Annotated in this window: 50 protein-coding genes and 2 pseudogenes (2 of these 52 only partly in view); 28 read left to right on the forward strand and 24 right to left on the reverse strand. The window is 69.1% G+C overall.

The window, feature by feature from the left end:
- On the forward strand, positions 1–63 hold the 3' portion of the coding sequence (locus tag NAG42_RS06515) for a methyltransferase domain-containing protein (protein WP_250028767.1). Its footprint begins 846 nt before the window's first position; only the last 63 of its 909 coding nucleotides appear in the window; the start codon falls outside the window, past its left edge; it ends in the stop codon at positions 61–63.
- Here NAG42_RS06515 and NAG42_RS06520 read toward each other — a convergent pair.
- The 11 genes from NAG42_RS06520 to NAG42_RS06570 all read right to left on the reverse strand — a co-directional run bounded on the left by NAG42_RS06520 (position 24) and on the right by NAG42_RS06570 (position 12,372).
- The gene (locus NAG42_RS06520) at positions 24–764 is read right to left on the reverse strand and encodes a DinB family protein (RefSeq protein ID WP_250028769.1); all 741 of its coding nucleotides are present in this window, start codon (positions 762–764) and stop codon (positions 24–26) included. The genes NAG42_RS06515 and NAG42_RS06520 overlap by 40 nt on opposite strands.
- 29 nt (positions 765–793) lie before the next feature.
- Positions 794–1,600 (reverse strand): ABC transporter ATP-binding protein, encoded by an 807-nt coding sequence (locus NAG42_RS06525; RefSeq protein ID WP_250028771.1) that lies wholly within the window; start codon positions 1,598–1,600, stop codon positions 794–796.
- A 2-nt stretch (positions 1,601–1,602) separates the two neighbouring features.
- Entirely contained in the window at positions 1,603–2,628 is a 1,026-nt protein-coding gene (locus tag NAG42_RS06530; protein ID WP_250028773.1) for a FecCD family ABC transporter permease, read from the reverse strand.
- A gap of 2 nt (positions 2,629–2,630) precedes the next feature.
- A complete protein-coding gene (locus tag NAG42_RS06535) occupies positions 2,631–3,656 on the reverse strand; it encodes a FecCD family ABC transporter permease (protein WP_250028775.1) in 1,026 nt (341 codons plus the stop codon).
- A gap of 6 nt (positions 3,657–3,662) precedes the next feature.
- Positions 3,663–4,673, reverse strand: coding sequence for an iron-siderophore ABC transporter substrate-binding protein (locus tag NAG42_RS06540; protein ID WP_250028776.1), 1,011 nt, complete (start codon positions 4,671–4,673; stop codon positions 3,663–3,665).
- A gap of 75 nt (positions 4,674–4,748) precedes the next feature.
- The gene (locus NAG42_RS06545; RefSeq protein ID WP_250028777.1) at positions 4,749–6,128 is read right to left on the reverse strand and encodes a M14 family zinc carboxypeptidase; all 1,380 of its coding nucleotides are present in this window, start codon (positions 6,126–6,128) and stop codon (positions 4,749–4,751) included.
- A 16-nt stretch (positions 6,129–6,144) separates the two neighbouring features.
- Positions 6,145–8,313, reverse strand: coding sequence for an ABC transporter permease (locus tag NAG42_RS06550; protein ID WP_250028778.1), 2,169 nt, complete (start codon positions 8,311–8,313; stop codon positions 6,145–6,147).
- A gap of 2 nt (positions 8,314–8,315) precedes the next feature.
- Positions 8,316–9,041 carry an ABC transporter ATP-binding protein gene (locus NAG42_RS06555; RefSeq protein ID WP_250029324.1) on the reverse strand — a complete coding sequence of 242 codons (726 nt, stop codon included), beginning with the start codon at positions 9,039–9,041 and terminating at the stop codon, positions 8,316–8,318.
- Between the two features lie 120 nt (positions 9,042–9,161).
- On the reverse strand, positions 9,162–9,806 hold the full coding sequence (locus tag NAG42_RS06560; RefSeq protein WP_250028779.1) for a response regulator transcription factor: 645 nt from the start codon (positions 9,804–9,806) through the stop codon (positions 9,162–9,164).
- Complete coding sequence (locus NAG42_RS06565) at positions 9,794–11,020, reverse strand: sensor histidine kinase (protein ID WP_250028780.1); 1,227 nt, start codon at positions 11,018–11,020, stop codon at positions 9,794–9,796. Before NAG42_RS06565 ends, NAG42_RS06560 begins: the two co-directional genes overlap by 13 nt.
- 11 nt (positions 11,021–11,031) lie before the next feature.
- Positions 11,032–12,372, reverse strand: coding sequence for a DedA family protein (locus tag NAG42_RS06570; RefSeq protein WP_250028781.1), 1,341 nt, complete (start codon positions 12,370–12,372; stop codon positions 11,032–11,034).
- Between the two features lie 242 nt (positions 12,373–12,614).
- Between NAG42_RS06570 and NAG42_RS06575 the strand changes: the two genes are divergently transcribed.
- From NAG42_RS06575 to NAG42_RS06590, 4 genes are all read left to right on the forward strand, one after another.
- Positions 12,615–13,007 (forward strand): hypothetical protein, encoded by a 393-nt coding sequence (locus NAG42_RS06575; RefSeq protein ID WP_250028782.1) that lies wholly within the window; start codon positions 12,615–12,617, stop codon positions 13,005–13,007.
- A gap of 271 nt (positions 13,008–13,278) precedes the next feature.
- The gene (locus tag NAG42_RS06580) at positions 13,279–13,893 is read left to right on the forward strand and encodes a copper resistance CopC family protein (protein ID WP_438872371.1); all 615 of its coding nucleotides are present in this window, start codon (positions 13,279–13,281) and stop codon (positions 13,891–13,893) included.
- Position 13,894: 1 nt separating this feature from the next.
- Entirely contained in the window at positions 13,895–15,034 is a 1,140-nt protein-coding gene (locus NAG42_RS06585) for a Gfo/Idh/MocA family protein (RefSeq protein ID WP_250028783.1), read from the forward strand.
- A gap of 231 nt (positions 15,035–15,265) precedes the next feature.
- On the forward strand, positions 15,266–16,012 hold the full coding sequence (locus NAG42_RS06590; protein WP_250028785.1) for an NAD-dependent epimerase/dehydratase family protein: 747 nt from the start codon (positions 15,266–15,268) through the stop codon (positions 16,010–16,012).
- Here the strand turns inward: NAG42_RS06590 and NAG42_RS06595 are convergent.
- Positions 16,002–16,439, reverse strand: coding sequence for an SRPBCC family protein (locus tag NAG42_RS06595; RefSeq protein ID WP_250028786.1), 438 nt, complete (start codon positions 16,437–16,439; stop codon positions 16,002–16,004). The two genes, NAG42_RS06590 and NAG42_RS06595, sit on opposite strands and share 11 nt — an antisense overlap.
- Positions 16,440–16,574: 135 nt before the next feature.
- On the opposite strand from NAG42_RS06595, the gene NAG42_RS06600 reads away from it, so the two are divergent.
- Entirely contained in the window at positions 16,575–17,357 is a 783-nt protein-coding gene (locus NAG42_RS06600; protein ID WP_250028787.1) for a polysaccharide lyase family 7 protein, read from the forward strand.
- 60 nt (positions 17,358–17,417) lie between these two features.
- Here NAG42_RS06600 and NAG42_RS06605 read toward each other — a convergent pair whose 3' ends face one another.
- On the reverse strand, positions 17,418–17,966 hold the full coding sequence (locus tag NAG42_RS06605) for a TetR/AcrR family transcriptional regulator (RefSeq protein WP_250028788.1): 549 nt from the start codon (positions 17,964–17,966) through the stop codon (positions 17,418–17,420).
- A gap of 61 nt (positions 17,967–18,027) precedes the next feature.
- Here NAG42_RS06605 and NAG42_RS06610 point away from each other — a divergent pair, with 61 nt between their 5' ends.
- The 4 genes from NAG42_RS06610 to NAG42_RS06625 all read left to right on the forward strand — a co-directional run bounded on the left by NAG42_RS06610 (position 18,028) and on the right by NAG42_RS06625 (position 25,132).
- A complete protein-coding gene (locus NAG42_RS06610; protein ID WP_250028789.1) occupies positions 18,028–19,749 on the forward strand; it encodes an ABC transporter ATP-binding protein in 1,722 nt (573 codons plus the stop codon).
- A 177-nt stretch (positions 19,750–19,926) separates the two neighbouring features.
- Complete coding sequence (locus NAG42_RS06615) at positions 19,927–21,495, forward strand: DEAD/DEAH box helicase (protein ID WP_250029326.1); 1,569 nt, start codon at positions 19,927–19,929, stop codon at positions 21,493–21,495.
- Positions 21,496–21,549: 54 nt separating this feature from the next.
- Positions 21,550–24,309: a hypothetical protein gene (locus NAG42_RS06620; RefSeq protein ID WP_250028790.1), complete on the forward strand. Its 2,760-nt coding sequence runs from the start codon at positions 21,550–21,552 to the stop codon at positions 24,307–24,309.
- Positions 24,299–25,132, forward strand: coding sequence for an ABC transporter ATP-binding protein (locus NAG42_RS06625; RefSeq protein ID WP_250028791.1), 834 nt, complete (start codon positions 24,299–24,301; stop codon positions 25,130–25,132). Before NAG42_RS06620 ends, NAG42_RS06625 begins: the two co-directional genes overlap by 11 nt.
- Here the strand turns inward: NAG42_RS06625 and NAG42_RS06630 are convergent.
- Positions 25,129–26,163, reverse strand: coding sequence for a glycosyltransferase family 2 protein (locus NAG42_RS06630; protein ID WP_250028792.1), 1,035 nt, complete (start codon positions 26,161–26,163; stop codon positions 25,129–25,131). The two genes, NAG42_RS06625 and NAG42_RS06630, sit on opposite strands and share 4 nt — an antisense overlap.
- A 134-nt stretch (positions 26,164–26,297) precedes the next feature.
- Positions 26,298–27,902, reverse strand: a complete 1,605-nt coding sequence (locus tag NAG42_RS06635; RefSeq protein ID WP_250028793.1) for a chitinase — start codon at positions 27,900–27,902, stop codon at positions 26,298–26,300.
- Positions 27,903–28,105: 203 nt separating this feature from the next.
- Between NAG42_RS06635 and NAG42_RS06640 the strand changes: the two genes are divergently transcribed.
- The 3 genes from NAG42_RS06640 (at position 28,106) to NAG42_RS06650 (ending at position 33,204) form a co-directional block, all read left to right on the forward strand.
- Entirely contained in the window at positions 28,106–31,108 is a 3,003-nt protein-coding gene (locus NAG42_RS06640; RefSeq protein ID WP_250028794.1) for an EAL domain-containing protein, read from the forward strand.
- Between the two features lie 147 nt (positions 31,109–31,255).
- Positions 31,256–31,699, forward strand: coding sequence for a PH domain-containing protein (locus tag NAG42_RS06645; protein WP_250028795.1), 444 nt, complete (start codon positions 31,256–31,258; stop codon positions 31,697–31,699).
- Complete coding sequence (locus NAG42_RS06650; protein WP_250028796.1) at positions 31,696–33,204, forward strand: PH domain-containing protein; 1,509 nt, start codon at positions 31,696–31,698, stop codon at positions 33,202–33,204. Before NAG42_RS06645 ends, NAG42_RS06650 begins: the two co-directional genes overlap by 4 nt.
- 25 nt (positions 33,205–33,229) lie before the next feature.
- Here NAG42_RS06650 and NAG42_RS06655 read toward each other — a convergent pair whose 3' ends face one another.
- Complete coding sequence (locus NAG42_RS06655) at positions 33,230–33,832, reverse strand: TetR/AcrR family transcriptional regulator (RefSeq protein WP_250028797.1); 603 nt, start codon at positions 33,830–33,832, stop codon at positions 33,230–33,232.
- A 56-nt stretch (positions 33,833–33,888) separates the two neighbouring features.
- Between NAG42_RS06655 and NAG42_RS06660 the strand changes: the two genes are divergently transcribed.
- From NAG42_RS06660 to NAG42_RS06680, 5 genes are all read left to right on the forward strand, one after another.
- Entirely contained in the window at positions 33,889–34,725 is an 837-nt protein-coding gene (locus tag NAG42_RS06660) for an alpha/beta fold hydrolase (protein ID WP_250028798.1), read from the forward strand.
- Between the two features lie 18 nt (positions 34,726–34,743).
- On the forward strand, positions 34,744–35,205 hold the full coding sequence (locus NAG42_RS06665) for a DUF8821 family protein (protein WP_250028799.1): 462 nt from the start codon (positions 34,744–34,746) through the stop codon (positions 35,203–35,205).
- A gap of 88 nt (positions 35,206–35,293) precedes the next feature.
- The gene (locus tag NAG42_RS06670) at positions 35,294–36,034 is read left to right on the forward strand and encodes a phosphotransferase (protein WP_250028800.1); all 741 of its coding nucleotides are present in this window, start codon (positions 35,294–35,296) and stop codon (positions 36,032–36,034) included.
- A gap of 222 nt (positions 36,035–36,256) precedes the next feature.
- Entirely contained in the window at positions 36,257–36,832 is a 576-nt protein-coding gene (locus NAG42_RS06675) for a hypothetical protein (protein ID WP_250028801.1), read from the forward strand.
- Positions 36,829–37,284 carry a hypothetical protein gene (locus tag NAG42_RS06680; RefSeq protein ID WP_250028803.1) on the forward strand — a complete coding sequence of 152 codons (456 nt, stop codon included), beginning with the start codon at positions 36,829–36,831 and terminating at the stop codon, positions 37,282–37,284. The genes NAG42_RS06675 and NAG42_RS06680 overlap by 4 nt, the downstream gene beginning before the upstream one ends.
- Positions 37,285–37,391: 107 nt before the next feature.
- Here NAG42_RS06680 and NAG42_RS06685 read toward each other — a convergent pair whose 3' ends face one another.
- The 3 genes and pseudogenes from NAG42_RS06685 to NAG42_RS45285 form a co-directional block, all read right to left on the reverse strand.
- Positions 37,392–37,541, reverse strand: coding sequence for a hypothetical protein (locus tag NAG42_RS06685; protein ID WP_250028805.1), 150 nt, complete (start codon positions 37,539–37,541; stop codon positions 37,392–37,394).
- Complete coding sequence (locus NAG42_RS06690; RefSeq protein ID WP_250028807.1) at positions 37,538–38,215, reverse strand: DUF8612 domain-containing protein; 678 nt, start codon at positions 38,213–38,215, stop codon at positions 37,538–37,540. Before NAG42_RS06690 ends, NAG42_RS06685 begins: the two co-directional genes overlap by 4 nt.
- A gap of 73 nt (positions 38,216–38,288) precedes the next feature.
- Positions 38,289–38,453: pseudogene (locus NAG42_RS45285) on the reverse strand (AAA family ATPase); the annotation flags it as partial.
- Between the two features lie 243 nt (positions 38,454–38,696).
- On the opposite strand from NAG42_RS45285, the gene NAG42_RS06695 reads away from it, so the two are divergent.
- The 4 genes and pseudogenes from NAG42_RS06695 to NAG42_RS06710 form a co-directional block, all read left to right on the forward strand.
- Positions 38,697–38,891 carry a hypothetical protein gene (locus NAG42_RS06695; RefSeq protein ID WP_250028809.1) on the forward strand — a complete coding sequence of 65 codons (195 nt, stop codon included), beginning with the start codon at positions 38,697–38,699 and terminating at the stop codon, positions 38,889–38,891.
- Between the two features lie 28 nt (positions 38,892–38,919).
- On the forward strand, positions 38,920–39,705 hold the full coding sequence (locus NAG42_RS06700) for an ABC transporter ATP-binding protein (protein ID WP_250028811.1): 786 nt from the start codon (positions 38,920–38,922) through the stop codon (positions 39,703–39,705).
- Positions 39,706–39,710: 5 nt separating this feature from the next.
- Positions 39,711–41,588, forward strand: coding sequence for an FtsX-like permease family protein (locus tag NAG42_RS06705; RefSeq protein ID WP_250029327.1), 1,878 nt, complete (start codon positions 39,711–39,713; stop codon positions 41,586–41,588).
- Positions 41,589–42,063: 475 nt separating this feature from the next.
- Positions 42,064–43,076 (forward strand): annotated as a pseudogene (locus tag NAG42_RS06710) (IS1634 family transposase); the annotation flags it as partial.
- 150 nt (positions 43,077–43,226) lie between these two features.
- On the opposite strand, the gene NAG42_RS06715 reads toward NAG42_RS06710, so the two are convergent.
- The 5 genes from NAG42_RS06715 to NAG42_RS06735 form a co-directional block, all read right to left on the reverse strand.
- Entirely contained in the window at positions 43,227–43,709 is a 483-nt protein-coding gene (locus tag NAG42_RS06715; protein WP_250028812.1) for a hypothetical protein, read from the reverse strand.
- 4 nt (positions 43,710–43,713) lie between these two features.
- Positions 43,714–46,338: an N-6 DNA methylase gene (locus NAG42_RS06720; protein ID WP_250028813.1), complete on the reverse strand. Its 2,625-nt coding sequence runs from the start codon at positions 46,336–46,338 to the stop codon at positions 43,714–43,716.
- Between the two features lie 705 nt (positions 46,339–47,043).
- The gene (locus NAG42_RS06725) at positions 47,044–47,955 is read right to left on the reverse strand and encodes an HIRAN domain-containing protein (protein WP_250028814.1); all 912 of its coding nucleotides are present in this window, start codon (positions 47,953–47,955) and stop codon (positions 47,044–47,046) included.
- Positions 47,956–48,082: 127 nt separating this feature from the next.
- Entirely contained in the window at positions 48,083–48,451 is a 369-nt protein-coding gene (locus tag NAG42_RS06730; protein WP_250028815.1) for a hypothetical protein, read from the reverse strand.
- Positions 48,448–51,000 (reverse strand): AAA family ATPase, encoded by a 2,553-nt coding sequence (locus NAG42_RS06735; RefSeq protein WP_250028816.1) that lies wholly within the window; start codon positions 50,998–51,000, stop codon positions 48,448–48,450. The genes NAG42_RS06730 and NAG42_RS06735 overlap by 4 nt, the downstream gene beginning before the upstream one ends.
- A gap of 64 nt (positions 51,001–51,064) precedes the next feature.
- On the opposite strand from NAG42_RS06735, the gene NAG42_RS06740 reads away from it, so the two are divergent.
- The 6 genes in view from NAG42_RS06740 to NAG42_RS06765 are tightly spaced (at most 43 nt apart) and all read left to right on the forward strand, a layout consistent with a single transcriptional unit that may run on beyond the window.
- A complete protein-coding gene (locus NAG42_RS06740; protein WP_250028817.1) occupies positions 51,065–51,763 on the forward strand; it encodes a hypothetical protein in 699 nt (232 codons plus the stop codon).
- 43 nt (positions 51,764–51,806) lie between these two features.
- A complete protein-coding gene (locus NAG42_RS06745; protein ID WP_250028818.1) occupies positions 51,807–52,910 on the forward strand; it encodes a hypothetical protein in 1,104 nt (367 codons plus the stop codon).
- Positions 52,907–54,391, forward strand: a complete 1,485-nt coding sequence (locus NAG42_RS06750) for a hypothetical protein (protein ID WP_250028819.1) — start codon at positions 52,907–52,909, stop codon at positions 54,389–54,391. The genes NAG42_RS06745 and NAG42_RS06750 overlap by 4 nt, the downstream gene beginning before the upstream one ends.
- A complete protein-coding gene (locus tag NAG42_RS06755) occupies positions 54,388–55,698 on the forward strand; it encodes an AAA domain-containing protein (protein WP_250028820.1) in 1,311 nt (436 codons plus the stop codon). Before NAG42_RS06750 ends, NAG42_RS06755 begins: the two co-directional genes overlap by 4 nt.
- A 15-nt stretch (positions 55,699–55,713) precedes the next feature.
- Positions 55,714–56,862 (forward strand): exonuclease SbcCD subunit D, encoded by a 1,149-nt coding sequence (locus NAG42_RS06760; RefSeq protein ID WP_250028822.1) that lies wholly within the window; start codon positions 55,714–55,716, stop codon positions 56,860–56,862.
- A 22-nt stretch (positions 56,863–56,884) separates the two neighbouring features.
- Positions 56,885–57,671: the 5' portion of an AAA family ATPase gene (locus NAG42_RS06765; RefSeq protein WP_250028823.1), read on the forward strand. The gene runs 2,522 nt beyond the window's last position; only the first 787 of its 3,309 coding nucleotides appear in the window; its start codon is at positions 56,885–56,887; its stop codon lies beyond the right edge, outside the window.

Raw genomic sequence — 57,671 nt, forward strand, 5'->3', positions numbered from 1 at the left:
ATCATGTGGCATTTCCAGGCGGGTCAGCGCGAGAAGAGCACGTCCAGGTCGCGCTCGGCGTAGAGCCGGTGCTGCCACTCCTCGTTCAGAACGGTCAACAGACATTTCCGTACGGGGAAAGCCCGCGGCGGCGGCCAGCCGGCTCCCTCGACGGCTGTGGTGTCGGCGGCCAGCGACTCGTCGGTGAGCCCGTCGATCACCCGGCGCACAGTCGCCATCCGGTCGAGCCGCACCGCCAGCACCTCGTCGAGGCTGGGCCGCACCGTCCGATCCCGCGGCACCCCGGGCGTGTCTTCCATCCCGTCCCACGGCAGGTCGAGCGGGTGCCACGGCGCCGGGTCGCCCAGGATCGCCCGGGAGACCCACGCGTCGGTGGCGAACGCCAGGTGCCGCAGCGTCTCGATGAACGACCACTCGCTGTCGACCGACTCGTGCAGGAGCGCGGGCGGAAGCTTGCGGGCCCGCTCGACGGTGCCCTCCCACAACCGCTCGACGATGTCCCACGCCTCGCGGAAGCCGGCCGGATCGACTGGTCGCATCTTGGGCCGGTCCGGGTCGCGCCGGTCCAGCTCGGCCTCGATCAGCGGCGCCACGTCGACCCCGTTGATCACCAGGTTCTCGACCCCGCCGTCGATGCTGACGTTGCCCAGATAGACGCCCCGCATCACCGAGTCGAAGAAGTCGGTGTCGCGGAAGACGCTGCGGCGCAGGTCGACGAAGTTGAACCGGGAACCGCTCAGGTCTTGGTGCTCGAAATCAGCCATGAGCGGCACGGTAATCCCTGTTCCGGACGTTACGCTTCCCTATCCCGCACCCGGTGACGGCCGATCGGCACGATCATCGGCGTGTTCGAGATCGGGTCGTTCACCAGGCGGCAGCGCATGCCGAAGACGTCGGCGACGATCTCTTCGGACAGCACGTCGTTGGGGTGGCCCGCGGTCACCACCGCGCCGTCCTTCATCACCACCAGGTGGTCGGCGTAGCGGAAGGCCAGGTTGAGCTCGTGCAGCACGATCACGATCGTGGTGCCCTCGGCCTCGTTCAGGTCGGTCAGCAGGTCGAGCACCTCGACCTGGTGGCTGATGTCGAGATAGGTGGTCGGCTCGTCGAGCAGCAGGATCCCGGTGCGCTGGGCCAGCGCCATCGCGATCCACACCCGCTGCCGCTGGCCGCCGGAGAGCTCGTCGACCGGGCGGGCGGCCAGCGCCAGCGTGCCGGTCGCGGTGAGCGCCGCCGTGACCGCCTCGTCGTCGTCGCCGCTCCACCGCCGGAACCAGCCCTGGTGCACGTGCCGGCCCCGGCTGACCAGGTCGGTCACCGTGATGCCGTCCGGCGCGACCGGGCCCTGGGGCAGGATGCCGAGCTGGAGCGCGACCTCGCGGCTGGGTGTGGCGTGGATCGACTTGCCGTCCAGCAGGACGTCGCCCGACGAGGCCGGGAGCAGGCGGGCCAGCCCCCGCAGGAAGGTCGACTTCCCGCACGCGTTGGGCCCGACGATGATCGTCACCTGGCCGGTCGGCACGGGCATGGTCAGGTCGCGGACGACCGTCCGCTCGCCGTAACCCAGCGACAACCCGTCGGCCTTCAGATCCCAGGGCACGATCAACCTCCTCGGCCGGAGCGATTGGCCGTGGCCAGCAGCCACAGCAGGTAGGGGGCGCCGATGACGCCGGTGACGACGCCGACCGGGAACTCGCGCGAGCCGAGCAGGTGCGACCCGATGAAGTCGGAGACGAGCACGAGCAGGGCGCCGACCAGAGCAGCCTGGATGAGTACGGGACGTCCGCCGCCGACCAGACGCGCGGCGATCGGGCCGGACATGAACGCCACGAAGGCGATCGGCCCGGCCGCCGCGGTCGCCATCCCGGCCAGGCCGACCGCGATGATCAGCAGCGCGAAACGGCTCCACTGGACGCGTACGCCGAAGGCCGTGGCCAGATCGTCGCCGAGCTGCATGCCGGTCAGCGCGCGCCCCAGGATCAGGGCCAGGGGCAGCAGGATCACCAGGGCGACCGCGAGCGGGACGATCTGCGGCCACGTCCGGCCGTTGACGCTGCCGGTCAGCCAGATCATCGCCTCGGCCGCGACTTTGACGTCCGAGCGGGTCAGAATGTAGGAGGTGATGCTGGTCAGCACCGTGCCGATGCCGATCCCGACCAGGATGAAGCGATAGCCGCCCACCCCTTTGCGCCACGACAGCGCATAGATCGTCAGCGCGCTGACCACCGCACCGGCCAGACCGGCGGCCGCGACGATGCCGCCGTCGAGCCCGAGGACCAGCACGGCCACGATTCCCGCAGTCGTCGCGCCCTGGCTCACCCCGATCACGTCGGGGCTGGCCAGCGGGTTGCGCAAAAGCTGCTGAAAGACCGTGCCGGCCAGCCCGAAGGCCAGCCCGGTCAGAGCCGAGACGGAGGCCCGGGGCAGGCGCAGGTCGCGCATGATGTAGTCGACGCCGGCCGGGGTGGGCAGGCCCAGCAGCGAGCGCACCACGTCGGGCAGCGAGATCTGGAAGTCGCCGTAGGACAGCGTGAGCGCGAACATACCGAGCACCGCGACCAGCAGCGCGACGGCAACGGTCCGGGCCCGGGCCGACTCCCGGCCGCGGGTTGTCGCGACCACCCCCACGCTCACAGCTCGGCCAGTTTCTCGCGACGGGCCATGGCCACGAAGATCGGCGCCCCGATGATCGCGGTGACGATGCCGACCTGCACCTCACCCGGGCGCGCGACGACCCGGCCGATCACGTCGGCCACGAGCAGCAGCAACGGCGCCAGCAGCATCGAATACGGCAGCAGCCAGCGGTGGTCGGGCCCGGTGATGGACCGGGCGATGTGCGGGATGACGAGACCGATGAACACCAGCGGGCCGGCCATCGAGGTGGCCGTGCCGCAGAGCAGGACCACCGCGCCGGCCGCGACGAGCCGGGCGACGATCACGTTCTGACCGAACGAGGTGGCGACGTCGTCGCCCAGGGCCAGCGCGTTGAGCGCCCGCGCGGAATACAGGGCCAGGAGGGCGCCGGCGATCAGGAACGGCACACTCTGGACGGCGACGTCGGTGCCCCGCCCGGCCAGCGAGCCGACCTGCCAGAAGCGGAACTGGTCGTAGGCGTCCACGTCGGTGATCAGGACGGCGGTGGTGAACGAGACCAGCGCCGCCGTGACCGCGGCCCCGGCCAGTGCGAGCTTGACCGGGGTGGCACCGCCGCGCCCGATCGAGCCGACGGTGTAGACCAGGACCGAGGTGATCGCGGCCCCGAGAAAGCCGAACCAGACGTACCCGGTCAGGCTCGTGATGCCGAAGAAGCTGATCGCGATGACGATGAACAGACCGGCGCCGGCGTTGACACCGAGGATGCCGGGGTCGGCCAGCGGGTTGCGGGTGACACCCTGGATCACCGCGCCGGCCAGTCCGAAGGCGGCCCCGGCGAGCAGACCGACGATCGTCCGGGGCAGGCGGGACTGGGTGACGATCAGGTCTTCGGTCGAGTTCGGATCCGGGTTCACCAGCGCGTGCAGCACCGTGCCGAAGGGCACGTCCCGGGCGCCGACGGCGAGGCTCAGCAGCGCGGCACCGGCGAGGGCCGCCGCGATCACCACCAGTCCGGTGGTGAGCACGACGGCCCTGCGGTGCCGGGTGTCTGTGTCCGGCACCGGTAGTCAGCCGGCGGCGGTGGCCAGCAACGGGGTGACCTTGTCCACGGCGTAGGACAGGCCGGCGACGGACGCGCTCGAGAACGCGTTCGAGATGTCCTTGTCATCCATGTAGGCGACGTGCCCGGCCTTGACCGACGGCACCGCCTGGAAGAGCTTGTCGTTCTTGACCTGGTCCAGAGTGGCCTGGATCAGGAACACCACCGTGACGCCGGCGTCGGCCAGGTCGAGCTGCTCGTTGGAGAGCGGGATGTAGAACGAGTCCTTCTTCAGGGCCTCGATCGCCGGCGCGTTCTTGAAGCCGAGCTTGGTGAGGAAGTCGACCCGGCCGTCGCCGGTGACGTAGGCGCCCCAGCCGTCCCCGGTGCGGGCGACCGCGGCGACGGTCTTGTCCTTGAATCCCGGGTTGGCCGCGGCGGCCGCGGTGAACTTCGCGTCCAGGTCGGTCTTGAGCTTGGCCGCCTCGGTCTGCTTGCCGAGCGCCTTGCCGATCATGTCGAGCTGCTGCTCCCACGTGGTCAGATACATCTCGCCGCCCTGGGGGACGTCGACCACGGGCACGCCGAGCTTGGCCAGCTGGTCGTGGCGCGCCTTCTCGCCGCTGCCCCGGGTGTCGAGGATCAGGTCGGGCTTGAGGGCCGCCACCTTCTCCATGTCGAGCTCGAGGGTGCCGAGGATCTCGGGTGCCGTCGTGTACTTCCCGGCGTTCCACGGGCCCTGACCCTCGCCGCCGAACGCCAGCCAGTCGGACGCCCCGACCGGCTGCACGCCGAGCGAGAGGGCGACGTCGGCGTCGCTCCAGCCCAGCGCGACGACCCGCTCGGGCTGCTTGCCGACCGTCACGTCGCCGAAGGCGGTAGTGATCGTGACCGGGAACTGGGAGGCGGCCGACGGGCCCGGATCGGAGGCCGCGCCGGTGTCCTCCGTGCCGCTCGTCGAGCAGCCGGAGAGGGCCACGACGGCACCGAGGATGGCTACCGGCAGCAACCGGCGGGCGCGCGAAAAGGGTGAACGCATGAAGGCTCCATCAAGATTCAAAGGTGAGCCTAACCTAACGGCAACCACCATATCCGCAAGTCACAGCCACTCAGGTCACATTTCCATACGTCCTGCCAGGTGGGCCGCGGCGGCGATGGTGGCCGCGTACTGGACCGCGACGAGCCGCCCGATCTCGATCGGCTCCAGTTCGGCCACCCGGGCGTCCTCGGCCAGCCACTCGGCATAACGCTGCTCCACCTCGGCCAGTGCGGCCCGGATCTGCCCGCGCACGTTGCCCACCGCGGCCTCACCCCGCAGCGCGCGCCGCAGGATCCCGCCGTAGCGCAGCCGATACTCGTGCACATTGAGGGCCAGCGAGTTGGCCTCGGCCACCGTGGCCGGACGGTCCGAGGCCGGTTCCTTGCTGCGGGCCAGCCGCGCCGGGCCCGTGCTCTCGAGCATGGCGGCATAGAAGCGGGCCGCCCGCCAGAACGGCGAGGCCGGGGCCAGCAGGTGGCTTTCGACCGAGGCCAGCGTACGGGTGAGCAGCTCGGCCAGATCGGTGAGCGCGACCGCGTTGGCGGCCAGCGCCTCGGCGTAACCCAGCCCGGCCGGTGACGTGTCGCCGGCCCGCGTGTCCAACCAGTACGGCAGCTCACTGACCAGCATGAACGAGCCCCACCGACCGGCGTACCAGGTGGTACTGCCGCCCTCGAAGATCCACGGCTCGTTGCGCGCCATCGTGCGCTCGTAGACGGTGGCCAGCGGCGTCGCCTCGTAGATGGCGTCGTCCAGCAGCACCAGATCGGGCGCCTCGGGCTCGCCGCGGTCGAGCGGGATGCCCAGGTGCTCGGGCACCCGCTGCAGGATCGGGTGCAGCCGCGGCTCGGCCCGGCTGAGCCAGTAATACGCCCCGCCCAGCTCGCTGTTGTGCAGTGAGGCGATCAGCGCCGGCCGGTGCGCGTCGATCAGCCGCATCAGCGCCTGGGTCTCGGGGATCGGCTCGTCGAAGTACGCGTCCTCGTGGTTGACCGGGAACGTCCACTCGACCTGGTCGCGGCCGGCCGGGCGATAGAAGTGCTCGGCGTAGTGCGCGCGGGTGAACGGGCCCCGCAGCCAGCCCTCGTTGAGCCGCAGCCCGTCGGGGTCGGCGCAGTCCACGATCCGCCACGTGTGGCCCAGCCGCTCGCGTAACGCCGGGTCGGCGCAGAGACGTTCGGCCAGGTGCAGCGCGGTCAGGCCACCGATCGGCTCGTTGGGGTGCGGCAGTCCGAAGGCCAGCGCCTCGGGGGCGTCCGGATCCTCCGCCGAGATGGTCAGGCACCAGAGCGGGTTGCCCTGCCGGGAACTGCCGCAGCGCCGCAACGAGGCGACGCCGGGGTGACGATCCGCGATCCGCCGGAGCCCGGCGTGCAGGTCGTCGACCCCGGCGAAGGCCTCGTAGGCCGGCACGGTCTCGATCTCGGAGAGGAGCCAGGCGGGAAGGTTGTCCACCCCGCCATCTTCCCCGCTATTCCTTGGTACCGGCTGCATGCACTGGCGGAACCCGCAGCAGGCGGCTCACCGGCAGGATCGTGGTCACCAGGGCCAGCGCGGTCGTCCCGCCCAGCACGATGACCCAGCCCAGCGGCGGGATGTAGGGCACGAATGTGCCGGTCAGCGCGTGCACCACGGCGATCAGGGTGGCCCCGGCGATCGCCGCGCCGACCGTCAGCGCCGTCCCCAGCAGGCCGACCTGCTCGGCGTTGACCATGCGCCGCACCTGGCGCCGGGTGACCCCGGCCAGTCGCAGCAGCGCGAGCTCGCGGCCGCGGGCCAGCGCGGCCATCACCATGGTGTTGCCGGCCGCCAGCGCGGCGTAGCCGACCATCACCGTGATCAGCAGCTTGTTGAGCCAGGCGCTGATGGCCAGGTCGCGGCCGAGCTGACCGGTGAGGTCGTCGGCGGTGGTGACCGTGCCGACGGCGGCCAGTTGCCGATCGGTGGTGCCCTGGGTGCGGACGAGCACCTCGTCGTACGTACCGCCGCTCTGCGGGAGCAGGACGTCGCCGAAGCCGAGGCCCCGGTCGTAGATCGCGACCACCCGGGACTTGACCGGGGTGCCGTCGGCCAGCCACATCTCCGCCGTGCCGCCGACCTTCCAGCCGGAGGACGACGCCTGCAGGGCCGAGGCCGCGATCGTGCCGTCGGTCAGGCCGGCCAGGCTGCCCTCGCGCACCTTCAGGTCCATCGTGGACGTGAGCTGGGCCGGGTCGGCGGCGCGGGCCACGGCCGGCTCGGCGCCGTCGAAGACACGGACCACGACCGACGTACGCCGGACGCCCGTGGCCGCCTCGACACCGGGGATCTGCCGCACCTTTGCGACCGCCGCCGGTGACAGACCTTGCGGTGCGGTCAGCACCCGGTCGGCCAGCATGCCGTCGCGGCTCTGGGCCACGGTCTGGCGCTGCAGATTGTCCTGCAGGAACCAGACCGAGCCGCCGAACCCGACCGACAGCACCAGAGCGCTCAGCACCGCCGACATACCCCGCGCGTTGGCCCGCAGGTTGGCCACCGCCAGGTCCCCCGAGACCCCCCACACCGTACGCAGGACCGGCGCGAGCAGCCGGGCGGCGAACCCGTTGACCCACGGCGCCAGCAGCGCGACCGCCATCACGAAGAGGTAAAGCATGCCGACCGCCGCCGCGAGCGCGGCCGTGCCCGCCAGTGCGGCCGCGAAGAACAGCGACACCACGGCACCGGCCAGCGTCAGCAAACCGAAGGCGAGGCGGACGCGGCCGCCCCGGGGCGGCTCGACGGCGATCTCGCCGAGCGCCTCGGCCGGGCGGATCCGGGCGACGCGGCGGGCCGCGAGCCGGGCCGCCAGCACCGCGACCAGCATGGTCAGCGCGACGGCGACCAGGGCGCCGAGCGCGGGGTTGACGATCGGGAAGCCGGCCGGCAGGAAGCCGCGGGTGACCATCTCGTCGTGCACCCAGTGGGTGGCCCAGAGACCGGCCGGCACGCCGATCACGGCCGAGGCCAGACCCACGACGGCGGCCTCGGCGACCACCAGACGGCGTACCTGGGCCGGGGTGGCGGCGACGGCCCGGAGCAGGGCCAGATCGCGGCGGCGGTGCCGGACCGAGAGGCCGACCGTGCCCGCCACCACAAAGACGATCAGCAGGACCACGTAGCCACCGAAGGCGGAACCCGCCTCGACCAGGAGCGATCGGGCCTCGATCGCGGTGGACGACTCGGCCCAGCCGCGCTCGTCCCCGGCGTACGCCTCGACCCCGGCCCCCTCGGCCAGCTGATCGATCCTCTCGTTCACCGAGGACGGAGCCTGAATGGCGATCGCCGTCGCCCGGTCGCCCCGCACGCCGACGACCTGGACCTCGGTCACCCCGCTCAGGGCGCGGATCTGGTCGGCCAGCGCCACCGGGACGGTGCCCTCGGGCAGTGGCACCTCGGAGGTGGTGACCTCGCCGTCGAACTCCTTGGTGGAGACGGTGATGTGCCGGTGGGCGACCACGACGTCGGCTGCGGCGAACTGCTTCGGCTCGGGCTTGAACTGCAGGCCGGACTGCACGAAGACGGCCAGGGACATCAGGATCATCACGCCGCCGGCCAGGGCGACCAGGGTGGCGATGGAGGTGCCGGGACGCCGGAGCAGCAGGCGCATCGCGAGCTTGAACATGATCAGGCCTTCCACCGCGTCGCGAGGATCTCGGCGATCTTCTCGGCGCCGAGCTGGGGCAGGTCGCGCACGATCCGGCCGTCGGCCAGCACCAGGACGCGATCGGCGTAGGAGGCGGCGACCGGGTCGTGGGTCACCATCACCACGGTCTGGCCGTATTCGTCGACCATCGACCGCAGCAGACCGAGCACCTCGGCCGCCGTCGAGGTGTCGAGCGCGCCGGTCGGCTCGTCGGCGAACACCACGTCGGGGCGCACGGCGAGCGCCCGGGCGATGGCGACCCGCTGTTGCTGGCCACCGGAGAGCTGAGCCGGGCGGTGGGTCAGCCGGTTGGTCAGGCCGACCCGCTCGATCACGCCGCCCACCCACTGCCAGTCGGTCCGCTCACCGGCGAGCTTCGAGGGAAGCAGGATGTTCTCCTCGACGGTGAGCGCGCCGATCAGGTTGAAGGACTGGAAGACGAAGCCGATGCGGTCGCGCCGCAGCTCGGTCAGTTTCGTCTCGGACAGCTCGGAGAGCTCGGTGCCGCCGACCCAGACCCGGCCCGACGTGGGGCGGTCGAGGCCGGCCGCGGTCTGCAGCAGCGTGCTCTTGCCGGAGCCGGACGCGCCCATCACCGCGGTGAACGTGCCGCGGGCGAAGGCCGCGTCCACCCCGGCGAGGGCCGCGACCGGCTGCCCGTCGGTGGCGTACGTCCGGGTGAGTCCTTCCACCCGGACCGCGAGCATGTCGTTCATCTCAGGCGCCTCTCAGTGTCGTTGGCTGACACCGGAAACGCTATTTCGCGCAACGGTCAAGATCGATGAAGCCAGCAGGCCTCTTCGTGGTACAGCCTGCTCTACCTGAGGCTATTGCCGCAGGTAGCGCAGCACGGCGGTGACCCGGCGGTCGGCCCGGTCGTCGGGGGCCAGGTCGAGCTTGGCGAAGATGCTGCGGATGTGTTTGTGCACCGCCCCCTCGGTGACCACCAGCTTCTCGGCGATCGCGGTGTTGCCCAGTCCCTCGGCCATCAGCGCCAGCACGTCCCGCTCGCGCGGGCTCAGCCGGGTCAGCGCGTCGTCGGGCCGGCTGCGCGACAGCAGCAACCCGACCACTTCCGGGTCGACGGCGGTGCCACCGTCGGCCACCCGGTGCAGCGCCTCGAGGAACTGCTCGACCCGGCCCACCCGCTCCTTGAGCAGGTAACCGAGGCCGGCCGCGCCGCCGGCCAGCAGGTCGGTGGCAAAAGCCTGCTCGACGTACGCCGAGAGCACGAGCACCGCGAGGCCGGGCAACCGCCGCCGGGCCTCGACCGCGGCCACGATGCCCTCGTCGGTGTGTGTGGGCGGCATCCGCACGTCGACGATCGCCACGTCCGGCTTGTGCTCGTCGACCGCGGCCAGGAACGCCTCCGGCCCGTCGGTGGTGGCCACCACGTCGAGCGACTCGGCCCGCAGCAGCAGCGCCAGGCCCTCCCGCAGCAGCGCGTCGTCCTCGGCGATCACGATCCGCACGGCAGCTCCACTCGCAGGGTTGTCGGCCCGCCGGCCGGGCTGGTCAGGATCAGACTGCCGTCGTACGCCTCGACCCGCCGGCGGATCCCGGTGATCCCGGATCCGCCGTTCTCGTCGGCGCCGCCGTGACCGTCGTCCTCGATGCTCAGTCGCAGTCTCTGATTCTCGATGCGCGCGGTGACCCGGGCCGAGGTCGCCCCGCTGTGCTTGGTGATATTGGTGAGCGCCTCGGCCACCACGAAGTAGGCCGTGGCCTCGACCGACGCGGCGCAGCGGGTGGGCAGGTCGACATCGAGGCGGCAGGGCACGGCGCAGTCGGCCGCCAGCCCGGCCAGCGCGGCGTCGAGACCGCGGCCGTCGAGCACCGGCGGGAGGATGCCGCGCACCACGGTCCGCAGCTCGGCCAGGGCCTGCTCGGCCGCCTCCTGGGCCCGGTCGAGGACCTCGGTCGCGGTGGCCGGGTCCCGGGCGACCGCCCGCCGGGCCGCGCCGAGCAGCACGCTCACCGCGACCAGGCGGTTCTGGGCGCCGTCGTGCAGCGAGCGTTCGATGCGGCGCAGCTCGGCCGCGTGCGCGTCGAGGGCGGCGGCCCGGGTGGCAGTGAGCTCGACGATCCGCAGCGACAGGTCGGTGCCGGGCGGCGGTGCGAGCAGCCGGCGGCCCGGCCCGGCCTGCGCGCGGGCCAGCCACGGGGCCACGGCGATGCCGATGACGACCCAGGCCACGCCGTAGAGAGCCACGAGCAGCGCGTCGAGCTGGGTGTGAACCGACCAGAAGACCAGCCCCGGAGCCGACTCGGGGGACGCCCGGGACCACCAGAGCGGGTACGTCACATCCTGCAGCGCCGAGAGCGGGACGGTCAGGCCGAAGAGACTGATCAGGAAGCCGAGCGTCGCGTGCTCGGCGAGCCAGGCCACCTCCCGCCACAGCGACGGGTCACGCCAGGCCCGCAGGCTCGGTGGCAGCGGCCCCGGCCCGAGGATCTCGGGACCCCAGCGGGACAGACGGGCGCGTTCCCGGTCGGCCACCGCGCGGACGGTCTGGGCGGCCGACGGCGCGAAGAACAGCCCGATGCCGCCGAGACTGGCCACCGCCACCACCAGCAACCACAACAGCACGGGCAGCGCGAGAACCGCCGTGCCCAGCCCGCCGAAAAGCCGCCGCAGGGCGCTGACGGTGACGCGGGTGCGGCGCCGGAGCCCGTCGAGCGTCATAGCCCGCAACCCTAAACCCGGAGCACCCCGGTCGGCCTGCGGGATGACCAGAGGGCGGCGTTGAAGACGGCCCAGGCCACGCCGAGCAACAGCGCGGCGATCGTCTCGCTCAGGCTGCTCCAGCCCAGATAGACCCAGGAGCCCGCACAGACCGTGAGAACGGCGGCCGCCACCGTGCCCACGGTGACCCGTCGCGGCCAGGTCAGGCGGCGCGACAGCAGCCAGGTGAGCAGGCCGATCACCGCCGTCAGCTGGGCGACCTGCCCGGAGGCCAGGGCGGCCAGGGCCGGGCCGGCGTCACCGGCGCCCCGCAGGAGGTGGGGCATCGGGCCGTCGTACTCGAAAGCGGAGGGAAGGATCACCTCGGGCCGGCTCTGCCAGGAGGGCGGCGAGACGACCGCCAGGACGAGCACGAGGACCGCCATGGGCGCCAGCGGGGCGAGGCCGTCGAGCAGTCGCGCGCGGCGCCACCAGGCGTGGGCCACGGCGACGACGGCGGCCACGGCGAGCAGCACCTCCGGGCTGACCGAGGTCGCCAGGTCGAGCGCGAAGAGATAGCCGTCGGACGTCCACTGGTCACGCGCCCACCCGGTGACCGCGTCGTCGGCCGCGGACAACCCGCTGAGCTCGACGATCAGCGGGGTGACGGCGACCAGGAAGACGGCCAGGAGCACCAGCGCCCCGAGGCTGGCGAGCACCCGCGCCACCCAGCCGTCGTATCGCAGCGGTCGCCGCATCAGCGGTGGCACCCACGGCATCGGCGGCGGGTGGTCGCCCAGCCACCGGCCCGCGAGCACGAGCGCGATCAGCAGGGCGGTCAGCACGGCCAGCGCCCCGCCGGCCCGCCCGGCCCGGGCCGCCAGTACGTCGTAGGAGGCACCGGCCAGATAGCTGCCCAGCACCAGCCAGAGCGCCCACCCGACCGCCGCCGGGCTGTGCCAGGTCACGAATATCCGGTAAGGCACGCCGTTCATCCCGGCCAGCCGGGGCACCAGCGTGCGCGCACCGACCACCCACTGTCCGAAGAAGACAGCCCGCCCGCCGTGCCGGTCGAAGATCCGCTCGGCCCGCCGCCAGTGCCGTTCCTTGACCCACCGCGCCCGCGGTCCCCGGCGGCGACCGGCGAAGTATCCGCCCGTCCCGCCGAGGACCGCCGCCCCCGTTGCGACCAGCGCGGCCGGGACGATGCCCACCACCCCCTCGTTGGCGAGCAGGCCCAGCGCGACGAGCGCCGTCGCCGACGGCAGCACCAGCCCGGCGAGCAGCGCCGCCTCCGCGGCCACCAATGCAGCGACGACCACCAGCACCAGCCCCGTGGGCAGCGCCCCGATCAGGTTGCCGACCATCTGCATGCGGGCAGCCTATGGACGCTCGGACCCTAGGCGGATCGGTGAGATTCCCCTAAGCGCGAAGCGCCCGAAAATCATTTATCCCGATGGCCGGCAACCGAAACGTCTTATTCCCCATCCTCTTTTCGGCTATCGATCTTCTGGGTTACCCGGCGTGTTGAATGACCGTTTCCGGGGCGTCGGGATGCTTTCCTGATCATGCAACACCGAATTGCCGAAAACCCCTCCTGGAAAGGGAGAAAGACATGAACAAGGTAACGCGACTTCTCACGACCGCCGGTCTCGGCCTGCTCGCCGGAGTGGCTTTCGGTGTCGGCCCGGCGCAGGCCGCGGACGCCTCGGCGCCGAGTGCGGCCAAGGCCCAGACCGGCGCGGCGCAGGCCGACCGGAACTGGGGCCGCGAGGTGACGGTGGGCTACTACCGCTCGTACCGGGCCTGTGACCTGGCCGGTCGCATCGGTGAGCGGTTCAACCGCTGGAACGACTACGACTGCGAGTTCCAGCGCCGGGGCTTCCACCGCGGCACGTTCGCCCTCGAGGTCGAGCGCAGCTGGGGCCGGCCCGGCCACCGGTTCGACGACCGCGGCCGCGGCCACGACCGTTTCGACCACGACGGTCGCGGCGGCCGGGGTCGCTGACAACGGTTCCACAATAGTTTTCCCGCACTTACCGGCACCTATTTCCCGGAATATTGAAAAGGAGCCGCCTCTGCCCCCCACGCGCTGATCACTACCCCACAGGTCCCCGCCGGTGCCGGGCGCGTCACGCGCCCGGCACCCGCGTTTGCCCCGGACCTCGGTGAGATCCCCGAGCGAGGGCGGGAACTTCCGAGCGCCGGGGAACGACCAACCACTTCCGGCGGAACTACGATGGCGCCACGATCGCCCTGCGGAAGGACCTGTTGACCCCATGGACAAACCCCGCCGCCCCGGCCTGACCCGTCTGCTCGTCGCGCTGGCGGCGATGCTGGCCGTCCTGCTGCCCGGCGCCCCGGCGTTCGCCCACAACGCGCTGGCCCAGGCCACCCCGGCCAAGGGCGCCACCGTCAAGAAGGCTCCGACCAGCGTCAAGCTGAAGTTCCTGCAGAAGCTGAACCCCGACTACACGACGATCACCGTCACCGGCGCCGCCCGGGTCACCACGTCGGAGCCCGAGGTCGAGGGTGCCACCGGCACGGTCACCTTCGACCCGCTGGCCAACGGCGCCTACACGGTCGCCTACCGCGTGGTCTCCAAGGACGGTCACACGGTTCAGGGCTCCTACAAGTTCACCGTCGCCGACCCGTCCGCGACGGCCGAGCCCACCACCGCCCAAGCCACCTCCGCTCCCGCCTCGCCGGCCGCCGACGAGTCGCTGGTCGCCGCGCCCCCGCCGGCCACCAGTGCCGCCGCCCCGGCGACCGACCTGGCGTCCGGCCAGGAGGAGTCCGGGGGCAACGGACTGATCATCACGATCGTCGTCGTGGCGCTGGCCGTCGTGGCCCTCGGCGTCTTCCTTGTCACCCGTCGCCGCAGGACCACCTGAGATGGCCGCGCTCGGTGTCGCCGTCGTCGGTTTCGGCTGGATGGGGCAGGTGCACGCGCAGGCGTACGCCCGGGTGCCGCACCACTACGCCGAGATCGACCCCATCCGCCTGGTCTCGGTGGCCGACGACGTGCCCGGGCGCGCCGAGCAGGCGGCCCGGCGCTACGGCTTCGAGACGTCGACCCCGCAGTGGCGCGATCTGGTCGGTGATCCCCGGGTGCAAGCGGTCAGCATCACCGCGCCCAACTTCCTGCACCGCGAGATGGGCAGCGCGTTCGCGGCGGCCGGACAGCACATCTGGATCGAGAAACCGGTCGGGCTGACCGCGGCCGACGCGCGGGCGATCGTCGGTGACGTCCAGGTGACCGTCGGGTTCAACTACCGGAACGCGCCGGCCGTCGAGACGGCCCGGGCGCTCATCGCCGACGGCGAGATCGGGGCGGTCACGCACGCCCGGTTCCGGTTCCTGAGCGACTACGCGGCCCATCCCGACGGCGCTCTGAGCTGGCGCTTCGAGCGGGCCCGGGGTGGCAACGGCGTGCTCGGCGACCTCGGTGCACACGGCGTCGACCTGATCCGCCACCTGCTCGGCGAGATCGACTCGCTGGTGGCCGACACCGCGATCTTCATCCCGGGCCGGCCCCGGCCGACCGCCGCCACGGCCGGCCACGAACGCGGCAGCGGCGAGCCGGGCCCGGTCGAGAACGACGACTGGTTCGGCAGCCTGCTGCGGATGGCCTCGGGCGCCCGGGTGACTCTGGACTGCAGCCGCGTCGCCGTGGGCGAGCAGAACAGCTACGGTTTCGAGATCCACGGCACCCGGGGCGCGCTGTTCTGGGACTTCCGCCGGATGGGCGAGCTGGGCATCGCCACGGGGTCGTCCTATCAGGACGAGCCGGTGCGCATCCACTACGCCGGCCCGGCCGACGGAGACTTCGGCGCGTTCCAGCCCGGTGCCGGCATCCCGATGGGCTACGACGACCTCAAGGTCATCGAGGCGGCGCGCTTCCTGCGCTCGGTCGCGGACAAACAGCCGTACGGGGCCTCGCTGGTCGACGCCGTCCGGGCCGCCGAGGCCCTGGACGCGATGGAGCAGTCGGCCGCATCCGGAGCCTGGGTCACGCTGAACCACGCCGGCTAGACCAGAAAGCGCCGGAACCACTCCACGGCCAGCTGGTCGACCCGCGCGGCGTGCGGGGTCCGCGGCGCCGCCTCGGTTCCGGGCTCCTCGGCCAGGGCGTGCCCCATGTCCGGTACGACGTGCAGGTCGGCGATCGCGCCGCGCGGGCGCCCTGGGCCGGTGCCGACGCCACGTACGGAACTCCGGCCGCCACTCCCGGAAAAACCATGCCGCACGGGGTATCACGGGGGTATGGGCGACATTCTTCTGACGGGTGCGGCCGGGCGGATCGGCCGGATGCTGCGGGCCCGGCTGAGCACCCGGCACTCGTGGCGCTTCACCGACCTGCGGCCCGAGCCCGGCGTGGCTGCCCTCGACGTCACCGACGCCGATGCCGTGGCCAGGGCGTGCGAGGGTGTCGACACCGTGGTCCACCTGGCCGGGCTGGCTGGTGGCGGCTCGTTCGACGAGGTGCTGGAGTCGAATGTGCGCGGCACCGAGAACGTGTTCCGCACCGGCGTCGCCCGGGTCGTCCTGGCCTCGAGCAACCACGCGGCCGGCTTCTATTCGCGCGCCGACGCCCTCCCCGACGGCCTGCCCGACGACGTGACACCCCGCCCGGACTCCTACTACGGCTGGAGCAAGGCGGCGACCGAGTCCCTGGCCCGCCTCTACCACGACCGTTGCGGCACGCATGTCGTCTGCCTGCGGATCGGTGCCTGTTTCGAGCGGCCCCGCCAACCCCGCGACCTGTCCCTGTGGCTCTCCCCCGACGACGCCGGGCGGCTGGTCGAGGCATCGCTGCAGGCCACCGGATTCCACGTCGTGTGGGGCATCTCGGCCAACCGCCACCGCTGGTTCTCCGCCCGCGGCGCCCGGGACATCGGTTACGTCCCGCGCGACGACGCGGCCGATCACCTCCTCGGTGAGCCGGACCTCACGCGAGTAGAGCAGCAGCTGGTCGGCGGCACCGTCCCGGCTCGCCCTCTCACCGGCTGAACCGCCGCGACAGCTCGGCCAGGCGACCACGCTGCGCCGAGCCCGCCTGCCTGACCACAAAGGACCGGATCACCGCCGGCGACCACACCTCGATCGACTCGGTCAGCGCCGTACCCGTCCCCGACGCCGCCAGCTCGACCGTCGCCACCAGCCGGACCCGGCCCGGGCTGACCACCTCGCTCACCAGCCGCCGATCCTCCTCGGCCCCGGTCAGAATGACCCGGATCGGGTTGTCCCAGTGGAACGGACCGAGCCGGAACCGCTCGACCGCGACGTAGGAGATCGCCCGCCCCTGCGCCCGGACGTCACGCACCGCGACGACCAGCGGCGACAGGGCCACGTAGCTCTGCGGCTCCAGGAGATGCGCATAGATCGCCGGCGGCGGCGCGGGCAGCCGTACGGTCTCGCTGAACTGGTCGAACGGCATGCGGCGAGCTCTCCCAACACCTTGATTTAAGAATCTTTAAGGTTCTGACCTGGGCTGACTGTTGACAAGACATCGATAGGCAACATTATTGTTAACCACCTTGCCAATCCCCTCCACGGCAGACGAGGTATCCCCATGAAGAAGCGCACGCTCCTGGCCGCGGCACTCTCCACCGCTGTCGTCGCCGGGCTCGGCGTCCTCGGCATCACCAATGCCAACGCCGCCGCCCTCAACCCCGCAGTCGCCCCGGGCGGCAACTTCAACCTCTCAGTCTGGTCCCTCCAGCTACCTGTCGGCTCCCCCGGATCGCCCGAGACGATCTCGCCGGCCCGGCTCCAGGGCGCCTCCGGTTACACCAACCCCGCCTACTTCTGGACCGACAAGAACGACGGCTCCATGACCTTCTGGGCACCGGAGAAGGGTGTCACCACGCCCAATTCGAAGTACGCCCGCTCCGAGCTCCGCGAGATGAACGCCAACGGCTCCGCGGCCAACTGGACGCTGGCCGGCAACCACACGCTGAGCGCCGAGCTGCGCATCGTCTCGGTGACCAAGAACGTCGCCGTCGGCCAGGTCAAGCTGGGCACCGGCGGCACCTCGACCAAGCCGCTGTTCGAGCTGTACTACCGGGCCAACGGCGACATCTACCTCGGCCAGCAGCGCAGCCCCACCGACGGCCAGACCCTGCATAAGCTGGGCAACGTGGCGGTCGGTCAGAAGTGGACCTACGTCCTCAACGTCCAGGGCAACAAGGCCGGCGTCACCATCAACGGCAGCAAGACGAACTACACGATCCCATCGTCGTTCAACCCGTACAAGCAGTATTTCAAGGCCGGCTCGTACAACCAGTCGTCCTCCGAGAGCACGTCCAACGGCGCCAAGGTCAAGTTCTACAACCTCACGGTCAGCCACGCCTGACCGTGCCGGGCCGAGGCCGCCGCCGTCTGCTCACGCAGGTGCGCGGCGGCTGACGCCACATCAGCTCGACGGCGGGCGCAACGCGTTCGACAGCGTGCGGGTGAGCAGGTCGAGCACGTGGTGGCGGGACGCGTCCTGACGCTGGGCGCGGTATTCCCAGGCCGCGTACAACTGGCTCCAGAGCAGGGCGAGCACCCAGTCGGGGGGCAGGGCCGGGTCGATCGAGCCGTCCGCCCGGCCGCGCTCGATGACTCGGAGCAGGCCGCCCTCGTCCTGCGACTCCCAGCACTCGCCGCCCTGACCGGCGAACATCAGCGACAGCAGCGAGCCGAGGTCGAAATACTCCCGGCAGAGCCGCAGCAGGGCCTCGGCCCCGGTGCCCCGCTCGAGGTCGGCCAGCGTTGCCGCCCGGACGAGGCGCTCCCCACCCTCGGCGGACACCGCGGCCAGCAGGTCAGCCCGCTCGGCGAAGTAGCGGTGCAGTGTGGTGCGCCCGACCTGCGCCGCGGCGGCGATGTCACCCAGCGAGCAGGCCGGATTGCCGGCCAGCAGGTCGATCGCGGCATCGATGATCGCCTGCCGCGTGCGGTTCTTGACTCCGGAGGTCACGGCCATACTGTACGGGAATTAGCCTTGCCCGTCATGGAACACGTATGTTCCACTACGAACCATGCAGATTCTGCTGCGCCTTCTCCGTCCGCACCTGCCCGTGCTGATCCTCGGGCTCGTACTAGGTCTGATCTCCAACGCCGCTAATCTGGCTGCCCCGCTCGCCACCAAGCGGATCATCGACACGCTCGGCACCGGCGACGCGCTGGCCGGCCCGATCACGCTGCTGCTGGTCCTCGTGGCGATCGGCTCGGTCATCGGCCTGTGGCAGTGGATCCTCCTGGGCACGCTGGCCGAGCAGGTCGTCCTCGACGCCCGGCTGTCGGTGATCCAGCGCTATTTCCGGGCCCGCCTGGCCGAGCTGACCGGCCGCCCCACCGGCGAGCTGGTCACCCGGGTGACTGCCGACCCCGGTCTGCTGCACCAGGCGTCGTCGAGCGTCGTCGGCCTGATCAACGCGTCGCTGGCCTTCATCGCCACCCTGGTGCTGATGGGCACGCTCGACCTGGTTCTCCTGCTCTGCACGCTCTCCGCGGTCGCCGTCGTCGGAGCGGTCATGGCAGTGCTGCTGCCCTCGATCAGCAAGAGCCAGAAGGCCGCGCAGGACGCGGTCGGCGAACTGGGCGGCGAGCTCGAGGGCACACTGCGGGCGATGCGCACGGTGAAGGCCAGCCGGGCCGAGGAGCGTCAGGGCGGCCGCATCGAGGCGCAAGCCCGCCGGGCCGCCGCCTACAACGTGCGGGCCGCGCGCCGGGCAGCCTGGGTCTGGACCGTCTCCTGGAGCGGCGTCTCGTTCGCCGTGATCGCGGTGCTGGGCGTCGGCGCCTGGCGCGCCGACGCGGGCCTGCTCGAGGTCAGCAGCCTGATCGCCTTCCTGCTGTACGCGTTCCAGCTGATGGGCCCGATCGGCGAGCTGACCCAGAACGTCACCGCGCTCCAATCCGGCATCGCCGCCGCCCGGCGGATCAGCGAGGTCTACGCGATGACGCCGGAGACCTCGGACCCGCGCCCCGGCGAGCGGGTGACCGACGCCCCGGTCATCCACGTCGAGGAGGTCACCCTGCGCTACGGCGAGGACGCGCGCCCCGCCCTCGACGGCGTCACCCTGACCATCCCGTCGCGGGGACACACGGCGATCGTCGGCCCCTCCGGCGCGGGCAAGACGTCGCTGTTCTCGCTGCTCCTGCGCTTCCTCGACCCGCAGTCGGGCGAGATCTTCCTGCACGGCCGGCCCTACCGGTCACTCACGCACAGCGAGATCAGGGCCGAGCTGGCGTACGTGGAACAGGAGGCCCCGGTCGTGCCCGGCACCATCCGCGACAACCTGTTGTTCAGCTACCCTGAGGCCACGGAGGAGGAGCTGCACGCGGTCCTGGAGCGGGTCCACCTGACCGAGAAGGTCGCCACCCTCCCGCAGGGGCTGGACACCCAGCTCTCCGGCGCCGAGCTCTCCGGGGGTGAGCGCCAGCGCATAGCCCTGGCCCGGGCCCTGGTGCGGACCCCGGCGGTGCTGTTGCTCGACGAGGCCACCGCCCAGGTGGATGCCCTGACCGAGGCGGCGCTGCAGAATTCCGTACGGGAAAGAGCCGCCGCCGCCGCGGTCGTGACCATCGCCCACCGCCTGTCCACAGTGGTCGAGGCCGACCGCATCATCGTCCTCGACAACGGCCGGGTCCGCGCCGTCGGCACCCACGAGTCCCTCCTCGCCTCCGACGACCTCTACCGCGGCCTGGTCGAGGCCCTCCGCATAGCCGTCCCGGTCAGCCCGGCCGCGGCCGGGTGATCAGTGAATCGACCACCCGGTCCTTTCGTCCAGCGACTCGGCTGCTTCTTCGTACGCCTCGGACAGGCTCGCCCTCGACCGGAAAGGCTCTCTTTCCCACGGCTTCCGAACCATCGGTGAACAAGCCGGTACGGTGCACCGCAATGGTGATGTCCATCCAGGACGAGAGGCGTGCTGATGTCCGGGCCCGACCGGGATCCGATGCAATTGTGGCTACGGCGGCTCCTGACCGAAAAGCCGGATCGCACCAAAAGGGAACTGCGCGCGGAACTGCTTCGATCGGGTTTTCCCGAGCTCACGACCAGGGATGTCAACCGGGCGCTCTATGCGAATCGTGCGGTGTTCGTCAACGACGGGGAAACACCGCCGCGATGGCGGGTCGCCGACCCGGCGGCCCTGTCGCGCCGGATCGGTCCGGTCCTTCCCGCCGGCTACGCGGGCAAGGAACCGCGCCGGTGGCAGCAGGAGGCACTGAGCGCCTGGATGGCCGCCGGTCGACGGGGTGTGGTGGAGGCGGTCACCGGAACCGGCAAGACCACGGTCGGCGTGCTGGCCACGGCGGCCGCCGTGGACCGCGGGGAGCGGGTGCTCGTGCTGGTGCCCGGCCTGGACCTGCTCGATCAATGGTATGACGTGCTGCAACGTGACCTCAGAGCCGTCTCTGTCGGCCGGCTCGGCGGCGACCACGAAGACAGTTTCCACCAATACAGCGTCCTGGTCGCCACGGTGCAGACTGTGGCGAGATACGAGGTGCTGCCCGAGGGCATGCCGGGCCTTCTGGTGGCGGACGAGGTTCACCGCTATGGAGCCGAGAAATTCGCGAGAGCGCTCGAGGAAGGCTTCGGCGCCCGGCTGGGCCTGACGGCGACCTACGCCCGGGAGGACAACGGGCTGGAGCGCTGCCTGGCACCATACTTCGGCGATGTCGTGGCGGGCTGCAGTTACGAGCGCGGACTGGCCGATGGCATCCTCGCCCCCTTCCGCATCGCGTTCGTCGGCACTGAGTTCTCGGCCGAGGAACAAAGCAGATACCGCGATCTCAACAAGGCCACCCGAGAGCTCCGCGACCTCCTGATCAACGTATACGGATGCCCGCCGGAGCCTTTCGGTGAATTCATGACCGCCGTCAACAAGCTGGCCCGGGGCGGCCATGGCGACTTTCGCGCGACCATGAAGGCCGGCCGCTATCTGAAGGCCTTCAACGATCGCCGCAAGCTGCTGGCCGACTGCAAGAGCAAATACGTGGCTCTGGCCGGACTGGCACCACTGGCCCATCTCAGCGAACGTGGCTTGATCTTCGGTGAGACGACCACCTGCGCCGAGGCAGTCGCTGTGTTGATGACCAGGTGCGGAGTGCCGACCCGGGCGATCTCCGGGGAGACACCGGGCGACGAGCGCAAACAGGCCCTGGCGTCGTTCCGGGATGGACGACTGAAGATGCTCGCCGCCCCGCGGATGCTGGACGAGGGCATCGACCTCCCCGAGGCGGAACTGGCGATCGTCTTCGCGGGCACCAGGAGCAAACGCCAGATGATCCAGCGGATGGGCCGCGTCATCCGGCCGAAGGAGGACGGACGCCCGGCGACCTTGGTGGTTCTGTACGTGGCCGGCACCGCCGAGGACCCGAACCGCGGCGCCCATGAGGACTTCATCGAGGAACTCGTCGACGTGGCCGAGGACGTGCTGGACTTCCGGGTCGGGACGACGCCCGGGCAGGTGCTCGCGTGGGCCACGGCATCACGGTGAGTTGATATAGCTTCTTCGAGGTAGGGCCCGTGGGCTTTCGGCCGAAGGAGGACCATGCGCGACCGGCTCGCTGTGGCTGCTGTGCTGGGTGGGTTGCGTCAGCGGGCGTGGTCGGTGCTGATCGTCACGGCTTTTCTGGTGCTGGGGGCGGCCGGGTCGGCCGGGCCGATGTTCGCCGAGGCTTCGGACAATGCGGCCTTTCAGGTACGGCGAGATGAGATCCCGGCGTCGGCCCGGCAGAACGACGCGGCTGTGGTGCGGGTGTCGGCCGATGTGGGGCCGGGCAGCATCGACCAGGAGCCGGTGCTGGCCGACCTGCGCGCGGTGCCGGGGCTGGGCGAGCCCGACCTGACCGGGCAGTCGGTGGGGGCGGAACTCGCCTCGCCGCAATATTGGGGCTTCACCGTCGCCGCGGGCGGCAAGCAGGAGCGCGGGCGTTTGTTCGCGGTGCAGGAGCCCGGGGCCGAGCTGGTCGGGACGCCGGGCGGGCCGGGCGGGCCGGACGGGCTCTGGCTGCCCGCGCCGATGGCCGCCGAGCTCGGTGTGCGGGCGGGCGACCAGATCGGGCTCTCGCTGCGCCAGGGGGCTCGCGGCACGCCACGGACGGCGACCACCACCGTCAGCGGCATCTACGCCGTCGATGCGGGCGGGCGGCTTCCGGCCGATTCGCCGGGCAGCCGCACGTGGTCGCTGCGCCGCGGGGACACTCCGCCCGACACGGAGTACGAGACGCTTCCGGCCTACCTGCTGGTCGGTGACATCGCGACCGTGGAGCGGCTCGCGAAGTCGGTCGACGATCCGCTCTTCTGGTCGGTCGAGGCGGCCCTGACCCCCGGCTCGACGCTGGCCGAGGCGCGGCGTACGGCGACCGACATCGAGCTGCTGCGCCGCCAGTACGCCGGTGCGCTGCCGGATCAGGGCGACGATCCGCTGGCGCTGCGGTTCGCCACCGGTATCAGCCGGATCGTCGCCACGGCCCAGGTCACCACCGAGGCCGTACGGCAGAGAACCCGGCCCGTGGAATGGGCCGCGATCAGCATCGGCCTGGCCTCGGTGCTCGCGGTCGCCCTGTTGTCGGCCCGGCGCCGCGAGCGCGAGCTGCGCCACGCGGCCGCGGTGGGTCTGTCGCCGGTCCGCGTGGGTGGCCTCTGGCTGCTCGAGTTCCTGCTGCCGGCCGTGCTCGGGGCGGCCCTCGGCTGGTTCGTCGCGTGGCAACTCGTCGCTCGGCTGGGGCCGCCCGGCGTCGTCGAGGAATCCCTGGCCCCGGCCGCCCGGTCGGGCGGCGCGGCCGTCCTGGCCGGTCTGGCGTCGGTCGCTGTGGTCGGTGCGGTCGCGGCTTCCCGGCGCGTACGCCCGGCGCCTCCGGCCACCATGCGGCGCGCCCTGCCGTGGGGCTCGATGGTGGTGATCGCCGCCCTGGTCGGCGCGGGCGGGCTGGTCAGCGCGGGCGGCCCGGCCGGTGGGGTCGACCTGCTCGTGCCGCTGCTGGTGCTGGCCGCGGTCGGCGTCGTCGCCGGCTGGCTGCCCGGGCGCCTGGCCGGTGGCCGGGCCCAGCTGCCGCGTTCGCCCGGCCGGGCGGTGCTCTGGCTGGCCCGGCGGCGGCTCGGGTCGGGCGGGACGGAGCGCCGGCTCACCGTCGTGGTGGTGACCGCCGGTCTGGGCATGCTGTTGTTCGCGCTGTCCGCGGTGCACTCGACCGAGATCTCGGCCGACGACCGGATCGCCGTGGCCGCCGGTGCCGAGGGCACCGGCGTACTCGAAGGGTCCTGGCAGCTCGACGAAGCGGCGCCGGTGGTGCCGAAGGAAGATCCGATGAAGCCGCTTCCGAAGGGGCCGGTCCCCGGCGTACGGATGCCGCCTCTGCCCGAGGGCAGCATGGTGGTGTGGCGGACCGATGTGCGGACACTGCTCGACGACGACCAGAAGGATCTGCTCCTCATCGACCCGGCGCGCTTCGCCGACATCGCCTTGTGGGGGCGCGGCGCCGACCTGGCCGCGGCCCGTGAGGCCGTGGCGTCGCTGGCGGCCCGGCCGGTGGACGAGGTCGGCCGGTCGCGGATCATCACCGTCGCCGATCCGGTGTCGGACGGCGAGAGCACGCTGCGCATGCAGGTCGGCTTCGAGGATCAGAACTTCGAGGTCGCCGGACGGGTGCGCGCCTTCCCCGGCCAGCGCGGCCGGCCGATGTACGTCGCCGCAGCCGACCCGACACTGGGGCGGCTCGGTGTCGACGACCCGCGCCTGCGGCCGCGCAACCAGGTCGCCAATCAGGTCTTCCCGCAGGTCCAGATCTGGAGTTCGGCCGGCGCCGACGGGGTGGCGGCGGTCGCCGCCCCGCACGGCGTGCAGCCCGAGCGGATCGACTCCGCGGCCTCGCTGCGGCAAGCGTCGGACTATGTGGCCACAAGCCGTGCGCGAGGTTACCAGCTCGCTATCGCCGGTTACCTGGCGTTGCTGGCGATCCTCACGCTCAGTATCTATGCCCAGCGGACGGCTGCGCTGCGTCGCCCGGCCGACCTCATGCTGGCCCGGGTCGGCCTGGGCCACCGGCGGGTCGGACGGGCCCGGGCGGTCGAGTTCGTGCTGCTGTCGCTGGTCGCTCTGGCCGCCGCCGTGGCCGGGGTGCTCGCGCTGGCCCCGCTCGGTGCCCGGCTGCTCGACGACCAGCCGGGACTGCTGCCCCGGTTGCTGTTCACCTTGTCCCCGACCGCGCTGGTGGTCACGGCCGGCGCCGCCGTCGTGGCCACGCTGCTCGCTGTCTTCGTGGCCCGGGACCGTTCGTCGTCCGAGGAGGCGGCCTACCGTGACGAATGAGCCCCTGCTCGAAGGCCGCGAGCTGCTGCAGCTCTACGCCGCGCGGACCGGCCCCACCCAGGCCTTGCGCGGCGTCGACGTCACCGTGACCGAGGGCCGGATCCGGGCGATCACCGGCCCGTCCGGCAGCGGCAAGTCCACCCTGCTGGCCGTGCTGGCCCTGCGCGAGCGACCGGCCGGCGGCGAGCTGCGGCATCGGGGCCGCCTGGTCTCCTCGTTGTCGCGCCGCGAGCTGCAGCAGTTGCGCCGCACCGAGATCGGCTGGGTCGCGCAGCGCCCCTCGCACAGCCTTTTTCCGCAGCTCGACGCCCGGGGTCAGATCACCCAGATGGCTCAGCTGCGGGGCGTACGGGTCGATGCCGACGCCGCCCTGGCCGAGGTCGAGCTGACCTCGCGCGCCGCCGCCCGCCCGTTCGCGTTGTCCGGCGGTGAGCAGCAGCGCCTGGCCGTGGCCGCCGCCGGGGTCGGTGCCCCCGCGCTCCTGATCGCCGACGAGCCGACCGCCGAACTCGACGACGAGTCGGCCGCCCTGGTGCTGCGCCTGTTGCGGGCGCGGGCGGCCGAGGGCAGCGCGGTGATCATGGCCACCCACGATGCTCGGGCCATCGCCTTCGCCGACACGGTGCTGCGCCTGCGGCACGGGGTGCTCTCCGGCGAGCACGGCACGGACGAGAACCACACCGCCAATCTCGACGGCCTGGGCCGCCTGCAGCTCCCCGACGAGGCCCTGCCGTTCTTCCCGGACGGCCGGGTGGTGGTGACCGTCGTCGACGGCCACGTGGAGCTGCACCCGCCCGCTCAGGCGATCGACCCGCCCGCTTAGGCGATCGGCGCGCGCTCGCGGTCCGGGTGGCCGACCAGCTCGACGGCGTCGATGTCGACCGTGATGGGGCCGCCGGACAGCGGGTGGGCGGTCGAGGACGTCGCGGTGTCGAAGGCGACCAGGAACGCCGGCCGCCCCTGGCTGGCCGCGTAGATCCGGCCCACGTACTCCCCGAGCAGGCCCAGGCACATGAGCTGCACCCCGCCGAGCAGCAGAACCGCGATGTAGAGCGACGTCCACCCCGGAACCGTCGCGCCGGTGCCCCAGGCGACCAGGCCGGTGACGATCAGCACGACACACAGCAGGAAGCTGAGCAGCCCGAGCCAGGTGGCGATCTTCAGCGGCGACGCCGAGAAACCGGTGATGCTGTCGAAGGTCAGCCGGATCATGCGGCTGAGCGGGTATTTCGTCTCGCCCGCGACCCGTTCCTCGCGCACGTAGCTGACCTCGGCGCTGGAGAACCCGAGCGACGGCACCACGAGGCGGTAGACCGGCCGGGGCTCGGGCAGGTCGTTGAGCACGTCGACCACGGCCCGGCTCATCAACCGGAAGTCACCGGCCTGGTCGCTGACCCACGGCCCGACCAGGCGCCGCATCATCCAGTAATACAGGCCGGCCGTGTTCCGCTTGAAGGCCGTGTCGGTGCTGCGGTCGCTGCGCACGCCATAGACGACGTCGACGTTCTCGCGCCGGGCCGCGGCTAGCATGTCACCGATCACCTCGGGCGGGTCCTGCAGGTCGGCGTCGATGCTCACCACGTATTCGCCGCGCGCCGCCTTGAGGCCCGCGCGCAACGCCGTCTGGTGTCCCACATTGCGCCGCAGAGCCACGACCCGCAGCTGCGGCCACTCGACCCGGAGCTGCATCAGCCTCGACACGGTGGCGTCGCTGCTGCCGTCGTCCACTGCGACAACCTCGTACGAATCCCCCAGCCCATCGAGCGCCGGCCGCAGCCGTGCCACGAAGTGGTCGACCGCCTCGCGCTCGTTGAACATCGGCGTCACAACCGACAGCGTCACCAGCTGAGGCATGAGAGACGTACTTCCTTCCAGCATGACGACCCGACGGCGAGCAAGAATAGCCGTGTTTTGTGACTACGGTGTGGCCACCTTGTGTGTCAGCGTTCACCACGCCCGCTACCAGCAGTGGAGCGGCCGTCGCGCCCTCAGTTCGTCTTGGGTTCGCCCGGAACGTTGAAGAGCGGCTTCCACGGGTCGTCGGCGTCGACCGGGAACGCGGTGGACGGGGTCTCGTCCTTGGTGGTCCACTGCGCCTCGTACGGGAGGCTGTCGAACAGCACCCGGGCGCCCCGGCGATAGACGGTGCCCGGGGTCCAGACCTTGGTGACACCGGTGACCACGGGGACCGGGCGAGGGGCCTTCTCGACCGGGCTGACCGGGCCGACCACCGTCCACGCGCTCTGGGTGCCCGCGGCCGGTGCGGCGGCCGGGTCGACACCCGAGTTGGCCCACTTGGCCTCGTAGACGACACCGTGCCACACGACCTTGTAGCCGGCCGCGTAGAGCGCGCTGAGCCGCCAGATCGGGTACGGGCTGGTCTTCGGGTCGTCCACAGTGGCCGCCTGATCGGGCATCTCGACCGAGTCCTGGTCGTCACGGCCGGGGGCCTGGCCGGGCAGACCGGCGAAGACCTTGGAGAACGCCAGCGGGTCCTGATCGACGCCGCTGCACGTGTTGGAGTGCACGACGACGTTGGCGAAGGTGCCCCGGCAGGGTGCGTCCCGGTTGATCGACCACATCGAGACCCGGCCCAGGCCGTTGTCGACGGCGAACCGGGCCAGGCCGTCGGCGTCGGCCAGCGTGAAGCGCTCGTTGTCGATGTCGTTCTGACCGATCATCGGGGTGGCGCCGATCCGCGACCAGACCTGCGGCGACGTGAGCTTCTGACCGAGCCGCAGATAGAGGTCGGAGAGCTGCTTGTGGGTGTTGCCGAGGGCGCTCAGGCTCAGCGCCAGCATGTCCGGGCGGGCGTCGCCGTTGTTGTAGTCCATCGTCATCACGTTGACGCCGCGCAGCGCGACGCCACCCTCGAGCATGCCGCGGACCACGCCGACCCCGTCGTCGGTCAGGCCGCTGGGCGCGACCGGCAGGGTCAGCCACACGGCGAGCGGCTTGCCGGCTTTCTCGCGTTCCTTCTGTACGGCGGCCACGGCGGCCACCCGGCGCTTCAGCGAGGCCCGGTCGGCCACCGCGGCGCCCTCGATGTCGAGGTCGAGCGTCCGCACGTCGTACCGCTTGACCAGCTGACGGTAGGCGGCGGTGAGCTTGGCCGGGCTCGTGCAGGCGACGGCGAGCTCCGAGTTGTTGAGGCCGCCGAGGCTGAGAGTGATGTCGCCGCCGGCCTGCCGCAGCTGGTCGATGCGGCGGTCGAGCTCGAGCGACGTGTCCGCCCCGTCCAGCGTGTAGGCGCCACCCCAGCTCGGCGCGCAGGGACTCTTGGGGTCGGCGACCACGAAGCCCAGGGCGACGTCGTTGGCCGGGTTGGCCGTCGGGTCCTGGAACTGGAAGGTCGGCGTCAGCGTGACATCGACATAAGGCACCGCCCACGACTTGGCGGTCGGCCCGGCCGTGTTCCGCAGGTGCATCACCTCGAAGGTGCCCCCGGCGCCGAGCAGGCCCAGCGCGAGCACCAGAACTCCCAGCCGCGTCCATGAGAGCCGCTTGCGCGGCGGCTCCGGTTCCTGCCAGTCCGGGTCGGCGAGCGGATCGTATTCCGCCCGCGCGGCTACGGGGGTGGCGCGGTCCGTCATGAAAGCCCTCTCGTTTCGCGGTCGCCACACGCTGGCCCACCCGACCGGCTTTCGCGATCGGGCGAAGGGACGAGAACAAGGGGACGCCGGAGCCGGGCTCCAAACCGGACAACGGACGCCGGATGTGGATCTCGCAACGACAATTCCGCCGGGCACCGCCATGCGGTGCTGCCGCAAATCAGGATCGAAAGGCCCAAAAACGCATGCCACGCACACCGGCGGACCACCGCGATCGGGACGCCCAGCGCCAGTGGGGAGCCGACCGGCGGACCGAGCCTCACCCGATCGTGCCGCCCGCGGTGTCCGAAGGCCGCATCACCCGCGGCCGCCTGGCGATCGTGGTGACCATCACAGTCTGGGCGTGCTACGTCACATACACGATCATCCAGCAGTTCATCGCGGGTCACGCCTCGAGCGTCCGGCTGGCGATCGAGGCGATCGTCTACATGCTGGTGGTCACCGGTCTGGCCGCGTCGGCCATCGCCTACCTGATCACGCGGATCGGCTACTTCTACCGCTCCCGCGGCCACCAGCGGGCGCCGCGGATCATGCTCGACGAGTTCATCGGCGGGAAAACCCCGTCCTTGACGGTTCTGGTGCCCTCGTACCAGGAAGATGAGCGGACGAACCGGACGACGCTGCTGTCGGCGGCACTGCAGGAGTACCCCGGCCTGCGGGTGACGCTGCTGATCGACGACCCGCGGCAGCCCAAGACCCGCGCGGCCCGCGACATGCTGCTGGCCGCCCGCGCGCTGCCCGCGGCGATCGAGGCCGAGCTGCGCCTGCCGTTCACCCGGGTCTCGAACGCGTACGCGCAGTTCGACGAGCAGGTGCGGATGCGCGGCGGCTACCTGGTGATGCTGGAGGACATGCGCCGGCTCGCCGGTGAGTACCGCTTCGCCTCGGACTGGCTCTACGACCTCGGCGCCCGGCAGGAGATCGTCGACCACACCGACACGTTCTTCGTCGAGCACATCCTGCACCCGCTGGCGGTGGAGCTCGGCCAGATCTCGGGCGCGCTCAACCAGGGCGCCGACGAGCAGGTCACGCTGCCGGTCGGGCGGATGAGCCAGTTGCACCGCCGGCTGCTGGCGATCTTCGACGCCCGGGTCACCAGCTTCGAGCGCAAGAAGTACGTGTCGCTGTCGCACGAGCCGAACAAGGCCATGAACCTCAACAGCTACATCGGGCTCATGGGCGGCGCCTACCAGGAAGTCAGCACACCGCTGGGTACGGCGCTGGTGACGGCCGGCCCGAACCGGGCGGACCTGGTGGTGCCCAACCCCGACTACGTGCTGACCCTCGACGCGGACAGTGTGCTGCTCCCGGAGTACGCGCTGCGGCTCGTCCACCTGCTCGAGCAGGGCGCGTACGCGCAGCACGCGGTGGCGCAGACCCCGTACAGCGCCTATCCCGGCTCGGCGACCCGGATCGAACGCATCTCGGGCGCCACGACCGACATCCAATACATCGTCCACCAGGGCATGACGCACTACGGGGCGACGTTCTGGGTCGGCGCCAACGCGGTGCTGCGCAAGAAGGCCCTGGACGAGATCTGCGAGACCTCGTACGAGGGCGACTGGGAGATCAAGCGATACATCCAGGACCGTACGGTCATCGAGGACACCGAATCGACCATCGACCTCGGTGTCCGGGGCTGGCTGCTGCACAACTATCCGGAACGGCTCGCCTACAGCGCGACCCCACCCGACTTCGGCTCGCTGGCCATCCAGCGGCAGCGCTGGGCCAACGGCGGATTGCTGATCCTGTCGCGCCTGAAGGACCAGTTCCGGGCGAAGGCGAAACGCGAGGACAAGAACCGCTTCGGCGAGTACTTCCTGCGGGTCAACTACATGGCCTCCATCTTCTGGAGCTCCGTGTGCCTGGTGGTCATGCTGGTCTACCCGTTCAACAAGGACCTGCTCAACCCGATCCTGCTGCTGATCTCGGTGCCGTATTTCTTCATGATGGCGGCCGACCTGAAACACCTGGGCTACAAGCGGTCGGACATGCTCCGCATCTACGGCTTCAACCTGATCCTCTTGCCGGTCAACCTGTCCGGCAGCATCGCCTCACTGCTGCAACTGCTGACCGGGGAGAAGAGCGCGTTCAAACGTACGCCGAAGGTCCGCAACCGGACGACGGCCGCGACCAGCTATCTGTTCCTGCCGTTGGCATTGATCGCGCTCTGTGTCTACACGGTCTATGTCGACATTCAGCACCACCTGTGGAACAACCTGGTCTTCGCGGCCCTCAACCTGAGCCTGTCGCTGTACGCGATGATGGCCTTCGTCGGCCTCGGCAACACGGTCGTCGACCTGCTGACCCACCTGCGCGACTGGCTGATCCGCCCGGTCACCCCGCGCCGGGCACGTCGCTCGCGCAAGAAGGCGGTCGCGACGACGCCGGCCGTCGTGGGCGACTGGGCGCAGGTGCTGCACTATCGGCAAGAGCACGGGGCCACGGCCGGCCAGACCACCGTACGGCTGCAGCGCACCGAGACGGGCGCCTGGAAGTCGTCGTCGACCGGCTCCCAGGCCCACTCGTTCGAGGAGTTCAGCTTCTTCACCGTCTTCCAGCCCATCCACAACATGATGAACGGCCACGTGGTCGGCTACGAGGCCCTGACCCGGTTCGCCGACGGCAGCAACCCGCGCGACGCCCTGGCCGCGGCCTCCTCGCAGGGCCTGCACATCGCGCTCGACGCCGCCCTGATCCAGGCCTCCATCGCCTCCGCCGCGTCCCTGCCCAACGGCACCTGGCTGTCGGTCAACGTCACCCCGGACCTGCTCCGCCGCCCCCACGAGCTGGCGCCGCTGCTGGCCACCGCGCCCCGCCCGCTGGTCCTGGAGATCGGCGAGGCGGCCCCGGCCGAGCTGGCCCGCCTGGGCGGCGTCCACCTGGCCGTCGACGACCTGGGCGCGGGCTACGAGACCCTGGCCCGCATCGAGACGCTGCGGCCGGCCTTCCTCAAGCTGGGACTGGCCTCCTTGGAGGGCGTCGAGACCCAGACCGCCCGCCAGGCCGCCATCCGCGCCCTCGTCGAGTTCGCCGGACAACACCACTGCACAGTCATCGCCGAAGGCATCGAAACCGCCGCCCAGCGCGACGCCCTGGTGGCCTGCGGCGTTCCGTTCGGCCAGGGCTTCTATCTCGGCAAGCCGGTCCCGGTGGAGCGGGTCCTGGCCGGGGTCGGCGGCTGGTAGTCGTGCCGGGTCGTGACATATGTCGTGCCCGTCCCCCGGCGAACCGGGTCACCCGACAGGGGCCACGGATGCGACTGTAAAGGCGTGACTATGACGGCGGATACGGCGCGACTACGACCACCGGCGCATCGGGTCAGTCCTCGCGCTTTGTGGTACTGGACGGTCAAGGCCGCGGTGCTGTGGATCGTGCTGCTCGTCCCGCAAGTGATCTGGTGGTTCGCCGACAGCGACGGCGCGAGTCTGCCGCACGTGATCGTCGGTGTGGTGTGGTTGCTGCTGGCTGCCGTGCACATGGTGGTGATGCCGCAATGGCGTTACCGGGTGCACCGCTGGGAGGCCACCGACACCGCGGTCTACACCCAGACGGGCTGGCTCAACCAGGAACGGCGAATCGCGCCGATCTCCCGGGTGCAGACCGTGGACAGCGAGCGGGGACCGATCGAGCAGTTGTTCAAACTGGCCAACGTGACCGTCACGACCGCCTCGGCGGCCGGCCCCCTCAAGATCGACGGATTGGCCGCGGCGGATGCCGACCAACTGGTCACCGACCTGACCACCCGGGTCGGCCGGACCACCGGGGACGCGACATGACCACCACGGTCGACGTGGAGGAGGAAGCGCCGGTCGACACCGGCGCCGACTGGCGCCGGCTGAGCCCCCGGATGCTGGCCGTGCACCCGGTGATGGAGCTGCGGCGGCTCATCTTCCCGCTCATCGCGGTGCTGATCGGGGTGCAGAGCGGCGACGGTGACGCCGGCTGGTGGGCGCTGGGCATCGGCGGCATCGGCATCGCGCTCGGTTTCCTCCGCTACTTCACCACCTCCTACCGGATCACCCCGATCCACGTCCAGCTGCGCCGGGGCCTGTTCCGCCGCCGGACGCTGACCGTGCCGCGCGACCGGATCCGCACGGTGGACGTCACGTCGAACGTGCTGCACCGGGTCTTCGGCCTGGCCCGGGTCACCGTCGGCACCGGACAGACCGACAAGAAGAACCACGGCGTGAAGCTGGACGGGCTGGCCGCCGGCGCCGCCGAGAACCTGCACCGCGAGCTGTTGCATCGCTCACCGGCGGCCGAGGAGGACGTCCAGCCCGAGACCGTCCTGGCGGCGCTGCGCCCGGCCTGGATCCGGTACGGGCCGTTCACGTTGTCCGGCCTGGTGGCGATCGGTGTGCTGTTCGGCCTCGGCTCCCGGCTGGTCAACGAGAGCCACGTCGACCTGACCGAGATCGGCCCGGTCCACGACTCGATGGACTACCTGGCCGACCGGCCGCTGCCGGTGGCGATCCTGCTGGTGGCCGCCGCGGTGATCGTGTTCACGGCGGTCGCGTCGACCGGCGGGTACATCCTGTCGTTCTGGAACTTCCGGCTGAGCAGGCATGAGAGTGGCACCCTGCACGTGCGGCGCGGGCTGCTCACGACCCGCAGCACCACGATCGAGGAGCGCCGGCTGCGCGGGGTGGAGCTGAGCGAACCGCTGCTGCTGCGAGCAGTGCGGGGGGCCCGGGTCATCGCCATCGCCACCGGCCTGCGGGTCGGCCGGGGCGCCGAACGCGGCGGTTCGATCCTGCTGCCGCCCGCACCCCGCGCGGTGGCAGTGGACGTGGCGGCCACCGTGATCGGCGAGGCCGAGCCGCTGACCATGGCGTTGACCACGCACGGTCCTCGGGCAAGCCTGCGCCGGCTCACCCGGGCGGTCACGGTCAGCACCGTCCTGGTCCTGGTGGTGCTGGCGTTCGTGCTGCTGGCCAGTGCTCCGTGGTGGGCGTTCTGGACGGCGCTGGTGATGCTTCCGCTCAGTATGCTGCTGGCCCGGGACAGGTCGGCGGCGCTGGGGCACGCCCTGGCCGAAGACTGGCTGGTCAGCCGGCACGGCAGCCTGGTGCGCCGCCGCTACGTGCTGCGCACCGACGCGGTGATCGGCTGGAACCTGACGACCTCGGTGTTCCAGCGGCGGGTGGGGCTGACCACGCTGGTCGCCACCACGGCGGGCGGCCGGCAGAGCTACGCCATTCCCGACGTGGACGACGCCGAGGCACTGCGGGTGGCCCGCGCCGCCGTTCCCGGCCTGCTGCACCAGTTCCTGGTCGACTGAGCTTTCGCTGCGCGGGCGGCTTCCGCTATGTGGCGAGTGCGGCGATGAGGCGATCGATCACGGCTCCGACCTCGCGGCGAGCTTGCGCCGGGTTGTCGGAGCGCGCGACATAGAGCGACGCCTCATCCAGCGCTCCAATCAGGACGTACGAAAGAGGTTGTGAAGGTTGGGCCGGCAGGTGCCCGGTCGCGATGGCGTGCTCGACCAGGCTGTGAACCAGGCCCATGCCGTACCGGAAGCTGATCTCTCGCCAGCGCTCCCAGCCCAGCACCGACGGCGCCTCGATCAGGACGATGCGCTGGATCTCCGGTTCGGCGCCGGCGTCGAGCCAGGTGGCCGCGCCAAGTTTCATCAGCGCGATCGGGCTGCTCTCGCCGCTCCCGGCGACCGCGGCGTCGATGCGCTGGGTGAGCTCGGCCTCGACCGTTTCGAAGACGGCGGCGAACAACTCGGTCTTGTCGGCGAACTGGTGGTACATCGCCCCGCGCGTCACGCCGGCGGCCCGGACGATCGCCTCGGTGCTGACCCCGGCGAAGCCCGCAGCCGCGAACAGGGGCCGAGCCGCGGTGATCAGGGCAGCCCGGGTCGACGCCGATCGCTGCTCCTGAGTACGGCGCTCGCTTTTCATACAGACAGTACGTATGTTAGAGGTGTCACGTACCGACGGTATCGCGAGGAGCCGGCATGGCTGTCATCGACATTCCGCAGGGTCGTATCGAGTACCGAGCCGCCGGACCGCAGGTCAGCACGGCACCCCCGGTCGTTTTCCTGCACGGGTTGCTGGTCAACGCCGAGCTCTGGACAAAGGTGGCCGACGCGCTCGCCACCCGTGGCATCCGCAGCTTCGCGCCCGACCTGCCCCTCGGCTCCCACCGCATCCCCTGGCCCACCGGCACCGACCTGAGCCCCCGCGGCGTCGCCCGGCTGGCCACCGAATTTCTGGCCGCGCTCGACCTCAAAGACGTCACCCTGGTCGGCAACGACACCGGCGGCGCGCTGTGCCAGTTCCTGATCGACGCCGACGACAGCCGGATCGGCCGCCTGGTCCTCACCAACTGCGACGCCTTCGACCAGTTCCCGCCCGCGCCGTTCGGCCTCCTGGTCGCCGCCGGACGCCGACCCGCCCGCCTGCGCGCCGTGATGACCGCCGTACGCCCGAAGGCCTTGCGGCATTCCGTGATCGGCTTCGGCGGCCTGGTCCGCGACCCGCTCGACCCCGCCCTCACCCGACGCTGGATCACCCCGCTGCTCACCGACCCGGCAATCCGCCGCGACACCGCCGCGCTGCTGCGCCAGATCGACCCGAAGGACCTGCTCGACGTCTCCACCCGACTGCACAACTTCACGAAGCCGGTCCGCCTGCTGTGGGGCACCGCCGACCCATTCTTCACAATCACGCTGGCCCGCCGCCTTCACGACGCCTTCCCTCAAGCGACACTGACCGAAATTCCCACCGGCCGTACGTTTCTGCCCCTCGACGAACCGCAGTTGGTGGCCGACGAGATCGCTAGGCTGAGCTGAGCTAAAGGAGGAACTGACATGGCTCACGCAGTGGACTTCAGCACCGTCTCGACCACCGGCCTGGAATCGTCCCCGGTCGTGGACGCCCTGGCCGGCCTGCGGGCAAATGAGGCCCGATACTTCAAGAACAAGTACGACCACACGTTCGAGACTTCACCGGCCGCCGAGGCCGAGTCGACCATCGCCTGGGTGAGCAACATCCTGGAGAAGGAACGCGGCTTGGTGATCACGTCCCGCCCGCTGGAGGCCACCGAGTTCCAGGTGGAAAACATCAAAATGGCGTACGTCTTCTACGAGAGCGGCCTGTCCATCAACGTGCTGTACACCCTCGACGACGGCGGCAAGCGCGCGGTCGGCTTCAAGCTTTCCGACGGCATGGAGGTGCCGGACGAGCTGAGTTCCTTCAAGTTCGCCCGCCAGAAGTCCAAACTGGCCGGCACCATCCGAGGCTCCTACTTCGTCATCAAGAACGAGTACTGACCCCCGCGCGGTGCCTCGCTGTCCATGGCACGAACTGCCGCCCGGTGTCAGAGCTGAGGCCGAGGACCGCACCGGCCCGATCGTCCAGGTGACACTGGTCGAGACAGGCGTGGTCTCCGACGTTGCGGTCATTCTGGAAACCGACACGAGCCGCGTGTTCTGCAAAGGCGTCGCTTCCGACAATCCCCTGGGCTGGATGCATCGCAACGAGGCTCGGATAAATGCCAGTCTCCCGCCGCCGATGCCCAGGTTGCTCTGGCAGGTCGACCGCGACGGCTGGCTACTGCTCGGATTCGAGTACGTCGCCGGTCGGCATCCCGATTTGAACCCAGGCTCGTCTGATCTGCCCGCGGTGGCCGCTGCTTTGAGCGCGATGGCAACCATGCTCACGCCGTGCCCCGCCGCCAAAGTGCAGCCGGCCACCACCCGATGGGCCGATCACATTCCCGCCGAGATGGTCGAAGGCAATACGCTGATCCACACGGACGTCACTCCGTACAACTTCCTCCTCCATGACGGTGGCGTGACCCTCGTGGACTGGTCGATGCCATGCCGAGGAGCCGCCTGGATCGACACCGCCCTCATGGCCATCCGACTGATTCGCGCCGGCCACAGCCCCGAGCAGGCCGAGGCTTGGGCCAGAGGAATCCCCGTGTGGTCGACCGGTCGTCACGAGGCCATCGACGCTTTCGCCGCCGGCATTGCCAGCCTGAGCCGCGAACGCGAACAGCAACGACCGTCCGAAAGTCACCTCGGCCCACTCGCTGACGCCGCAGCCCATTGGAGCCATCACCGGTCGAAGCCACGCGCCGGTACATCTCGCGTGTGAAGCACTCCGGCGCCGCTGCCGCAGAAACGCACCCCGCAATACCAGTCCCTTCGCCGTTCCTGAAGGTCGACGGGCGTCTGCCCGTCCTGCCGATTCTTTGACTTCTGTCGATACGATCGCCTCTCCCAGGCAGCTGACGGGTGGGAGGCATGGCCAGGTCGCACACCCCGCACCCCAAAGGCTCCTCAGCAGAGCCGGAACCCACAGCGGGAAGCGGGGGCGGTGGAGGCGGGCCTCCCCCGACGCCCGCCATCCACCGGAAGCCCCGGCGGCGATGACAGCGTCGGCGGGGCCCAACGCCGGATCGCCGAAGTCCTCAGACTGGGTCGGCCAGGCAGTTCGGGCGCCTCAGCAGCCGGGGACGCGGAGCCTGTCCGGGGGCCGGCAGCGAAGATCCCGCTGAAGCCGCCCAACAACCGGCACAATCTCAACAACATTCGACCGAAGAGCCCGGCCAAGGACAAGAACACCGTCGTACTCCCCGGCACGGACGTGGCGGGCGACCTGGAGGGCATCACCGCAGGCCGCGGACGGTGGATCGAGGAGATCAGCCGCTATGAGATCAACGGCCGGACGTACGCTGTGGAATCAACCGGAACGGTCTTCCCGGACTCAGGACCCGGCCTCGTGAATCTGTCGCGATCCGAATACAAGGTCCTCAAGCAGTTGATCGGCACCGACGGCGACATCGGCGCGGCCCGAGATGCGTTACGCCGGGACCCGAGCATCAGCGACGCCGACTGGCCGACAGCACTCGAGGTCTTCAAGCACCACAAGAGCTACAAAGGTGAGGCATGACCTACGGAATCTACTTCGACCGGGAAGCGCCCGTGGAAGCGCTGCGGCAGGCGCTGCACGCCATTTACACCGTGCCGTTGGAGTTGGTATACGTCGGACCGTACGAGGAACTCAACGACCACCCCGGCCCCGACCCAGTAGCCCTGATCACCCCGGCGGACGGACAGTTCGGGCATGAATTCAGCGCCGGCGAGAAGCTTCACAAACTGACCAACGCAAGCGAACTCGAACTCGCCCAGGCCATCTGCCGGGTCGTTGGCACCCGGGCACTGCTGGATGACGGCAGCCCAGCCCCGGACTACTGGTTCCTCGTAGCCGCAGACGGCAGCTACGGACGTGTGCAAACCGACCCCGACAGCGACGAGCTAGCCGTCCTGTACGCCCTCGAACCAATAACCGGCGAGCCGGATCTACCGGTCATGCCGCCGCCGGACTGGTCTCGAACCTGGTAATACCAGGCGCTCCCCGCGATGCATGTGCGGACAACGTCGACCTCGCACGCCTGCCCAACCCTGGAACGGCAAGGAGGCCGAAAGTTCGCTGGCCCATGCGCCGGTTGTCAGGGTTGGAGCAGGCAGAGCGGAATGACCGCGATTCCGTCAGCGCGGCGGTACGCCTCAGACCCGGTGGTGATGACCGCCGCATCGAGTAGGTCGTCGCCGAGGTGTCCGCGCAGCCAGGTGAGGTGACGGACATCGTCATCGCTCACCGACGGAGACAGCTTGACTCGAGCGCCACGATTCGTTGATCGGCGCGCTGGATGATGAGGTCCACCTCGTGCCGGCTGTCCCAGGTGCGTAGGTGATGAACCGTGGCTTCAGCTGCCTGCGCGTAAACCCGCACGCTGAGCGTCACCAGCGACTCGAACAAGGCGCCCAGCAGCGGACCGGGCCGGCGTACGGCCGTCGCCGGTGCTGAATCGTCGAGCAGGGCGGGTACGTCTACACCGAGGAGTCGGGCGGCCACTGCCGGGTCGGCGAGATGGTGTTTCGGTGCGGCGCCGAGTCTGCTGAAGGCGCTCCGGCTGGGCAGCCAGCCGGGCACCGGATCGAGCAGCCACAGTTGCGACAGCACGTCGCGGTACACGGTCGTGGTCGTCTTGGCCGGCTTGTTGGTCTCGCCGGGTGTGGCCGCGTCCAGGATGGCGTTGTAGGAACTGGTGGTTGCCGTCGCAGCGGCGTACGCGGCCAGCCAGCCGCGCAGGGTGTCGGGGCGGCGTACCAAGTGGCCTTGCTCGGGGAAGTCTCGTTCGACGATACGGTTCAGGTAGCCGTCGAGCTGTGCCCTGCGAGCGCGCGGCGGCAGTTGCCGGATGGCGGGGAATCCGGAGCGCACGATCTCCTCGGCGTAGTCGACGAGGCTCAGCGAAGTGCCTCCGCCCACGGCCGGCCGCCGTCCGGTGAGCAACTCCCCCCAGGCTGACCGTCGGCTCCGCCAACGCCCGCTCGGCAAGGCTCATCGGTCGCATCCGGAGCTGGACGATGCGCCCCGCTCCGGAATGTGTCGGCGCAGACGTAGGGCTAGCGCTGCCGGTCAACAGGAACCGGGCCGGTGCGGGATCACGGTCGACGCTGCGCCGCACAAAATCCCAGGCTGCCGGTTCGCGCTGCCACTCGTCGATGAGGACCGGCGTCGGTGCGCACCTTAAAGGCTACCGTTCACACATCCTTCATGCTCCCGGAGACACAGACCTCGGACTCCTAACCGTGGGTGACTCAGCGGCACAGGAGGGTGTCCGACGTCGATGTCATCCTGGTACTGAAACAGAATCGAATGCTGCCGCTCGGCTTGACTGTGTTGTGGAAACACCGTTTCTAATGCCGGAAGAATTCACAGTATTGAATCCTTCCGACAGGAGATCCCGATGTCCCGTGTTCCTCCCCGCTTCCGGGCGGCCCTGGTGACCGTCGGCGCCGGCCTCGTCGCCGCGCCCGCGGCCCACGCCGACACCTCCCTGGTCCAGCGCAGTCTGAACGCGCTGGTCGGCGAGGACAAGGTCGGTCTGGACACACCGGTCGAGACGTACCTCCCGATCGGCCCGCCGGCCGTCGCCCGCTGAGCGCCTCGTGGACACGGAAAGAACCGCCATGCCGAACCCTCCCGACGTCGACGTCGAAGGTGTCGACACCCCGAGGAGCGGGACCTCCAGGACCGAGCCCGCCGTCCGGCTGGTCGACGTGCACAAGACCTACGACGGCGCGACACCGGTCGCCGCCCTGCGCGGCGTGTCGCTGGACTTCGCCCGCGGCTCGCTGACCGCGGTGATGGGCCAGTCCGGCTCGGGGAAGTCGACGCTGCTCAACGTCGCGGCCGGGCTGGACGTGCCGACCCGCGGACAGGTCGTGATCGGCGGCACGGACACCAGCAAATTCTCGCCCGACGACCTCACCCGGTTCCGGCGCGACCAGGTCGGCTTCATCTTCCAGTCCTACAACCTGATCGGCCATCTCGACGTCCTCACCAACATCGAGCTCCCGCTCGTCCTCGGCGGCCGCACCGCGGACCGCGCCTGGCTCGCGGAACTCGTCAGGACCCTCGGCATCGCGGGTCTCGAGGACCGCCTGCCCGGCGAGCTCTCCGGAGGGCAGGCCCAGCGGGTGGCCATCGCCCGCGCGCTGATGACCCGCCCCTCGGTGGTCTTCGCGGACGAGCCGACCGGTGCCCTCGACTCCCGCAGCGGTCAGCAGGTGCTGGAGCTGCTCTGCGACGCCACACGCAGGCTCAACCAGACCGTCGTCCTCGTCACCCACGACAGCGGCGTGGCGGCCGCGACGGAACGCGTCGTCTTCCTGTCCGACGGGCTCGTCGTCGACGACGTCACCGCCCCGACGGCCGAGCAGGTCGCCGCGCGCATGCTCGCCCTGGGTCGGTGAGCGGGATGTGGTCCCTCGCGCTCGCCGGCGCCCGAGCGCACCGCACCAGCCTGTCGGGCACCGCGCTCGTCCTGGCTACCGCAGGGGCCCTGGTGTCCCTGGTCGGGGTGTTCTTCGAGTCCGGGTCCCGTGCCGGTGCGGGCGTCGAAGGTGGCACGCTGGTCGCGCTCGCGTCGTCGTACTCCGGCATCGCTCTTGTCGTGGTCGTCATGGTCGTCGCGGCCATGGTGACCCTCGCGCTGCGAGCCCGTCGGCGGGAGTTCGCCCTCATGCGCACCGTCGGCGCGACCCGCGGCCAGGTCCGGCAGCAGGTCTCCTTCGAGCTGCTGCTCGTCGCTTTGGTCGCCGTGCCTGTGGGCGCTGCACTCGGGGTCCTGCTGGCCCGGCGGTTTGACCCGCTCCTGCAGGACGCGGGGATGCTGTCGCCTGGCTCCCAGCTCTCCCTGTCCCCGCTGCCCGTGCTGGCGGCCGTGGCGCTGCTCGTGCCCACCGCCATGCTCGCCGGTCGGCTCGCGACCCGCGAGACACTGCGGATCCCGCCCACCGACGCCGTTCGCAGCTCGGCGGTCGAGACGCCGAGGATCGGGCCGATCCGCAAGATCTTCGCGCTCCTCACGGCGGTGGCCGGCCTGGCCGTCGCGTTCACGCCGCTCTGGGTTCCGGGGAGCGTCGGCGGTGAAACAGCCGGCCTCTCGGCGTTCTTCCTGATCGGCGCGGTCGCGCTGGCCGGACCGCTGCTGGTCGCCCGGACCTTCGGCCGGACCGTCCTGCTCGCCGGGGCGCGGACCGGGGCCCCGACCCGGCTCGCCCTGCACAACGTCCGTGGCTTCTCACGTCGCCTGACCACTGTCATCGTGCCGCTGGCGCTGGCCCTGTCCGTCGGCACCATCCAGACCAGCGTCAACAGTGCGCTCGGCCAGGCCTCCGAGCAGCAGCTGCGTGCTGCCGTGACCTCGGACCTGGTGCTGACCGGCGCTCTGTCGGCGGCCTCGCAGCTGACCGCGGTACCCGCAGTCGCGGAAGTGGCACCCCTAGCAGAGGTGCCCGTCGAGGTCCGCGACGAGGACGACGCCGGCACCCCTGACAGCCTCGTCTGGGAGAGCACCAGAGCACTCACCGTGCCCCCCGACGTGCCGCAGGGCGTCTTCGACCCCGGCGTCACCGACGGTTCGCTGGCCGCGCTGTCGGCACCCGACACCGTCGCCATCAGCTCGGACGCCGCGTCCCTGCTCGGTTTCGGCATGGGAGATTCGCTCACGGTGCGCTACGACGGCGCCGAGCACCGCCTGGAGGTGGTCGCCGTCTACGAGCGAGGACTGGGGGTGGGCGGCTACCTGATGGCACCGGAGACCGCGACCTCGCTGGGCTCCGACGCCACGCCCTCGACCCTGCTCGTCACGACCACCGACGACGCGACAACAGCCCAGACCGCCGACCGCATCCGGGACTTGGGCTACACGGTCCAGAGCCCGGCGCAGTACGCCGCCGGCGCGACCAGCCCCGACGCCGCCGAGCAGCAGCTGTCCACGCTGCTGCTGCTCCTGCTCCTGGTCTTCATCGTTCTCGGGGCCGTCAACGCCCTGGTGCTCACGACAGCGGGCCGGCATGCCGAGCTGGTCCTGCTGCACCGGACCGGCACGACGCGCCGGCAGCTGAGCAGGATGCTGCTCGTCGAGTCGCTGCTCACCGGGGTGCTCGCGTGGCTGATCGGGACCGCGGCCGTCGTCCCCGCTGTGCTCGGGGTCAGCGCCGGACTGCTGCCTGGGCAGGTACCTGTGGTCGACCTGACGACGTACGTCCTGCTCAGCCTCGCTGTCGTCGTCACGGCCGTGGGCGCCACCACGGCGACGGCGGCATGGGCCGTCCGCCGGGCCACCGGGTGAAGCCCGACGGCCGGCGGGCGGAGGTGGTGACCAGCCCCGCCCGCGTACGGCCCCCATGGGCACCCGACGGGATGCCCGGGCACTCCTAGGAACGCCCCGGTAGGTACGGTGTGGGCCGCAGGCCCTGGTAGCTCAGGGGATAGAACATCGGTTTCCTAAGGAGATCCGACGTCCCTGTGCTGGCCAATGACCTGCGACAAAGCTTCGCCCGCTGACTGACGTCGCTCGATGATCGCTCGGAGGGTCGAGCCCGCGACGGCCGACATGAAGTCGACGCCCGCTCCTCTGATCCATAGCCATATGATCTGCACATATTGCCCAATCTACGATCGCTTCGATAGGAAGTGGCATTACGAGCGTCTGCCTGGTCACTCAGACATCGCATATTGGCTGGTCCGAGCCAAGTGAAGCAGCCGGCCTGCGATCGGTCGCCCCGCTGCCGGTCCGCCGTGCTGATGCGGGTTAGTTGGTGCCGAACGGCGCTCGGGTGCTTACTGAGCCGGGATCGACGCGGCGTCGTACCCCACCATCAACCGGGGGCTGCCGGTCTACGCCCAGGCCAGTGGCGGCAGCGGCTGGCGGCCGCGTGCGCCGCTGACGCCCGGCTCGGATCGGCATCGCTGGTTTGTATGACGTGTCGACGCTGTACTTCGAGACCGATGCCGGTGACGGGTTCCGCGAGCCGGGGTTCGTCAAGGAACGCCGCCTGGAACCGCAGATCACCATCGGTCTGCTCACCGACGCGACGGGCTTTCCGCTGACGGTCGAGGCGTTCGAGGGCAACAAGGCCGAGACCCTGACGATGCTGCCGACGATCCGCACGCCCGACATCCCCGATGGGCACGTCTTCGTCCAGCCATGGCCGGCCGGGCCGGCCGACAAGCGCCGGGACCAGCTCATCTACTACCAAATGCAAGACCGACCGGGCCCGCCGGACGCTGCGCGGTATCGATGAGCAGGTCGCCAAGGCCGAGAAAGCCGTCGCCGGGCAGACCGCGGTCAAACGCAACCGGTTCGTCCAGCTCTCCGGCGGAACCCGCAAGGTCAATCGGGGCCCTGGAGACCAAAGCACGGGCCTTGGCCGGGATCAAGGGATACGTCACCCACCTGGACACCTGCCAGGACGGCAGCCCGGTCACCGCCGGCTTCGTGTTCGACGCCTACCACCGGCTCTTTCAGGTCGAGAAATCGTTCGCATGTCGAAGCACGACCTGCAAGCCCGGCCGATCTGCCACCACAAACGCCTCCATCGACGGTCACCTGAGCATCGTGTTCGCCGCCCTCGCGGTCAGCCGCTGGACCGAGGACCGTATGGGCTGGTCGATCACGAAGTTCGTGCGCACCGCCCGCCGCTACCGCACCATCCAGATCCGCATCGACGACCACATCCTCACCACCGCCGACCCACTACCCGACGTCCTACGCCACGCCATCAAGGCAACCCACGCCGATCCAGTGCGCACCAACCTGATAAGAGTCGGGTCTTGAGGATGTATGGCCCGGACATCGGATATCGCACTGCCTTCGGGTCACCTCGGGAGACGCGGTGGAGCGAAGTTGACCAGAGTGGTGCCCTTTCGGCGAAAGCGCTCCGGAGGCACCACTCCAGTCAAATGCGTGATACATCATTACAGGCTACTAGACATGCCGCAGCCAATCATCGAATACAGATAGGAAGCTCTCCAGGGCGGTTGCATCAACTACCGTCACTTTCAGGTCACCAATACCGTGGTGGCCACGCCCAGTCAGATCTCGGACATTTGGATGGAACGCAAATTCCGCCGGCGGCAGTGGAAGGATCAAGGTCAGAACGTTCGCGCGCTTTATTACACTCAAGAAAACCTGAGTGCGCTCAGATGCCTTCTCCCGCTTAGGACCTTCCCGTCGATATCCGAAGTAAGTGTCCCTGTCAACATAATGAAGCCCTGGATTCCTCACCCGAATCTGATAGTCAAGCTCCAGCAGGAGGAGCAATGGCACCTTCTGCCAATTTGACAGGATCTCCCGCAGCATCGACTCGCCGGGCCGATCTATATGGAGGACACGCCGCAGAACCTCGTCTGGCGTAACATCAGCTAACCGCGCGGCGTCACGCAAAAACGCCTCTACTGTCGGATCCATTTGATCACCTGGGCGGCTTGAATGCCGAGATGATCGTCTGGGCCTCACGGCTGTCAAGTCTAAGCTTCTGCGCGACTGTCTCTCGGGCATGACTTCTCAAGCTGGCGACCCTCCGTTCCGCCTCATCGGCAGCCGACAGCGACTTGATGATCTCGGCCTCTACATCTTGAGGTGGAACCGGCACCTTCAATTTTCGGACAACATCCCAATTGACGCGCGTCCGGCCGATTCCTGTTGAAAGTAGCAGGAGATCAGCTCGCGCTTCCGGAGATCGGAGTAGTGCCCACATCGTTTGTGCAGAAGTTTTCGCGGTGGGCCGACAGATCGTGAACTCTTTCGTCACTACGCAGCCCTCCAATTCCGCTGGAACGATCGCAACGGCACCATGGATAGTGTTGATGTGACTCATAACTATGTCGCCTTCTCGAACTCGAGTAAGCCGCTGAGCGGCAAGGTCGGATGTCCAAACTTCCTCACCCGACTCGCAGAATCCGTCGTAACGGACTCTGAGATACGTCACTAGCTCATCACTCGCTTCAGTGTCCAGGTAACGATCGAAATTGGCCGGGTCGGTGGGATCCAACGGAGACATCAAATCTTCAACGTCGCTGACTTCGAATCCCAGGTCATACCATTCAGAGACACGTCGCCCGGATTCTGGAAGACATGCCTTAACGTCGAATCTATCAATCAGCGCCGTAGCTGGCACGGTCCAAGGTGCGGCCTGCGGATCTCCGCTCAAGAACGCCTCATAGAGCCGTTTTACATTTTCGACCTCGACGGCCGCCTTTCGCCTATTCTCCTCGTCGATGGGAAGAATGCGTTGGCGGGGAGCATCGTCGACACCGACAGCCGTACAATAGTACATAAATACACTTGGCTGCTCCTCGGCGTCGGACTCCCGCTTCTGTAGAACAATAACTGATGTCTTCACACGCGCCTGCGACCTCTGGAAAGCATCACCGGGAAGAGAAACCACTGCCTTGATTATCCATCGCCGCTTGATCCATTCACGGACCCGCTTGTGCCGCGATGCGCCCAAGATACTGTCGTCAACAACAGTGACGAGTCTGCCTTTAGGCGCGAGGAGATCCCAGTATCGCTCAAGGAACATGACCATCGAGCTGAGGCCCTGCAACGGCCGCCGAGCGCCCCCCTTTTCATCGTACGAGAGCTCGTAATCATTGAGGAGTTCCCGTTCCCAATCTTGCTTACGGTTATACTCCTTGGCGAATGGAGGATTTGTAAGGGCAACATCTGCCAAACCGCGATCCGCTTGTCGTTGGACGCGAGCACGAAGCTCCATCTTTTCTTTACTTAGCTCTGGACCGTCCGTAGCAACAGTTCTCAGGCTTTTGTCCAGAGCATCGAGTTGATAGATACTACTCCCACCATCGCCGTGGAGGTACATATTAATGCGTGCGATACGCGCCAGCGCCGGATCGCGCGCAACGTCGATACCAATGAGGCACTCCGTCGCCACATGGGCGCGAAGCTGTTCACGCTCCACGCTGCTCAGCGAAGCATTCGAGTCAATTTGTGTCCAAAATTGCGCTAGTGCCTCGATAAGGAATCCGCCAGTTCCACAGCATGCGTCGATGACACGATCAGCATGATCAGGTGTTGCACGCAGGCGGGCCAAGCCGGTCGCCAATTTTACGACACTTCGAGGCGTGAAGTACTGGCCTAGCGCCTTACCGCGGAGTGTCGAGTTCAGGAAAGTCTCGAACATGCGGCCATTTAGATCCGCATCAATACTTATCAGATCGACCCTCTCAAGCCGATCTGCGATCTCCTTAAGCGTGTCGGGAGAAAGCTGAAGTTGCTCACCGTGCTCGAATATCCTCTTCTTCTTACCGCGACTGATCTCCATTTCGAAGTCGCTCAGAAGCTTGCGGAACAGGATCTGATCAAGCGGATTCGGTGTGTCCTTTTCGTTTTTTGAGATCCAATTACGCGAGAACCGCACGACATCGATCGGAACGGTGGTATCGCCTTCAACGGATGTGTCGGCTAAAGGGCTCGCATGTACCTGACGATCCGACCAAAGCTTGAGGAAAACGACCTTCACGAATTCCATGAATGCCGCAGTGTAGCTAAGGTTCTCTCGTTTGTAGATCAGCCTGTGGGCCCAAGCAAAGTCGACGTTAAGCTCTGAAACAGTCCGGCGACGAAGCGTCAGGGTGTCTTCAGTTGGCGTTCGTCGACGGGGTTTACCGAAGCTCTTCGGCGCCAGAGTTTCGCGGATTGAATCGAAGTGAAGGTTCCCATCTACAAACTCATGGAACTCTGCTTCAGAGACGGGTACAGAGCTGTCCCAGCGGTACAAGCGGGTGGTGACTCCATTAGTGAGGAGAAAAAACTCAACCGGATTATTTGGATGCGCCTTGTTGAGCTCCAAACAGTAACTAGAACACTGCCCAACCCACTTACCTAGATCTTCTTCGACGCCTTTCGCCTCGCAGATCCATCGGATCCTTCCCCCGATCTCGATTGCGTAATCGGGTCGCCACTTCTTGCTTCTCCGGCCACTCGACAGAACGAGCTCGTCCAAGGTAGCCTTCGGCCGAATTTGGGCATCACGATACCCGAGGTCCGTAAGCAGGCGGTTCACGAAGAACTGCTCCACGCTCGCCTCATTGCCCAAGTCACCAAGCGAACAGAACTTGTTGGTAACGTCCTGGTTCAAAGCACACCTCTCCACCGCTGGTCGTTTGATGATACCATCAAATGCCCTGAGGCGATATCAAGTATCGCCAGTAGTGTGCGGGATTTCCCACGCAAAGACTGCAACGTCGCAGCCGAAGAACTGAAGTCAATAGGTCGCGCCTTACCGATCTATGGGTTAAGTGCGCGCCCGCCGACCACTCACTTGCAGCGGCATTCCATGATCTCGGCGGCCAGACCCGGATAGACAACACGCTCGCAGCGTTCGCAGGGACCTGGTGGTCCCACGTGCGGCGATAGCGGTTCGGATTTTCTGTGGCCGATGAGGTCGACCTTTGCCACACCGAATCGCTCGTCGCTTACACAACCGAGAGCGAGCGGTGACGGGCGTGTCTCTTCTAGCGGGAATCCCGCACCCGTCGGTGTCATAGAGCGACTTGACCGCGTGCTATATCGCACCATAAGCGGCACTATGGCTTAGCCGACGCTACTCAGCCTCGATCCATCGACGTGGCCTGCGGTCCAGGAAGCCCAACTGGTCGAGGTGCTCACTCCCAGACCGGCACCCACCACTGCCAGCCGTCCGGCGCTGGCTCCGAGCTTGGCTCCGGCCGCCATCCGGCAGGTGGCGTCCAGCCGGCCGGCGGGGCCGGCCAAGTCGGCGGTACTACGAAACGGATACCGATCGGCGGCGGTGGGATGGGCGCATGATCTCGCCGCCCACCGGAAACACGGGTACTGTCGGTTCGACCGACGGCATGACAGCTACCGGTGACGGGCTCGCAGGGCGGGCCGGCGGAGCGCCGAGCCAGCGCTCCGGGAGTTCGTGTGCTTTGGCGGCATACAGCACAACCTTGGTCTTGATGCGGTTGCCCTTGACTATCGCGCGAGCCGCTGCCATGGCTCCGCTCTCGGCGAGGTGTCGAATTGCCGGAAGCAGCTCGGTGCTCATCTTCGGGGTGAGCTGGCCGACGCGTGCCCCGTCGAGACGCACCTCGACCAGGGTGCGCGACGAGCGTGCAGTCTGCTCAACGACTTCGTGCAGTGTCGCGTACGCCCAGCACTCGCCTTCTGCGCGGAGGAACGACGCGAGAGCGTCGAGGTGCTTCTCCTCGCCGGTTACCTGGATGGCATTGCCGCTGGGCAGCAGCCGATGCTCTCCGGACGGAGGCATGTTGGCGGGCACGAGCATGTGCGGTTCGGCCAGGTCTAGTCGGACGGATCCTTGGAACTGCTTGGTCCGGCCGTCATAGTCGTCCCATTCGGCACCCCAGACTCGGGCCGCAACCTGGGGTGACCAGCCCTGAGCCGTCAGCTGGGAGAGGACGGGCGCGTACCGCACCGCTTCCTCGCGCGGCAGATAGCCGACGAGATTGCCGCCCGCCCACACACCTACGGCGTTGCGATCGTGCTTGTTACTCGGGTCGACCGCGAGGGTCGCCATTGTGATGATCTCGGTGCCGTCGGCCTTGAAGTCACGGTCGAACAGCTGCCGGATTGCGCCCGTGTAATGCGACTCGCCCACGACATCGACATGTGGATAGCCACGCTGGCCCCAAAGATCAAGAGGGATTGCCATCATCAGAACGTAATGCCTCGCACATTCTCAGACCTCACCTTTCGGGTTGCCGCCAACCGTTCGATGGTCCAGTCCACCCGGTCCGAAAGAGGTAGCCCGTCCAAGCTCAACCACGGTCGGCGCTTCATCACGGGCGTCTTTGATGCAGAAGCTTGACGACCTCGCCGACCTCGGCGTGCAGGTGCGTCAACTCCCCGGCAGTCAGTGCCAACTCGTAGCTGTGATGATGCCCAGCCCGCGACAGCGACCACCAGAGCATCGCCACGCGACGCGAGCTCGTCGCTCCGACGTAGCGGCTCAGCATGAGGATCTGTGAGCGGCGATTGCGGCAGGCGCCGACGGCCGGCGCGGTGTCGGTCCAGTACTGATCGAGCGCCGACTCGAGGGCCAGCCGGAGAAGCCAGGCGGAGGCGCGGGGCCACAGTCCACGAGTTCCCCGGGCCGGGGCGGCCATCAGGCGTTCGACCTCGTCGAGGTACGTCTGCGGCGAAGTCATCGAACTGCCTCCACCATTTGGGTCACTTGGCCGACCAGCCGTTCCGGGTCGGCTACGGCTGCGCCGTGTACGCCCTCCTTGCAGGCCCGGAAGGCGTCACCGGCCCAGGGCCCGAGTTTGCGGTTGAAGTAGCTGAATACGCGGCCGCCCGCATCGGCGTCGTCGAACAAAGCCAGCGCGGCTACCTGAGTCGTGGTCTTCGCGGAGTTCAGCAGCGTCTCGACGTCGCCGTGGCGTTCACCGCGGCCGATTCGTACGGCCCGTACCCGTTGGTGGAAAACCGCTTCCAGCGCCGACCGGCAGCAGCTCGTGACCAGCGGGGACCGTAGGTCGACGGGAATCTCGTCGGTTTTGGCGAGGGCCCGCGCGTCGGAGAGGTACCGGTCGGCGGCGTCGAGGTTCTTGCGGATCTCCACCTCGGAGTTGCTTCGCCGGGTGACTTCCCAGATGACGGCGTCGATCCCCAGGCGGCGTACGGCCTCGGGCAGTCGGTCGTCGTGACTGAAGACCACGACCTGCCGGTCCTGGGCCAGCTCGGCGAGGACCTGGGCGAGGCCGTCGACCTTGGACGGGTCCATGCTCTGCACCGGGTCGTCGATGATCAGGAATCGGAACGGGCTGGCGTCCGCGGTCGCCCGGGGGAGGAAGACAGCCAGCCCGAGCGCGTGCAGTTCGCCTTGGCTCATGACCGCCATGGCTGAGGTGGCCGTGCCGTCGACAGTCGCGGGGAAGGCGACCCTTCGGCGGGTGCTGGAACCGTCCAAGGTCATGCCGGCCAGCTCGACGTTGCTTTCTTGGCGCAGCTGCTCCCAGATCTGCTGGGATTGGTTCGCGAAGGGTGCGAGCTGGGCTGTGCGCAGGTCGGCGATGGCCGGCTTGATCCACGTCAGCGCAGCTTTGAGGAGGCCGAGAACCTCCTCTTCCTGTCGGGCCTGACGCGCCGCCGACAGCCAGTTCTGTAGATCAGCGGCGTGTTCTCGCCACGCGTCGTGCCGGGTGCGCAGCCAAGCTGCTGCGGCGTTGCGAGCCCGCTCGGTCGCGGTCTGCAGTGCCGCGTAGCTGGATCGCAGGTGGTCGGCGAGCAATTGTGGGTCGGCGTCCGCGGTAACGGATTGCCACCCGTGTGCAGCGGTGGCGAGCTCATCTCGTACGTCTGCGGGCAGTTCCTCGGTTCCGGCCGGCAGGTCGATGGTGAAGGCCAGCAGGCGTGCCGCGTCGCGGCGTGCGCTGCGTGCTGCCTCGTCGGCTTCGCGCCGGGCATCGGCTGCGTGTCGCGCCTGTCCGAGTTTTGCCTCGGCTGTGTCGAGCCAGTCCTGGTCGAGCTGACCAGTGCCGCAGACCGGGCAGGTTCCGGCGCCGTGCTGCCGGTAGTGATCGACTGCCATCTGCAGGAGCCGGGTGAGGTCGTTCTCCGCGACCGGGAGGGTCGCGAGGGTCGATGTGGACGCGACAAGCCGTTCGGCAATCGCCGCCACTTCCTCAGGTGACGCGGGGTCGGTGCTCGCGGCGATCTTGCGATAGCTGGCGATCGCTGGGTTGGTTTCGTCGTCGTTGCTGAGCAGCTGGTCGATCGCGTCGAGATCGGGTCGGGCGGGGGTGAGCAGTTTCGCGGCCGTTCGGGCCCGGTCGTCGTCCACCGTCTCCAGGGCGCCACGTACCGCCGTCCGCCCCGCTCGTACGGCCTTGGCCCGATCGTCGTAGATCTTGCGGAGGTTCTTGAGCCGGGTCTCGGCATCGGTGATCGGTTCGATGGCGAGCAGCGGGGCCATGGCGTCGAACAGCTCGCTGGGCCGCGACGACATCAGCCGGCCGAGGTCGTTCGCGGTGAGGAACGGGCGGTAGGTGTCCATCGGCTGGCGCCACCCGAGGTCGTCGGGCTGGGAGATCTGAGCCTGGCCGGGCTCGGTGGCGTCGTCGGCCCAGCTTCGCCGGATCCGCACGGGTGCGGCGACCCCGTCGAGGCGGGCGATCAGGTCGATCTCGCACGGTGCCGAGGTGTGCAGGTTGCGCCAGCCGTCACGGAAGATGCTGTTGCGTTCGGCCCACCGTTGGCTGTCGCCGGTCAGGGCGAGCTCGATGGCCTCGGCGAAGCTGGACTTGCCGGAGCCGTTGCGGCCCACCACGAGGGTGAGGCCGTTCTGCGGACGCAGGTGCAATGTCGCCTTCGGACCGATGCCACGGAAGCCGGCCACCGTCACCCGGTCGAGGTAGACGTTCTCGCGTACCTCAGTGGCGTCGTTGCGCCGCGGTAGGCGCGCATCCTCCCCGGCCAACACGGCCCGCAACTCCTCGTCGCCGGCGTAGGCGCCGAGGATGACCTCGGCGAGCTGATCGGACGCCTCGGTCTCAGCCAACCGGTCGAACACGACGTCCAGAAGTGCCTGATTCCTGCTCATCTGACTCTCCTTGGCCGAAGTGAGCCGAAGGTGTCTGGTAGCACCGTGTCGGCTGACAACCACCATGCCATAAACTGGCAATTGCTGGAAGACACTGGGATACCGTATAGTTCTCGTTGTGACATCTCCCGCCGAAGCCCTCGAGCGCCGCATCGACGAACTCCGCGCTGCCGTCCGCAAGGCGGTGACGGCCGGAGAGCGAGACCGTGCCCGAGAGTTGCGCAAGGAGCTGCGACGGCTTGAGGACGCGTGGGATGAGGCCCTCGATGAACTCGCCGACCAGACGGAACGGCCGGTCAAGCCGGTTCCGCGGCAGGCCGGACCGCTGCTACCGCTGCGCGAGCAGGTTCACCAAGCGCTGACCTTGCTCGGCGCCCCGGCCGCGCCGAGGTTGATCATCGCGGTGCACGAGGCGTTTCACGTCGGCGAGATAATCCCGGCCCGGCTCACCAGCCTGCGCCGCGACGAGGAGCGTTCCTTCCGGACCGCGCCGCACTCCCGGCCGTACTATTTGTGCCCCGCCCTGACCGCCGATTTGCTGGCACCGGCCCGCGGCCTGCTGGCGGTTTCCACCTGGCCGATGGCCAACCGGGTGATCGGGCCGCTGAGCCCGCGGGTCGATTTCCTCATCTCGGCGATCCGCCTCGCCGGGCACCTGGACCGCATCCCCGATCCGAGCACCGATGCGCGGCGGTTGTTGTGGCGCTTCGCTGCCAACATCCCCGGTGCCGCGCCCAGCGCCGCCGCCATGACGCCTGCGGCCGTCGCCGACGCCGCGGAAGCCGAACTCGACATTCACCGGGACTCCGACCGGTCGCACCGCGAAGCGGCCGCGAAACGAGCCCGCGAGCAACTCGACGACATCGAGCAGCTCTTCGGCAGCCGCCTGCGCGGCGTCGCCTCCACCGGGTCCTGAGACCCACCCCCGATAACACTCGTCTTCCGCGAAGGACGACCAAATGGACAACGACACTTCCGAACGACTGCGTCGCCTCCGCGGAGCAGTCCCCGCGAAACGCCACAATGCGCGAACCGTGGCCGCACTGACGGGCAATCCCGGCTGTGCCCGCCGTGCCGTGCTCGACGCCGCCGGCGTGGATAAGGAACAGCTGGCCCGGCACGTCGGGTTTCCGGCGAAGTTCGGTCAATCGCAGTTCGCGATCACCCGCGGCAACGCCTTCGAGGCCCAGGTCAAAGCGAACGCGTTTGCCGAGCTGATCCGGCTGCTCCGGGAAACCCTCGAGCTGGAGTTGAACGAGGTCGGCCAGACCGACCTGGAAGAGGTGGGTGGCAACACCAGCCAGGAGATGCGCCACATCCGGTCCCGTCAGAAGCTGACCGGCGCGGCCGCCGACGGCGAGTCGACGTTCTTCGACCATCCCCTGCTGACCCTCGACGTCGGCGGCAACACCGTCTACCTCGAGCCCGACCTGGTGGCCTTCCACCACAACGGCAAGTTCCACGTCGTCGAGATCAAGTCCTTCGCCGTCATCGACGATCAGGCCGACGGCGGCAAGGTCGCCGCCGCGGCGACCCAATCCGCGGTGTACGTGCTGGCCCTGCGGCGCCTGCTCGGCGACGACGACGCGGTCTCGGACGAGGTGGTGCTCGTCTGCCCGAAGGACTTCTCCAACCAGCCGGTCGCCACCAAGGTCGACGTGCGCAAGCAGCTGATCGTGCTGCAACACCAACTGAGCCGGCTGTCCCGCATCGAAAAGCTGGTCGGCGAGCTGCCGCCGGCTCTGACCTTCGACCTTGCCGCCGGCGACGACGGCAAGCCGACCCGGTCCGCCGCCGCATTGACTGCCGCCCTGGCCGAGGTCGAGGCCCGTTATGCGCCCGACTGTCTCGCCAAGTGTGAGATGGCGTTCTTCTGCCGCAAGGAAGCGAGCGGTTGCACCGCCACACTCGGCATCAACGTCCGTGAAGAACTGGGCGGCGTCGAAACAGTCGCCGAGGCGCTCGGCCTCGCCGACGGCAGCCTGATCGCCTCCGACAGCCAGGCCGAGGCCGCAGCGATGCTGCGGACCACGGCCGAGATCTATGGCTCGGTGACGGCGTGAGCGCGATTTCCTCGTACGCCCGTGCCTGCGCGGTAAGTGCCGGCCACGCCTTCCCGATTGCTACCCGCCGGCACGTCTTCCTTTCCGAGCGGCCCTTGGTCCTGGTTCCTCTCGCCATGGCGGGCGAGGCGAACGCCCCTCTCGCCGCCATGATCGGCAGCGATGTTGCCCACCCGACGCTGCTCTTCGTCCCGCAACCGCGTAACCGGGACATGCGTTTCGAGTTCGCCGCATCACTCGCCGAGGTCGTGCTCGACTACGTCCGTTCCCGCACTCAGCGTTCCGAGGTCCTTGGCAACGACGTTGTTTTCCTCGAGGCGCCGCAATTGCTCGTGCCGAATCGGGCCGGAGCGGCTTTCGTCCGGCTGCTGGGCCGCTCAACGCGTTTTCGGCGCACCACCGGCCTGTATCCGGTGCCGCAACGAGTGCCGACGCTCGGCCGTTGGCTCACCTACCTCGCCGAGCGTTCCGAACATCCGGGCTCCGCGGCGATGCTAGCGATGACCGAGGCGCTGAGCATGCACTGGGCCAGCGGTCAGAGCGCCCTCGAAGATGCGAATCTGGCCGCGATCCTCGGATGGATCGATCCGCCGGACGGCGTGACCGGCCCCGAGGCGGCCATCGCGGCGGAGGATCCGCTGGTGTGGCCGCCCGCCGGCCCCAGCACCGATCCGTCCTTCGACAACGAGGTGCTCGCCCCGGCGATCCGGGCATACGCCGACTCGGCGCCGGACAGCCCGAGGCGTATGCACGCTCTGCAGACCCTGGAGCGTGAGCTGCGCGGCCAGATGGAGCCGACGTGGCGCCTGATGTGGCGGGCGGTCGACGTGCTGCGCGCGCTGCCGCCCGGCGACACCGTCGAGCAACGGTGGACGGCCGACCGCAAGGATTTCAGCCGCTACCACAACTACCTCGTCATGGATGGCCGCCCGCAGGCCCGCCGCGACGGCGCGGTCGTCGCCGCCCGCCGGCTGCAGACCCTCGAGCGCGAGCAGACCTTGTACGACGCGACCCGGGCGCTCGACGACCCGCTGGTGATGGCCAACTTCCGGGTCACCGGTGAGGCCTTCGAGGGCACGGTGGTCTCGGTCGAACGCGACCGGCGGGTCACCGGCGAGAAGGGCCGGCGAATCACCAGACCGTTGATCGTCGTAAGCACCGGCGACCCTATGCACCTCGCGGTCGGCGCCGCGGTCCGTTCTCCCGCCCGCCTGGGGCAGGAAGCGACCATCGTCGAGATCCGCCGCCTGGCCGACAGCACGCTGGTCACTCTCGAGCTCGCCGGCGGCATGGGCCGTCGCGCCGCTCCGGCGCCGGGCACAGTGCCCGAGGAAAAGGACGACATCACCTACACGAGCGCATTCCCCGACGCTTTCCGCACACCCGACCTTCCGCCGACCGAGCTGACCCCATGGACGCATGGCGGGCCGCCGCAGCCGTACGTGCCCACCGAGGACGACGCCCGGGAGGTGTGGGAATGACCTTCGACCCGGCTGTGGAAGCCGAGCGCGTCACCGCGGAAATCCTGGCCGACTTCCGCTCCGGAAAGTACCGCGGTGTGGTCGTCGACTCCCCACCCGGCGCCGGAAAGTCGACGCTCGTGGTGCGGGCCGCCGTCTCTCTCGCCGTGGACGGCGAGCGCTCGATCATCGTCGCCCAGACCAACGAGCAGGTCGACGACCTGACCGCCGCCATGGCCGCCCAGCTCCCCACCGGCCTCGTGGTCGGCCGGCTCACCAGCTCGACGTACGGCCGGCCGCAGCGCTTCACGAACGTCACCAACGTGCTGATCGACAAAGACGTCAGCAACCTGCTCAGCTGCGAAATCATTGTCGCGACGGCGTCCAAGTGGGCGTACGTGAAGGACCGGTCGTGGCCGTGGGCGATCGTCGACGAGGCCTACCAGATGCGCTCGGACCTGTTGCTGGCCGTCGCACCCCGTTTCGAGCGGGCGCTTTTCGTCGGCGACCCGGGACAGCTCGATCCGTTCTCAGTCGTGCAGAACGATCGGTGGCGCGGGCTGACCTGGGATCCGATGCAAAGCGCGGTGGCCGGCCTGCTGCGCAGCAACCCCTCGCTGCCGGTGCATCGGCTGCCGGTGTCCTGGCGGCTGCCGGCGAGTGCCGAGCAGGTGGTGACGCAGTCGTTCTACCCGTTCACCGGCTTCCGCACCGGGACCGGCCCGGGCGAACGAGAGCTCAGCTTCACCACGAAGCCCTTCGGGCGTACCGCAGTGGACGCCGTCCTGGCCGAGGCGGCCACCTCCGGTTGGGGTTTCTACGAGTTGGACGCCAAGCACACCATGCGCACCGACGCGGAAGCCGTGGCCGCGGTCGCCGAGGTGACCCGACGATTCCTCGATCGTGGCGCGACAGCCCGGTCCGGTGATACCTCGCGATCGGTCACGCCGGATCGCATCGCCGTCGGCGCGGCCCACCGCGACCAGGTCGCCGCACTTCGGGCCGCGTTGATCGACCTGCCCGATGTCACCGTCGACACCGCCAACCGGCTCCAAGGCCGCGAGTACGACGTGACCGTAGTGCTGCATCCGCTGTCGGGCCGTCGAGACGCGACCGCGTTCCACCTCGAAGCCGGCCGCCTGTGCGTGCTCACCTCCCGACACCGGCAGGCGTGCGTCGTCGTCGGGCGAGCCGGCATCCGGGAACTGCTCGACGCTCATCCGTCCAGTGAGCCGGTCCACCTGCACGAACCGGTCAAGTTCCCGGACGGTTGGGCAGCGAACCAGATCGTGATGGAACACCTCCTCAAGCACCGCGTGGCTCGATAGCCCGGGACGGACCACATGAGATTTCTGCACACCTCCGACTGGCACGTCGGCAAGACCCTCAAGGGTCACCACCGTCTCCCGGAACAACGCGACGTCCTGAACGAGATCGTCGGCCTGGCTGGCGAGCACGAGGTCGACGCCGTCCTGATCGCGGGCGACATCTACGACTCGGCCGCGCCGTCGGCGGAGGCCCAGCAGCTGGTTGTGCAAACCCTGCTCGCCCTGCGCGACCTGGGCATACCGGTGGTCGCCATCGCCGGCAACCACGACCATGCCGCGACCTTCGACGCCTACCGGCCGCTCATGAACGAGGTCGGCATCCACCTCGTCGGAACCCCGCTCACCGGCTCTCTCGACCTGACCGCCCGTTCCACCGGCGAGCCCGTCGTCATCGCCACCCTGCCGTTCATCCATCAGCGCTCCGTCGTTCGCGCCGCGGAGTTGCTCGGCAGCACGCCGATGGAGAACTCGATCAGCTACGCCCAACGGCTCCAAGACATGCTGGCCGCGCTGGCCACACCATTCCGGCCCGACGCGATCAACATCATGATGGCCCACCTCACCGTCACCGGAAGCACCTTCGGCGGCGGCGAACGGGCCGCCCAGTCAATCTTCGAATATCAGGTGCCGGCCGCCGCCTTCCCCACTACGACGACCTATGTCGCCCTCGGTCATCTGCACCGTCGGCAAAAGGTCGCCGCATCGGTCCCAGTGCACTACAGCGGCTCACCGCTGGCCATCGACTTCGGGGAGCAGAACAACGAGAGCGTCGTGTGCCTCGTTGAAGCGACGCCCACCACCACGGCCCGGATCACCGACCTCCCGATTCGAAGCGGTCGCCGCCTGCTGACCATCAGCGGCACGCTCGCCGAGATCGCCGCCCAGACCGACGTGGCGGGAGATGCCTTCCTCCGGGTCTGGATCAAGGAACCCGCGCGGGCGGGGCTGCGCGACCAGGTCATCGCAATTCTCCCGAACGCTCTCGAAGTCCGTATCCATCCGGGCTTTACCGTGCCGACGGCCAATTCACGACCGTCGAACGCTTCCGGCGGTGACCGCACCCCGGCCGAGCTGTTCGCCGAATACTGCGCGACCAAGAACGTCGACGACCCCCGGGTGCAGGCACTGTTCACGCGCCTGCACGACGCTACCTTCCAGTCATGACCCGACAGCTCGAGGAGGACTCATGCGGCCAGTACTTCTGGAGATGACGGGCTTCGGATCGTTCCGCGAGCCGGCGACGGTGGACTTCACCCAAGCCGACTTCTTCGCCCTCGTCGGCCCGACCGGTGCCGGGAAATCAACGGTCATCGACGCCATGGTCTTTGCGCTGTACGGCTCGGTGCCGCGCTGGGACGATCGGCGTACGGTGTCGCTCGCCTTGGCGCCGACGGTGATCAGAGGAGTCGTACGGCTGGTCTTCGACGTGGGCGCCCATCGCTACGTCGCCGCACGGGAACTACGGCGAAGTACGACCGGGGTCGGCATCCGTAACGGTCGCCTCGAACGTCTGATGGATCCCACTCGGCTAGGAACCCGCGAGGACGAAACTGAGCTGATCGCAGCGGACGGCAAAATGAACGCCGCCGTCGAACAACTGCTGGGACTGTCCTTCGACAACTTCTGCTCGTGCGTCGTTCTGCCCCAAGGAGATTTTGCCGAGTTCCTGCACGCCCGGCCGAGCGATCGACAGAAAATCCTCACCCGCCTGCTCGGCGTCACCGTGTACGAAACCATCGGACAGTCCGCCAACACCGAGGCCGCGATGGCGAAGGAGCGGGCAATTCTGCTTGACCAGCAGATCAGCCGGCTGACCGCCTTCACCCAGGAGGCCGAAGACGAGGCGCACCAACGAGCCGAGCGGCTGGAGGACCTGGGTATCCAGGTCACTACCCGTTTGGCGGAACTCCGGGACGCCGGCGGAGAAGTCGAGAATGCCGAACGTACCGTCCGGAGACTCGCGGCGGAGCAGG

Origin of the sequence: Paractinoplanes maris, from assembly GCF_023544465.1 — a bacterium.
GTDB classification, from domain to species: domain Bacteria; phylum Actinomycetota; class Actinomycetes; order Mycobacteriales; family Micromonosporaceae; genus Actinoplanes; species Actinoplanes maris.

Bases quoted from the DNA above. Each gene is read 5' to 3' on its own strand.
- NAG42_RS06520 (WP_250028769.1), bottom strand. From the start codon at position 764: ATGGCTGATTTCGAGCACCAAGACCTGAGCGGTTCCCGGTTCAACTTC.
- NAG42_RS06540 (WP_250028776.1), bottom strand. From the start codon at position 4,673: ATGCGTTCACCCTTTTCGCGCGCCCGCCGGTTGCTGCCGGTAGCCATC.
- NAG42_RS06550 (WP_250028778.1), bottom strand. From the start codon at position 8,313: ATGTTCAAGCTCGCGATGCGCCTGCTGCTCCGGCGTCCCGGCACCTCC.
- NAG42_RS06555 (WP_250029324.1), bottom strand. From the start codon at position 9,041: ATGCTCGCGGTCCGGGTGGAAGGACTCACCCGGACGTACGCCACCGAC.
- NAG42_RS06565 (WP_250028780.1), bottom strand. From the start codon at position 11,020: ATGACGCTCGACGGGCTCCGGCGCCGCACCCGCGTCACCGTCAGCGCC.
- NAG42_RS06570 (WP_250028781.1), bottom strand. From the start codon at position 12,372: ATGCAGATGGTCGGCAACCTGATCGGGGCGCTGCCCACGGGGCTGGTG.
- NAG42_RS06575 (WP_250028782.1), top strand. From the start codon at position 12,615: ATGAACAAGGTAACGCGACTTCTCACGACCGCCGGTCTCGGCCTGCTC.
- NAG42_RS06580 (WP_438872371.1), top strand. From the start codon at position 13,279: ATGGACAAACCCCGCCGCCCCGGCCTGACCCGTCTGCTCGTCGCGCTG.
- NAG42_RS06585 (WP_250028783.1), top strand. From the start codon at position 13,895: ATGGCCGCGCTCGGTGTCGCCGTCGTCGGTTTCGGCTGGATGGGGCAG.
- NAG42_RS06590 (WP_250028785.1), top strand. From the start codon at position 15,266: ATGGGCGACATTCTTCTGACGGGTGCGGCCGGGCGGATCGGCCGGATG.
- NAG42_RS06595 (WP_250028786.1), bottom strand. From the start codon at position 16,439: ATGCCGTTCGACCAGTTCAGCGAGACCGTACGGCTGCCCGCGCCGCCG.
- NAG42_RS06600 (WP_250028787.1), top strand. From the start codon at position 16,575: ATGAAGAAGCGCACGCTCCTGGCCGCGGCACTCTCCACCGCTGTCGTC.
- NAG42_RS06610 (WP_250028789.1), top strand. From the start codon at position 18,028: ATGCAGATTCTGCTGCGCCTTCTCCGTCCGCACCTGCCCGTGCTGATC.
- NAG42_RS06615 (WP_250029326.1), top strand. From the start codon at position 19,927: ATGTCCGGGCCCGACCGGGATCCGATGCAATTGTGGCTACGGCGGCTC.
- NAG42_RS06620 (WP_250028790.1), top strand. From the start codon at position 21,550: ATGCGCGACCGGCTCGCTGTGGCTGCTGTGCTGGGTGGGTTGCGTCAG.
- NAG42_RS06630 (WP_250028792.1), bottom strand. From the start codon at position 26,163: ATGCCTCAGCTGGTGACGCTGTCGGTTGTGACGCCGATGTTCAACGAG.
- NAG42_RS06635 (WP_250028793.1), bottom strand. From the start codon at position 27,902: ATGACGGACCGCGCCACCCCCGTAGCCGCGCGGGCGGAATACGATCCG.
- NAG42_RS06640 (WP_250028794.1), top strand. From the start codon at position 28,106: ATGCCACGCACACCGGCGGACCACCGCGATCGGGACGCCCAGCGCCAG.
- NAG42_RS06650 (WP_250028796.1), top strand. From the start codon at position 31,696: ATGACCACCACGGTCGACGTGGAGGAGGAAGCGCCGGTCGACACCGGC.
- NAG42_RS06655 (WP_250028797.1), bottom strand. From the start codon at position 33,832: ATGAAAAGCGAGCGCCGTACTCAGGAGCAGCGATCGGCGTCGACCCGG.
- NAG42_RS06660 (WP_250028798.1), top strand. From the start codon at position 33,889: ATGGCTGTCATCGACATTCCGCAGGGTCGTATCGAGTACCGAGCCGCC.
- NAG42_RS06665 (WP_250028799.1), top strand. From the start codon at position 34,744: ATGGCTCACGCAGTGGACTTCAGCACCGTCTCGACCACCGGCCTGGAA.
- NAG42_RS06680 (WP_250028803.1), top strand. From the start codon at position 36,829: ATGACCTACGGAATCTACTTCGACCGGGAAGCGCCCGTGGAAGCGCTG.
- NAG42_RS06695 (WP_250028809.1), top strand. From the start codon at position 38,697: ATGTCCCGTGTTCCTCCCCGCTTCCGGGCGGCCCTGGTGACCGTCGGC.
- NAG42_RS06700 (WP_250028811.1), top strand. From the start codon at position 38,920: ATGCCGAACCCTCCCGACGTCGACGTCGAAGGTGTCGACACCCCGAGG.
- NAG42_RS06705 (WP_250029327.1), top strand. From the start codon at position 39,711: ATGTGGTCCCTCGCGCTCGCCGGCGCCCGAGCGCACCGCACCAGCCTG.
- NAG42_RS06715 (WP_250028812.1), bottom strand. From the start codon at position 43,709: ATGGATCCGACAGTAGAGGCGTTTTTGCGTGACGCCGCGCGGTTAGCT.
- NAG42_RS06725 (WP_250028814.1), bottom strand. From the start codon at position 47,955: ATGGCAATCCCTCTTGATCTTTGGGGCCAGCGTGGCTATCCACATGTC.
- NAG42_RS06730 (WP_250028815.1), bottom strand. From the start codon at position 48,451: ATGACTTCGCCGCAGACGTACCTCGACGAGGTCGAACGCCTGATGGCC.
- NAG42_RS06735 (WP_250028816.1), bottom strand. From the start codon at position 51,000: ATGCGGCGCTCGAGGGCTTCGGCGGGAGATGTCACAACGAGAACTATA.
- NAG42_RS06745 (WP_250028818.1), top strand. From the start codon at position 51,807: ATGGACAACGACACTTCCGAACGACTGCGTCGCCTCCGCGGAGCAGTC.
- NAG42_RS06755 (WP_250028820.1), top strand. From the start codon at position 54,388: ATGACCTTCGACCCGGCTGTGGAAGCCGAGCGCGTCACCGCGGAAATC.
- NAG42_RS06760 (WP_250028822.1), top strand. From the start codon at position 55,714: ATGAGATTTCTGCACACCTCCGACTGGCACGTCGGCAAGACCCTCAAG.